The following is a 55,636-nucleotide window of genomic DNA, read 5'->3' as shown; positions in this document are numbered from 1 at the left end:
TGGTGCGAGTCTCGATCGCTTCAATACGAGCAGCCCCATGATGGGGGTAGACAACAGTGTCGCCGACCTTGAAAGCCATGTGACAGGTACCCCTTCCGCTACCACAAGGATACCATGAATCTGTGACTTAACGTACCTATTAGGTTTGCGAACACGCAGGTCAGGCCACGCTTTTCAGGGCTTGACAAAGTCTACCCGAAGTCGGCCGCGTACCTGGTCAGGCCCTGTGCGGAAGGGCTTCCGAGGCCGTGGCCGCCCCTTCGGGAGGGCCCGGGCGCGGGCCCTTCCGGGGGTTCACGAAGGCACCGGAGCGACGGATATCACGACACCGCGTCACCCCGGACACACGGCCCCGGAGACGGTCACGGAACCCCGCCGGTCCGGCGCGAAAGAGGGGTCGCGCACGAACCGCGGTCACCCTTCCGGGTCGTAGTCCTCCCGTTTCTCTCCCGTCACCATGTAGACGAGGTTGTCGGCGACGTGCACCGCGTGGTCACCGAAGCGTTCGTAGAACCGGCCGACCAGGGTGACGTCCATGGTGGCCTCCACCCCGTACTCCCATCCGGGGGAGAGGATGCGCTGCAGCAGCTTGCGGCGCAGCCGGTCCATCGTGTCGTCGTCCTTGTCCAGCTCCAGAGCGGTGTCCGGGTCGCGCCCCGTGATGACCTCACCGGCCTTCGTCACCAGCAGTTCCGCCTGGTGCCCCATCTCCAGCACGATCGACCTGACCGGCTTGGGGATCGCCGAGTCCGGGTGCCGCCGCCTCGCGATCTTGGCCAGGTGGACGGCGTGGTCGCCCATCCGCTCCAGGTCGCCGCGCATGTACAGCGAGGTGATGATGGTCCGCAGGTCCGAGGCGACCGGCTGCTGCCGCGCCATCAGGCTGAAGGCGGTGTCCTCGATGTCCTGGTCGAGTCGGTTGATCGCCTCGTCACCGGAGATGACCTCCTGGGCCGCGTCCAGGTCACTGTCCAGCAGCGCCGTGGTCGCGCGAGCGACGGCGTGCCGGGCGAGCCGTGTCATCTCGACGAGGCGCTCGCTCAGGCTGTCAAGGTCGTCGTGGTAGGTATCTCGCATGGCGTCAATGCTCCCAGTGGTTGTTTGAAGGATCGGCCAAGATTCGGTGAACGATGGAAGAAGCTCGGTTATGTCACATGCCCCGACCGGGTAAATATCCCCTCCGCACGTTTACGATCGAAACGTGCAAGGAGAACTTCTCGCCGCTGTGACCGGCATCATCGGACTCGTTGTGGGCGTCGTCATCGGCGTTCTCGCCGGGGCCCTCTTCCGTACGGGCGCCACCTCGCGGCAGGCGCCACCGCCGGAGCGCCGGGACGGCAGCACGCTTCCGCCCGGTATCGCCGAGGTGCTCTCCGCGCTTCCCTCCTCCGCCGTGGTGCTGGACTCCGCCGACAGGGTCCTGCGCGCCTCCTCCGCCGCGCGTGCCTTCGGCATCGTCCGGGGCGAGGAACTGGTGATCAGTGAGCTCCTGGCCCTGGCCCGGCAGGTGCGGCGGGACGGCGTCATCCGGGAGACCGACATCGAGGTGGCCGTACGCAAGTTCGGTCCCGACGCCACGTCCTTCGCCGTACGGGTGGCCCCCCTGGGGGGAACCGGGCTGGTGCTGGTCCTGGCCGAGGACCAGACCGAACACCGACGCCTGGAGGCGGTGCGCCGCGACTTCGTCGCCAACATCTCGCATGAACTGAAGACCCCGGTGGGCGCCCTGTCCTTGTTGGCGGAAACGGTACAGGACGCCAGTGACGACCCGGAAGCCGTGCGTCGCTTCACCGAGCGCATGCAGACCGAGGCCTCCCGGCTGACCGCCGTCATCCAGGACCTCATCACGCTCTCCCGCATCCAGGGCGCCGAGCCGATGACCGCACCCACCCGGGTCGACCTCGGACCCGTCGTGGAGGAGGCGCTGGACTCGGTGCGGATGCCCGCGGACGCCAAGGGGATCGAACTGGTCGGCAGCGGCGCCGAGGGCGTCACGGTCCTGGGCGACGAGGGGCTGCTGGGCACGGCCCTGCGCAACCTGGTCGCGAACGCCGTGGCCTACAGCCCCAAGAACACCCGGGTCGCCGTGTCGGTCGGGGTCACCAGGTCCAGCGTGGACATCAGCGTCGCCGACCAGGGCATCGGGATCCCGCAGCAGGACCTGGAAAGGATCTTCGAGCGGTTCTACCGTGTGGACGCCGCTCGGAGCCGGGCCACCGGGGGTACCGGTCTGGGCCTGGCGATCGTCAAGCACATCATGACCCACCACCGTGGAGAAGTGACCGTGTGGAGCAAGGAGGGGTCCGGGTCGACGTTCACTCTGCGTCTGCCCAGACCTGAGAGCCGGGGGCCCGAGGCCGCCCGGAACACCGACCGTCAGGAGGCGGCACAGTGACGCGTGTACTCGTTGTCGAGGACGAGGAATCCTACAGCGACGCCCTGTCGTACATGCTCCGCAAGGAGGGCTTCGAGGTCGCCGTGGCGTCCACCGGGACCGTGGCGTTGGAGACCTTCGACCGTACCGGGGCCGACCTGGTGCTGCTGGACCTGATGCTGCCCGGGCTGTCCGGCACCGAGGTGTGCCGGACCCTGCGGCAGAAGTCCAACGTCCCCGTGATCATGCTGACCGCCAAGGACTCCGAGATCGACAAGGTCGTCGGTCTGGAACTGGGCGCCGACGACTACGTGACCAAGCCCTTCTCCTCCCGCGAACTGGTCGCGCGTATCCGCGCGGTGCTGCGCCGCCGGGGCGAGGAGGAGGTCGTGCTGCCCGCCGCCCTGGAGGCCGGTCCCGTCCGCATGGACGTGGAGCGGCACGTGGTGACGGTGCGCGGCGACAACGTGCAGCTCCCCCTGAAGGAGTTCGAGCTGCTGGAGGTGCTCCTGCGCAACGCCGGGCGGGTGCTCACCCGGATGCAGCTCATCGACCGCGTGTGGGGCGCCGACTACGTCGGTGACACCAAGACCCTCGACGTGCACGTCAAGCGGCTGCGCGCGAAGATCGAGGAGGACCCCGGCAGCCCGAGGTACATCGTGACCGTGCGCGGCCTCGGCTACAAGTTCGAGCCGGTGACCGTCGAGGTCTGAGGGGCACGGGATCTCCTCTCCGGGGCTCCCCCTCTCCACCGGTTGATCCCGTGTCCCGGGCCGTGGCGCCGACCGCAGCCCGGGACACGCGCCGTCCGGGGCCCGTGGGCCGCCGACGACCCGAAGGCCGGGCCGGGTCAGGCCTCCAGGATGACGGTGAAGGGTCCCTCGTTGGTGAGGGCGACCGACATCTTCGCGCCGAACACCCCCGTGGCGACCTCTGCGCCCAGCTCCCGCAACTCCTTGACGACCGCGTCCACGAGGGGCTCGGCGACGGGCCCGGGGGCGGCGGCCTGCCAGGTGGGGCGGCGGCCCTTGCGCGCGTCGCCGTAGAGCGTGAACTGGCTGACCACGAGCAGCGGCGCACCGGTGTCGGAGCACGAGCGCTCGTCCTCCAGGATCCGCAGCGTCCACAGCTTCCTGGCGATCCTGGCCGCCTCCGCGGCGGTGTCGGTGTGGGTCACCCCCACCAGCGCCGCCAGACCGGGCTCGGTGATCCGTCCGACCACCTCGCCGTCCACCGTCACCGACGCGTGCGACACCCGCTGCACGACCGCGCGCATGGTTCCTCCCTCGTGTTGGCCCTTCTCGGACGGTCCTACCGCCGCTGGAGCTGGTTGATCAGCCGCAGCCGCCGGACGTTGGTGATGATCCCGGTCAACGTCACCGCGAACGTGCTGATGGAGTCGGCGAAGTCCTCGATCCGCCACTCCTGGGGACCCGTGTACCAGGCCAGACCGTCGCCGGTCAGCTCGTCGGGGGTCAGGTCGGTGAGCGCGGCCGAGGCCAGGATGTTCGCCCAGCGGTCGACGTCGCCGAAGATCACCGCGTACGGCAGGTAGCGCGAGTACAGCTCCACGCGCTGACCCGGGGGCGCGGTCGCCGAGCGCGGGCCCAGCAGGTAGTCGCGAAAGCCCACGGTGTGCGCGTACACCGAGCTGCCCAGGGCGGTCTTGGCGGGCATGTACTGCGCCCCCGCCGTGACGGCGGCGCCCGCGATGACGACGGCCAGTCCGGTGAAGGCCGCGCTGGTGAACATCGCGAGGGCGCCGGTCAGGACCACGCCCGCGGCCGCCACCGCCATGCCGATCGTGCTCCAGCGGCCGCGCACCTGGTTGGGCGAGCGGGCGAACCACCTCATCCGCACCATGTCCCGGTACAGCTCCTCGCGAACCCGGTCGATGCGTGCGGGGAAGTCGGGTGACGTGCGTGGGGACCCGACCTGGGACAGGCGGATCGTCTGGCGCCCCCCGAACAGCGCGTCCAGCAGCATCCACTCGTAGGACAGGAGGGTGTCCTCGGGCGGGCCGTCCAGGCGGACCAGGCGCCAGTCCACGGACGTGAAGTTCTCGTGCGGCAGTTCCTCCAGGCGGACGTAGCCGCGGACCGCCAGGTCGACCACGGCGCCGGTGAGGTCGGTGATGTCCACGGTCTCGTTGACGAGTGTGCCGATCTGGCCGGCGCGCACGCCGTCCGGCGGGGCGAACCTCAGCTGTCCGTGCTCGCTCTCGGACACCGGTGCCTGTTCACCGGCCGCGGCCTCCTTGCGCAGTGCGCGCTCGTCGCGGCCCCGGACGCGGATCAGCACCGCCAGGCCGCCCACCAGGACCGCCAGCAGGAGACCGAACACGCTGGCGGTGGCCGGGGTGACGGCGAACGCGGACGCCAGCGACCAGCGTCGGGTGAGGATGGGCTCCCCCTCGGCGGTCCCGGAGGGGTAGTTGACGACGATGTCGAGCCGGTCGCTGGGGTCCATGTCGGCCTGGAGGAAGTGCGCCACCCCGGACTCGGGCCCCATGTCCGAGGCCGTGCAGTACATGGCGCTGCGGGGCTCTCCCGCCAGGCAGGAGAGCGCCTCGGGAGGCAGCGGTGCGGTGACGGTGACGTTGGTGGACTGGACGGTGTGGCTGTAGGCACCGACCGCCCGCCACTCCATCTGGACTCCCTGGGCGACCTCGCTGACGGTTCCGCTCACCCGGTAGGTGAGCACCGCTCCCGCGGTCCCGGCCGTGGGGATGTCCGCGAAGAGGGCCCCGTTCTCCTTGCGCACGTCCACGTCGAGGGCGTTTCCGTCCAGGTCGGTGGCACGCACCCCGGTGACCTCGAACTCCCGGTCGTGGTCGGTGTCGTACAGCATCGTCTCGGTGAGGGCCCGGGTGAAGACCACCGGTGCGCCGCCGGAGAAGGAGAGGGTCTCCTCGCCGTGGAGGATGCCCGCACGGTCGAGTTCGAGCCGGATGTCGTTCGTGATCTCCGGGTTCGAAAGGTCACCGGAGGCGGCCACGGGGCTCCCCGGTACTGTGGGGGCCGGTGCCGCCGCCGCGGCGTGGGCCTCCCCCCTCGGCCACGCGACGACGATCCCGGTGACCAGCGAGGACAACACGAAGAGGGCCGTCGCCACCACGACGGCCGGGCGCCAGGAGCCGACCCACCACATGACGCGAGAGCCTATCCGGTCCCCCGGTGTACCTCCCCATCAGGGCACGGCGTCCGCCGTGCCCAGGCGCTGTGACGGACCGCCGTGCTGAGGCGCGGGCCCACGTCGGGCCCGGACTTCTGGTCCGAGCACCCCGGGTTCCTCCAGCAGGTGGGCCTCGGGGTGTCGCTCACGCTGGGCACGGGCCTGGCCGCGGCCGGGTTCACCGGCTTCCTCGCGATCTCCGCGCTGCTGCCGTCGTCGAACGCGTGGTCGCACCCGGCTTCGCTCCCGGCCTCCGAGGCGGACGAGGCGATGGACGAGGCGTCGGCGGAGCGGCCGGTGGCCGGAACCGGCGGGGGCGACCTGCTCGGCGACAACCCGCTGTACCGGATCGGCGAGCTCGGCGAGGTGACCTGCGAGGCACCCGGGCTGGACCAGGAGGACCCCGAGTCGGTGGAGGCCTTCGTCCACGAGATCGCCGACTGCCTGGACCGGGCGTGGGGCTCCTACTTCGAGGCCGCGGGGATGGAGTTCACCGCGCCCAACCGGGTGTACTGGTACGCCGCCGGACACAGTCCGTGCGGGGCGTTCCCCACCGAGGGCACCGCGGCCTTCTACTGCCAGGCCAACCAGGGCCTGTACCTGGGGGTGCGGGACGTCGTGGCGGCCTCGGCGGGCAGCGACAAGCCCGAGGCGTACACGTTCCTGCTCAGCCACGAGTACGGGCACCACGTGCAGGGGCAGTCGCGTATCCTCGCCGAGTTCCACAGCGCGCGCACGGGCGTGGAACATGGGGAGGCCGACGAGCTGACCAGGCGCAACGAGCTCCAGGCCAATTGCCTGGGAGGGGTTTTCCTGGGCTCCTCGGGCGAATCACTGGGATTCGGCGGGTCCGAACGGGAGAATATCCTCGACGACGTCGAGCTCCGCGCCGACCGGGGAGACGAGCACACCCACGGTTCGGTGGAGAACAGCCGTCTGTGGACGGTGCACGGCATGGACCGTGTGAACCCGGCGGCGTGCAACACGTGGAACGCTCCCGAGGACCTGGTGCGGTGACGCACCGGCGGGGGCACGGGCAGGAACCGGTCCGTACGGCCCGGTGGACGGCGACGACAGGGTGGGCGGACAGGGGTGTACGCAGGGTTCGGTGAGTCCCCGACGTCCGCGGCGCGGCGCGCCAACCGGCGGGCGACCGGCCTGACGACCGCTCTCGTGGTGGTGCTGCTGGCGCTGGCCCTGCTGTCATGGACCACGGCCGGTGAGGAGGACACCGGGCCCGGCGCGTCCGCCGACGGCACCGGTTCCGGTGCCGTCCCCGACTCCGACGAGAAACCCGGCCAGGAACCCTCGGGGTGGACCGGCGGCGGGGGGCGGACGGGGCTGTCGGAGCGGTTCGGGCAGCAGGAGCGTCCCTCGGGGCACGTGGCGCTGGTCGACAACCCGCTGTACGGGACCGGGCGGCTGAGCCCGCGCCCGTGCCCGGTGGCCGAGCCGGACGTCGACGAGGCGGAGTCGATGGAGACGTTCCTGAACGCGGTCGCGGACTGCCTGGACGACGCCTGGCGGACCCAGTTCGCACGTGCGGGCATCCCCTTCACGCCGCCGGAGCGGGTGTTCTGGGAGGAGCCCGGGGCGAGCCCGTGCCGGGAGTACCCGTCGCGGGCCGGCGCGTTCTACTGCCGGGCGAGCACGAGCATCTACATCGGCACCTCGGACGTGGTGGAGAAGTGGAACGGCGCCACGCGCAGCGTGGTGTACGCCTCCCTTCTGGCCCACGAGTACGGCCACCACGTGCAGGGGGAGTCCGGGTTGCTGGAGTACTACCACGAGCAGCGCGAGCTGAGCGAGGACCCCCTGGAGCGCAACTCGTGGACGCGCCGCAGCGAGTTGCAGGCGAACTGCCTGGCCGGGGCGTTCCTGGGGTCGGTCCGGGTGAGCTATCCGCTGGACGAGGGCGATCTGGAGACCCTGCTGACGGACGCGGCGGCCACCGCCGACCGCGAGGACAGTCCGGAAGAGGAGCGCACGCACGGCTCGGTGGACAACAGTGTCAGGTGGACCCGGACGGGCTGGGAGGAACAGGATCCGGGGGCGTGCAACACCTGGGACGTGTCGGACGGCTCCCTGGTGCACTGACCGGGCACGCCGGCCGGGGACGGCGTGCCCGGACCTCCGGCGCGCACGTCCCCCGGCGGTGCTCCCGGTGGCCGGGAGGGCCCGTACGCGGGGTCCCCCGCCGCTGTCCACGGGTTCGGTGGAGTGCTGCCGCTCGGACACGCAGCGTGGCAGGATGCTTGGTATGTCGGACCTCGCCGCATCCCTCAATCCGTACGAGCCTGACCCGACCGCCCCCGCTCCCCGCTCCCCCGAGACCTCCGCCGTCCCGCCCGAGCACCGGGGTTCCACCCGCGAGCGCGTGGAGTTGCGCGTGCACGGTGTCAGCGGCGGGCAGGCCGAGGAGCTGCTGGACGTGGAGCCCGCCATGCGGGTGGGCGGGGACCGGCTGGCGGGGTTCTTCCGGTGGCGCCGCGAACCCGACACCGAGACCGTCCCGGGCGTGCGCCGGGAGATGTTCGCCTGGGGCAACCTCACCTCCGGAAGCGCCTCCCGGGCGTTCTGGCTGCTGCTGTTGCCGTTCATGCTGGTCAACGTGGCGTACTGGATGCGGCCGGGCCGGATGGACCGCGCCCCGACGGGGGCGCGGCGGCTGGCCAACAACGCCTACGGCGCGGGCGTGCGGCTGCTGGCACTGTCCCTGACGGTGCTCATCACCCTGGCCGCGGCCGGAGTCGGCATGGACCTGGTGGCCTGGCAGTGCGCCGCCGGGCTGGGCGAGGAGTGCGTGCGGGCACGCCCGTGGCTGGCGTTCCTGGGCTCACCCTCCTCGCCGCTGTCCGCGCCGGGCCCGGCCCTGGTGGTGGGAGCGCTGCTGCCGGTGGCCGTGGTCCTGGTGCTGTGGCGGCTCTCCCGGCGCACCGCCGCCGAGTACGAGGTCGTGTCCAGCTCGGTACCGCCCCGGCCCGGCGCGGCCGCCCCGCTGAGCCACGCCCAGTTCTGGCGCAACAGCGAGACCATGGCCCGGCTGCGGTCGGCGCACATCTCGGTGGCCCTCGGCACGGTCGCCGCGCTGCTGCTCGTCCCGGCGTTCCGGCACGACCTGGCTCCGGCGGTGGACGGCCTCCCCGAGGGGCCCGGCCCCTGGGTCGCCGGCGCCGTGCTGACCGCGCTGCTCGCGGTGGTGGCGGCGGCGAGCACGCTGAGCGTCCTGGTGCCCGGGGTGGACCCCCGCTGGAACGCGCGGGCCGACCGGCTCTGCCGCCTGCTGCGCGACGCCACCCTGGTCCTGGGGCTGGCGGTGGTCGCGTACGCGCTGTGGCCCCGCCCGGGGTGGACGGCCACCGGACGGCTGCCCGGTGACGGGGCGATGCTCAACACCCTGTTCGCGGTCCAGGTGACCCTGGTGCTGGTGACGCTGGTGGCGGCACTGGTGCTGTTCGCCTCCGACCGGGCCCACGACGACACGGCGATGCTCGGTCTGGCGGGGCCGGCCACGGCCACGCTGGGCGCCCTGCTGGGCGGTGGCTTCTCGGCCGCGCTCGTCTACCAGGGCTCGCTGCTGCTGAGCGGCTGCGGCTCCATGGCCACGCCGGAGGTGGACTGCCTGCCGCTGTCGGTGCCGACCGCCTACTCCTGGCTCCAGCTGGCCTTCGCCCTGGAGGCGGCCATCGTGCTGGCCGTGGTGGCGGTGCTCGCCCTGCGGCTGCGCCGCGGCACCCGGGCCCACCTGTCGGGGGTCACCGATGACTACGCGCGCAGTGTGCGCGACCGCCGGACCTGGGACATCGCCCACGCGCGGGCGTCGGGCCGCATGACCGAGGTCCTGCCGTCCGTGCTGGGGGCGCTTCTGCTCCCGGTGGTGGCGCTGGGCGCGCTCGCGGTGTACTCGGCGCTGTCGGAGGACCTGGCGGCCGGTCCGGCGGCCGCGGCGACGGCCGTGTCCAGTGTGTCCAGCGATGTGCGGGAGGTCGCCCAGGGGGTGGTGTCGGGGCTGACCGGCGTCGGCTCACTGCTGGGCGGCGCGGCCCTGGTGGCGCTGGTGTGGATCGGGCGCAGCGCCTACCGCGACCGGCCCACACGGCAGGCGGTCGGCGCGCTGTGGGACGTGGGCACGTTCTGGCCCAGGGTGGCGCACCCGCTGGCGCCGCCGTCCTACGCGGAGCGGGCGGTGCCGCAGCTGTCCGCCCGGGTGGCCCTGATGTGCCGGGAGGGCACGGACGTGGTGCTGTCGGGACACTCACAGGGGTCGGTGCTGGCGGCGGCCACGGTGTGGCAGCTGCCCACCGACTGCCTGGGCCGCATCGCACTGCTCACGCACGGCTCACCGCTGGACCGCCTGTACGCCCGCTACTTCCCGGCCTACTTCGGACCGGGGCCGTTCGCCGACCTGCGGGAGCGGGTGTCGGCGTGGCACAACCTGTGGCGGGTCACCGACGCGATCGCCGGACCCGTGCGGATGCGCGCCCCCTCCGGCGGACCGGAGGCCCCGCTCACCGTGGAGCAGGCCGAGCCGCTGCCGGACCCGCGCTCGTACGACGCCCCGCCTGGAGAGGCCAGACGGCCGGAGATCCTGGGCCACTCCTGCTACACGGGCGACCCCGCCTACGCCGGTGCGCTCCGGCGGGTGTTGAGGGCCATGGAGGAGGCGGAGGCACCCCGTGGGGGCGCTGCCGGAGGAGGCCGCGGCGAGGGGTGCTATCAGGGACCGTAGGGGCCGCTGTTGCTGTTGCCTCCCACACCCTTGACCGCCGGGCGCACGTCGAGCAGGAAGACGAGGGTGGCGACCAGTCCGAGGATGACGAACATCCCCCTGTGGGAGAACACCGCCAGCAGGGACAGGGCTGTGGCCACACCGGTGAGGACGACCCACAGCTTCTTGGTCTGCTTGTCCATCAGCTCGAACGCCGCGGCCGGTGTGCGAATCGCCTCGATCAGGGCGTACAGACTGGCCACGAAGGTGACCAGGTAGATGGCCTGCCAGATCAGGTAGAACAAAACGCACACTCCCGAGGACGTTCCGAGCGGGGGGTCCGCCCGCTCTCCACCGTAAACGGACCGGCGGCGCCGATCGTGCCCGCGGAGGCCCGAATCACACGCGTGCCACCGGGGCGGGACGGCGGAGAGGGGCCGGGCGCTTCCGTTCGCGGACCGGCCCGGGCGGAAGGCGGCTGGTCGCCACCGGTCAGAGGGGGATGTGCCAGAGACAGGTGACCGTCGCCAGGAGGAATGCGGAGCCGCCCATGATGAAGGCTCCCGTGTGGTACGAGAGTTCGTCGTCGGGGCGCAGGAGGCGGTTGACGCGCCGCATCACACCGGGTTCGGCCTCGGGCACGGCGGCCATCGCCCCGGCGGGCACCGGGGCCGGTCCCGCGGCGCCGAAGCGCAGCAGCGCCATGGCCAGCTCGCGCGAGGAGCTCTTGCGGCGGGCCTGGTCGTCGGCGCACATCTCGATGAGCAGCGCGACGCTCTCGTAGTAGGTGCGCACCAGGCGGACCCGCGGGAAGGCGCGTTTGAGGGAGGAGAACGGCAGCAGCACGAGGTCGTGGCGCTGGCGCAGGTGCGCGCGCTCGTGGGCCAGGACGGCGGCCAGCTCCCGGTTGTCGAGGACCGCGAGGGCTCCCGCGCTGATGACCACCTGCGAGCGGAGCACACCCGGGAGGCAGTACGCGGCGGCCGCCGGGTGGTCGACCACGCGGGCGCCGGGAACGGCGGGGTGGTCGCTGGCGACGAGTTCGAGGAGGTCGTAGTGGCGCCGGCGCACGCGGACCACGTGGACGAAGGAGGCGACCAGACCGCAGAAGAGCACGAGGGTCAGCGCGATCGCCAGGACCACGGCAGCGATGTGGGTGATGCCCTCGAAGCCCTGGGAGAGCTCGGCGAGGAGCAGTTCGCCGGTGAAGGCGTCGGTGGCCAGGGCCATGGCGCCCCCGGCCGCGCCGAGCTGGTAGGAGGAGAGTCCGAAGGCCAGCAGCGCGCCGATGGTGGACACACCCCAGGCCAGGCCCAGAGCCTGCCAGGTGATCACGGCGGTGTAGGGGCCTCGGGAGGGCCACTCCGCCCGGTGAAGGACTTCCATGGCGATGAGGCAGCAGACCGCGACGAGGGTGAGGAGTGCGGCACTGACCATACGGACTAGTTCCTTGGCTGCTCGGTTTCCGCGAGTGCGCGCCGAAGCGCTTCAGCCTGCTCGCCGTCCATGGACTGGACGAAGGCGGCTAGGGCGGCGTCGCGGTCTCCCGTCTGCCCGAGCGCGTCGAACATCAACTCGGAGACGTATGCCTCGCGGCTGGCTGCCGGACGGTAACGCCACGCACGACCCTCACGTGCCCGGGTGACGACCTTCTTCTTGGCGAGCCTGTCGAGCACGGTCATGACGGTCGTGTGCGCCAGGTCGCGTTCGGCGAGAGCCTTGCCGACCTCACGGACCGTCATTGGTTCGTTCCGTGCCCACAGTACATCCATCACCGCGCGTTCGAGTTCGCCAAGCCGATTCATGCCTGTGAGTCTACCGGGGGTCGTACTACCGGTTGTCGTACCCCCAGGTTAAATCCTCATCACCTACGGGACAAGGGAGCACGTGCTTCCGGTCAGAGGGGGTCCGGCCCCCTTCCGGCAGGTGGCGACACCCGTGAAAACGATCACGCGTCCCCGCCCCGGAGGGCTGGACTCCCACCGCCCTCCGGGTCGATACTGCCCCCGAGCACCGGAAGGAAGCACCACCATGGCCTCCCCGAACCATTCCCGGATCTCCGTCGTCCGGGGCGACATCACCGAGCAGAGCGTCGACGCGATCGTCAACGCCGCCAACAGCTCCCTCCTGGGCGGCGGCGGGGTGGACGGCGCCATCCACCGCAAGGGCGGCGACTCCATCCTGGAGGAGTGCCGCCAGCTGCGCGCCGGGCACTACGGGAGCGGGCTGCCCGTCGGGAACGCGGTGGCGACCACGGCCGGGCGGCTGCCCGCCCGGTGGGTGGTCCACACCGTCGGCCCGGTCCACAGCACCGCCGAGGACCGGAGCGCGCTGCTCGTCTCCTGCTACGGCGAGTCCCTGCGGGTCGCCCACGAGCTGGGCGCGGAGTCGATCGCCTTCCCCGCCATCTCCGCGGGCACCTACAGGTGGCCGGTCGCGGACGCCGCGCGCATCGCCGCCTGGGCGGTCCACTCGGCGCGGGTCCGTGTGCCGGAGATCCGCATGGTCCTGTTCGACGACACCGCGTTCCGGGCCTTCCAGACGGCCTTCGCCCCCCGCTGACCCGTCCCCGTGCCCGCCTGCGGGAGCGGGGCGTCGGCCGTGTCCGGTCTCAGTGGCCGGGGTCACCGATGGGCGGCGGATAGCCGCGGGGCGGGCGCCCCTCCCGCCACGGGGTGTGGGCCCGTCCGCCGGGCAGGTCGGCCAGCTCGGGCAGGTGGCGGCGGACGTAGACGCCGTCGGGGTCGAACCGGCGGGCCTGGCGCAGCGGGTTGAAAGAACGGTTGGGCCGGGTGTCGTTACCGGTGCCCGCCACCCACTGCCAGTTGCCGTAGTTGTTCGCCACGTCCCCGTCCGTGAGGTGGGCGTGGAAGTGGTCGGCGCCCTGGCGCCAGTGCACGCGCAGGGTCCGTGTGAGGAACGCGGCGGTGATCATGCGCGCGCGGTTGTGCATGAACCCCTCCCGCAGCAGCTGGCGCATCCCGGCGTCCACGATCGGCACGCCGGTCCGTCCCTCCATCCAGGCGCCGAGGGCGTCGGGGTCGTCGCGCCACCGCCTGTCGCGGGGCCGGTAGTCACGGACGTTCATCCCGGGAAAGGCCGAGGTGGCCTGGTGGTGGAAGTCGCGCCAGGCGAGCTGGCGGACGAACGCGTCGCCGCCGGGCCGGTCCCTCGCGGACAGGGCGACCTCCAGCGGGGACAGGCAGCCCAGGCGCAGATCGGCCGACAGGCGCGAGGTGGCGGCTCCGGGCAGGTCGTCGTGCCGGCCGGGGTAGTCGGCCAGCCCCCGCCTCAGCCAGGAGTCCAGGCGTGCGCGAGCCGCGCGCTCGCCGCCCCGGGGCAGCTCCTCGGCGAGCCCGCCCAAGCCGCCCTCGTCCCCGCGGGGAGGATTGCCGGGCGCCAGGCCCTCGGGCAGGTGCACGCGGTCCGGGACCGGAGCCGGTTCGCGCCAGGCGTGGGCCTCCCACGCCCTCCAGTAGGGCGTGAACACCTTGTAGTGGTCTCCACCGGCGGGGACGGCCTCCCCCGGAGGGACGACGGTGAGCCCGGGAAAGGCGCGCACGTCCAGGCCCGCCTCGCGCAGGCGACGCACGCGGCGGGCGGCGAGGGAGCTGACGCCGTCGGTGACGTGCACGGTTCCGGCTCCGGCGGCCCCGGCCAGGGCGGCGACCTCCTCGGCCGTGTCCCCCCGGCGGAGGACCAGGTCGCCTCCTCGTTCGCGCAGCGCGGCCCGCAGGTCGGCGAGGGCGTCGGCGAGCAGGACGGCGCGGTTGCGCGCGGACCGCTCCGCCACGGCGGGGTCGAGCACGAACACCGGCAGGGTCGGACCGGGGCGTTCGAGCGCGGCGGCCAGGGCCGGATGGTCGTGGACGCGGAGGTCCTGGGTGAACAGGACGAGGGTGGCCGAGGCCAAGAGGTACTCCTTCACCCGTCACATTCGAGCGTGAACTCAGGATCCTTCCTGTGGAAAACCCGGTGCCGGGGTCGGCGGCCGGGTAGGAACGTTTCATGGAGACGAGCTTCTCACCTGCGAACACACAAGCGGCCCGTCCCCGGATCGGCGTGTCCAGCTGCCTGCTCGGCGCCCCGGTGCGTTACAACGGGGGGCACTCGCGCTCACGCTTCCTCACCGACGAGCTCGACCGCCACGTGGACTGGCTCCCGGTCTGCCCGGAGGCGGAGATCGGCCTGGGCGTCCCGCGCCCCACCCTGCGCCTGCAGCGCCGGGAGGGGGAGGACAGGGTCGTCTCCAGTGCCGACGGGGCCGACCACTCGGACGAGCTGGCGCGGACCGCCGACCACCACCTGGCCCAGCTGCGCCGTCTGGACGGGTACGTGTTCAAGAACAAGTCGCCGAGTTGCGGCCTCTTCGCCCTACCGGTGTTCGACGACGACGGCGACCGGGTGGACGGCAAGGGGCGAGGGGCCTTCGCGCGGCGCCTCACCGAGCTCCTGCCCGCGCTGCCCGTGGAGGAACAGGGCCGCCTGACGGACCCCGTGCTGCGCGAGGGGTTCGTGCAACGGGTGTTCGCGTACGCCAGGCTGCGGGAGCTGTGGGAGTCGCCCTGGTACCCGCGCGACCTGGTCGCACTGCACACACGCCACAAGCTTCAGCTGATGTCGCACTCGCCCGAGGGCTACCGGGAGACGGGCCGGATCGTGGCACGCGCGGGCGTCGCTGCTCCTGAGGAGACCGAGGCCGCGTACACGGACGCGTTCCACCGGGCGATGGCGGTGCGTTCGAGCCGGGGCAAGCACGTCAACGCCCTTCAGCACGCCTTCGGGATGCTGAGCCCGCTGCTGGACGACGCCCGCAGGCACGACCTGTTGGCGGCGATCGAGGACTACCGGCAGGAGCAGGTACCGCTGAGCGTCCCGGTGGCCCTGCTGCGCCACCACTGCGCGGCGGAGGACGTCGCGTGGGCACGCGACCAGACCTACCTCCGCCCCTACCCCGACGAACTGCGGCTGCGGCACTCCATCGCCGTCTGACCCCCGGGGAGCGGACCGTGGACACGCGCGCCGCGTGCCGTCGGCGGGTTCTCCCTGTGACGGTCGCCACGCTCCGTTCCCGCGGGGGCCGCGGCCTCGCGGCGTGGGGGTGTTCCCTCCCCCGCCACCGGCGGCTTCCTGGCGCGCGGCCGGCCGGCTACACCGTGGGCCGCCCGGGGTCGACACCCGGCCCCTCGAACGAAGCGGTGGGGAACAGTGTGTACCTTCGTCGCTGTTGACGACAGCGGCTGTGCACACGACCTGAAGGGACCCGCCCGGTGTCTGGAATCGTTCCCGTGGGAGGACGGACGTCGGTCCCGTACCGGGTCGCGACCGTCAGTCTGCACACCTCCCCGCTCGACCAGCCCGGTACCGGCGACGCGGGCGGCATGAACGTGTACGTGGTCGAGGTGGCCCGGCGCATGGCCGAACGCGGCGTGGCCGTGGACGTGTTCACCCGCGCGACCAGCCCCGACCTGCCCCCGCTGGTGGAGCTCGCCCCGGGTGTGAACGTGCGGCACGTGCCCGCGGGCCCCTACGGCCGTCTGGACAAGAACACCCTCGCCGAGCACCTGTGTCCGTTCGTCTTCGGGATGCTGCGGGCCGAGGCCCAGAGCGAGCCCGGACACTACGACCTCGTACACGGCCACTACTGGCTGTCGGGCCAGGCAGGTGTGATGGCCGCCCGTCGCTGGGGCGTGCCCCTGGTGCAGTCCATGCACACCATGGCCCGGGTGAAGAACGCCTCCCTGGCCGAGGGGGACGACCCCGAGCCCGAGAACCGGGTGCTCGGGGAGGACCAGCTCGTCCGCCAGGCCGACCGGCTGATCGCCAACACCGACGACGAGGCCCGCCAGCTCAGGGACCACTACGGTGCCCGCGACCACCAGATCAGCGTCATCCCGCCCGGTGTGGACCTGGAGGTGTTCAGCCCCGGCTCCCGGCAGGAGGCGCTGACGCGGATCGGGCTGCCCGCCGGCACCGAGCTGCTGCTGTTCGTGGGACGCGTGCAGCGGTTGAAGGCCCCCGACGTGCTCATCCGCGCGGCGGCCGAACTCCTGGAGCGCGATCCCTCGCTGCGCCCGCGCCTGGTGGTGGGCGTGGTCGGCGGCCTGTCCGGCGGCGGGATGCGCGAACCCGGACTGCTCACCGACCTGGCCCGCTCGCTGGGCGTGGCGGACGTGGTGCGGATCGAACCGCCGCAGAGCCGTGAGCGGCTGGCCGACTACTACCGCGCGGCCGCGGTGACCGTGGTCCCGTCCTACTCGGAGTCGTTCGGCCTGGTGGCGGTGGAGTCGCAGGCCTGCGGCACCCCGGTGCTGGCCGCGCGCGTGGGCGGACTGGCCACGGCGGTGGCGGACGGGGTGTCCGGGGTCCTGGTGCGGGGGCACGATCCGGCTGACTACGCGGCCGAGCTGCACCGGATGATCTCCGAACCGATGTGGCGTGACAAGCTGGCGATGGCGGCGCCCGGGCACGCCGCCACCCTGGGCTGGTCGCGGACCGTGGACGAACTGCTTGACGTGTACCGGGCGAGTACGGCCCCGCGCGTGCTGCCGCTGGCCGCGTGCAGGTGACCGAGGAGGGATGTACGAGTGGGTAGGGAAGCGGCCCGCGGTGCCGCGGTCGAGGCGATCACCGCCGCCGTGGCGGAGTCCGGACTGGAGGTGGAGCGTCCCCGGGAGGGAGCGTTCCTGGTCACCCTGCCGGGCAGGGCCAAGCTCAAGACCCTCGTGTGGCTGGAGGCGGGTCCGCACAGCCTCACCCTGACGTCGTTCTTCTGCCGCCAGCCGGACGAGAACCACGCCGGCTTCTACCTGTGGCTGATGCGCCGGAACGCGGACATGTACGGGATGGCGTTCGTCGCGGACGAGGTCGGCGACGTGTACATCCGCGGCCGCCTGCCGCTGGAGGGGGTCACCCCCGACGAGGTCGACCGGCTGCTGGGGTGCGTGCTCACCTACTCGGACGAGAACTTCAACGGGGCGCTGGAGCGGGGGTTCGCGTCGGCGATCCGCAAGGAGTGGCGGTGGCGGGCCGAACGCGGCCACGACATGCGCAATCTGAGGTCGTTCGCCCACCTGGTCGGGCCGGGAGAGGACCGGTAGGGGCGACGGGTGGGCTCCCGGGCTCCGTGGCTCGGGGACGGGTGGCTAGGCTGGCCCCATGGGAACTCTGGTACTGCTGCGACACGGTGAGAGTGTCTGGAACGCGAAGGGCCTGTTCACCGGCTGGGTGGACGTCGACCTCTCCGCCACGGGCGAGGAGGAGGCCCGCCGGGGCGGTGAGCTGCTCAGGGAGGCCGGTGTACGGCCGGACGTGGTCTACACCTCCTTCCTCAAGCGCGCCATCCGCACCGCGAACCTGGCGTTGGAGACCGCCGACCTGAACTGGCTGCCGGTCGAGCGCACCTGGCGTCTGAACGAGCGCCACTACGGTGCGCTCCAGGGCAAGGACAAGGCTCAGACGCGCGAGGAGTACGGCGAAGAGCAGTTCATGATCTGGCGCCGCTCCTACGACACCCCGCCGCCGCCCATCGCGGACGGCGACACCTACTCGCAGGCCGGTGACGCCCGCTACGGCGATCTGCCGCCGGAGCTGCTGCCGCGCACCGAGTGCCTCAAGGACGTGCTGGAGCGCACCCTGCCGTACTGGTACGACTCGATCGTCCCGGACCTGGCCGCGGGCAGGACCGTGCTGGTCGCCGCGCACGGCAACTCGCTGCGCGCGCTGGTCAAGCACCTGGACGGCGTCAGCGACACCGACATCGCCGGGCTGAACATCCCGACGGGCATCCCGCTGCGGTACGACCTGGACGAGCGGTTCAAGCCGACCAACCCCGGCGGCACCTACCTCGACCCGGAGGCCGCCGAGGCCGCCATCGAGGCCGTCGCCAACCAGGGCAAGAAGTAGCCCTCTCCGGTCCCGCCCGGTCCCCGTCCGCTCCCGTGCCCGCGCCGCCGCCGGTGGTGCGGGCACGGCCGTGTCCGGGGACCGGGCGTGTCGGGGGGCCGGGAGCGTCCGCCGGCGGAAGGGCATGGCGAGGCGGGTGGGGGGTGGACCCCCCCTTTACTACGTTAGGACCGCGGGAGAGCGCCGCGCCAGAGCGCTTCCCGGCCTGTGGACAACGCGCGCCGTCTCAGTAGACGAGGGCCTGCGCGCCCTCCTGGACGGCCTCCTCCACGAAGGTCGGGGCCCCGGCGACGCGCACCCCGGCGATGAGGTCGTCCGGGGTGAGGTCGCGGCGGGCCGCGCACTGGGTGCACACCGTCACCGAGCCCGCCGCGAGCACCGAGTCGAGGAGGTCCTTGAGGGGCGCCGCGTGCGGCAGGGAGAAGCGCTCGGCACGGCCGGGAACCGCGAACCACGCCGACTCCCCGGTCAGCCACAGCGAGACGCCGACACCGCTGGCCAGGGCCGCGGCGGCCACGGTGAAGGCCTGGTTGCACCGCTCCGGGTCGTCCTCACCGGCGGTGACCTTGATCACCAAGGAACGAGACATGGCCGCCAGCCTACTCAGACCGCGAGGGCGGTCAGTACGGCGCCCGCCACCGAGCAGACCACGAGGACCGCGGTGAGCACCAGCGCCTCGGTCCGGCGGGGAGAGACGCGTACCGGCTGTTCGCCCACGCCGTGCTCGATGCCGAGGGTTCCGCCCTCGGACGCGGCCAGGACCACGCGTCCGCCGCGCACCTGGAGCTGGCCGGTGACGCGCACACGGGCACCTGGGCGGATCACCCACTCGCGGTACTCGAACTCGATGGTCTCGCCCCGGAAGACGCCGGAGATCCGGCCGCGCACACGCGGCAGCAGGTCGTCGGCGGGGGAGGCCACACCCGGCTGAGGACGGCCCACCAGGCGCTTCAGGCACAGTTCGGCGCCTTGGGGGGCGGCACCGGTCGGATCGACGAAGACCCGGTCGGCGTCGCCGGAGCGGCCCTCGGCCACGATCCCGAACAGGTCCTCGGAGGCGTGGTCGGCGATGGAGTCGCAGGCCCGCTCCCGGACCGAGCCCTCCCCCGGGTCGCGGTTGAGCGGCCAGTAGTGGCGCAGCACCTCGTGGCCGTGCCACACGCACTCCGCGCCGGCCAGGTTGGAGGCGATGGGCCCGCCGGGACCGGGGGCGGCCACACCGGTGAGTGTGACGCGCCTGCCCTTCCGTGCCGCCAGCGACCCCGGGCGCAGCTGGGCCAGGCCGCGCTGTCGCAGCCAGCGCAGCAGGGCGAACACCGTGAGGGGGAGCAGGACCACCGCGACCACGAGCAGCGCCGAACCGATCACCAGTAACACAGGCCGCCCCTTTGGAAAGTGCGTGAGGTCATACGACAACGGCGGGCGGAGCACCCCGTGGCCACACCGCGCTGCTGACAATCTTTACCAGTTCCCCGGGAAAGCGGGGCCAATTGGGCATGTCCGTACCGGGGCACGGAGGTGGCGGCCGCCACGTGGGCCCGCCGGTGGTCACCGCCACCCCCTCGCCGCCGTTACGCTCGGGGGTTATGGACGCTGAGGTACACCCCGATCTGGCGAAACTGTCCTTCCTGCTCGGCCGTTGGAAGGGCGTGGGCGTCGCCGGCTACGCCGACGTGGAGGAGTTCCAGTTCGGCCAGGAGATCGAGTTCTCGCAGAGGGCGGGTCTGCCCTACATGGCCTTCACGAGCAGGGCCTGGCGGATGACCCCGGAGGGCGATCCAGGTGATCTGGTCGCCGAGGAGTCGGGGTACTGGCGCGTGCGCCCGGAGTCCGACGCCGGGGAACGCGGGCCGGGCGAGCCCGTCGTGCACCTGGAGGCGCTGATCGCGCACCCCGAGGGCTTCACCGAGGTGTACCTGGGCAACGTGTTCGCGAACCGGGTGGAGATGTCCACCGACGCGGTGGTGCACACCGAGACCGGAATCGACGCGACCGCCTCGCACCGGCTGTACGGCCTGTTCGGCGACAACCGGGAGACGCTGGGATACGCCTGGGACCTGGCCGCGCGCGGCCACAGCCTGCGCTCGTACATGTCCGCGCAGCTCAAGCGGGTCGGCCAGGAGTAGCCGGGGAAGCGGGGAAGCAGGGGGGAACAGCCGGGGAGGCGGCCGGGCCCCGTCCCCGGACAGGGGCAGACCCCGGGCTCTCTCCCGCCTTGGGGCGGGGCCGGTCGGACGAGGCCGGCAGCCCGGGGTCCGGGTGTCCGTCTGGGATTCGCTGCGAACGGCGTCGCGCGAACGCGGCGTCGTCCTAGCGGACGGCCACCTCGCCAGTCCTAAGATCACTCATTACTTGGACCACCTCCTTTCCTGCGTGCCACCGACAGTACGTCCCGCCCGAGCCGTGGGGCAAATGTTTTTTCTGTGAGCAAAACCGCAGGTGGGAGACGTGTTCTCGGACCTCTTCGTGGAGCGGTCCGGGGCGTGCCCCGCGCACGCATACGCCGCTCGCCGCAGGCGGCGCCCACGGAGTATGTCCTAGGCTCGTCGGTATGACTTCGCCGCTGCTGAGCACACCGGGCGCCGTGAGCGCCGAGTCCCCCGACTCCGGGATCGCCGCGCACTACGGCGACCCCTCCCACGAGGGGCGTGCCATCGAACGTTCGAGCGCGTGGGTCGACCGGAGCAACCGGGGCGTGGTCCGGGTCGCCGGGCCCGACCGCCTGGGGTGGCTCAACGACCTCACCAGCCAGCTGACCACGGGGCTGGCCCCGGGGACCGGCACCGAGGCGCTGGTCCTGGACACCCGGGGACACCTGCGGCACCACCTCTCCCTGATGGACGACGGCGAGGCCACCTGGATCCACACCGAACCCGGGGGCGGCTCGGAACTGGCGAAGTTCCTGGACTCGATGCGGTTCATGCTGCGTGTGGAGGTGGAGGACCTGGGTGACTCCCGCGCGGTGCTGACCGTGCTCGGCCCCGACCGCGCCAAGGTGGTCGGAGCCGCCTCGCTCGACGACGTGCCCGCGCGCGCGGCCGGGGGGGAGACCGACCTGTTCCTGCCCTCCGAGCGGCTCACCGGGGCGGCCGAGGCGCTCACGGCGGCCGGGGCGCGCCCGGCGGGCATGTGGGCCTACGAGGCGAACCGGATCGCGGAGCACCGGGTGCGCCCGGGCCTGGACACGGACGACCGCACGATCCCGCACGAGGTGGCCTGGGTGGACCGGGCGGTGCACCTGGAGAAGGGCTGCTACCCGGGCCAGGAGACGGTGGCGCGGGTGCACAACCTGGGTCGTCCGCCGCGCCGCCTGGTGATGCTGCACCTGGACGGCACCGCCGAGCGCCTGCCTGAGGTGGGCGCCGCGCTCGAACTGGACGGGCGAGCCGTGGGCCGGGTGGGCACGTCGGCCCGCCACCACGAACTGGGACCGATCGCCCTGGGCGTGGTCAGGCGCGCGGTGCCGACCGACGCCGACCTGGTGGTGGACGGCATCGCCGCCGGGCAGGAGGTCGTGGTGGACCCGGACACGGGTGCCAACGCCCAGATCAACCTGCGCCGCCGTCCCCGCTAGGTCCCGCCCCGCGCGTGGTCTTGTGCTTGTGGCGAGTCCGGAGCGCCGCACCCCGCCATGGGTACAGGACCGTCCCTGGCCGGGCCTTCCTCAGTTGGGTTCGAGGGAGGTGCGTCCGGCGATCCTGACCTCGGTGAACTCGGTCCCGACCGGGACCAGGAACAGGATGTGGGTGGTGACGGTCTCCTCGGGGTTGATGCCGTCCCAGAAGTAGTCCCACGCCACGGTGATCTCGGCGTCGACGTCGTTGGCGTACTCCAGGCCGTCGGTGGTCAGGCCGGTGGTCCCGTAGGTGTCGAAGACCGCCGGCCCGGTGCCCTGGTTGGTCACGTGGAGCCGGTAGATGTGGAACTCCATGCCCGAGGGCGCGGTGTCGGAGGATCCCATCCCGTCGGTGATGGTGGTGTCGGTGTAGGCCTTCTCGACCTCCACGAGGAAGGTGTCGAACTCGGCGGAGGCCCCGTCGTAGGACTCCGGCGGCACCGACCGCGGTGCGGGACCCGCCTCACCCTCCCCGGTGGTGGGCCCCTCCCGCTCGGGTTCCCCGCCCGGCGGCTCCTGGCTCGGCGGCTCCTCACCCGGCGGCTCCTGGCCCGGTTCCCGCGCGGCGCCGGGTTCCGGCTCCTCCTCCACGGCGACCACCCGGGCGTTCGGCAGCGGGACGCTCGCCAGCACGGGGACCATGACGACGCAGCCGAGTGCGGCCAGGAACACGGCGACGGGGATGGCGAGGACCCGCACGAGAGAGCCGGGCCCCCCGGGCGGTGGTGCGTGCGGACCGCTGGTGCTCATGTTGGTGTGACACACGCCATGCGTGGTTCATTCCGGTTCGCACACTTATGTTCAAGAATGTCGCACAGCAGGTCAGAGACCCGCCGCACACGTCCCGGGGTCCGGCCGGCGCTGCTCCGGCCGGACCCCGTCAGCCGTGACGGAACGGCTCCGTCAGACGGTGAGGACGATCTTTCCCCGGGTGCGCCCGGTCTGGCTCAGACGCCACGCGTCGGCCGTCTCGGCGAGCGGGAACTCGCGGTCCACGTGCACGGTGAGCCTGCCGCCGTCGGCCAGGCGGGCCAGCTCGGCGAGGTCGGCGGAGTCCGGGCGCACCCACAGCCAGTGGCCGCCCCGCTCCTGGATCTCGGGGTCGGCGACGGACACGACCCGTCCGGCGTCGCCCACCAGGGGCAGCGACTCCCCTGCGACCCCGCCGCCGACGAAGTCGAGCACCGCGTCGACCCCGTCCGGGGCCAGGGCGCGGACCCGGTCGTTGAGGCCGTCGCCGTAGACCACCGGCTCGGCGCCCAGGGAACGCAGGAAGTCGTGGTTGCGCTCGCTGGCGGTGCCGATGACCCGGGCCCCGCGGTCGACGGCGATCTGGACGCCGAACGACCCGACGCCGCCCGACGCGGCGTGGACGAGCACCGTGTCACCGGAGCCGATCCCCACCCGCTCGACGGACTGGTAGGCGGTGAGGCCCGCGAGCGGGACCCCGGCGGCCTGCTGCCAGCTCAGCGACCTCGGCCTGGGCGCGATCATGCGCACGTTGGCCGAGACGAGCTCGGCGTAGGTGCCGTTCTTGGCCCAGTCCTTGCGGAGGTACCCGTAGACCTCGTCCCCGACCCGGTACTCGTGCGCGTCGGGCCCGACCGCCTCGACGACGCCGGCGACGTCCCATCCGGGGATGAACGGGAAGTCCGCCTCCATGAGGGCGTCGAGTCCTCCGGAGGCGAGCTTCCAGTCGACGGGGTTGACCCCCGCCGCCCTCACCCGGATCAGGACCTCGCTCGGCGCGACCTTGGGGTCGGGAAGCTCCACCAGGGAGAGGTCGTCGGCGGATCCGTACTGCTGCAGTGCGATTGCCTTCATGTAACCGACAGCGGTCGCACCAGGCGGTTCATTCCACGACACGCCGTGGCGTGCGGGAGGACACCGGGGCCCGGCGGGACGTACCCGCCGGGCCCCGGACACGCTCCGAAGGACGGGTCAGCGCAGGCCGGCGGCGAGACGCTCGTCGTGCAGGCGCTCCCCCCAGGACGGGGCGAGCGGCGCGACCGGGCCCACCCGCCAGCGCAGCAGCAGGTCGGCCAGCTCGGGGTTGCGGGGCAGGGCCGGTCCGTGCAGGTAGGTGCCCAGCACCTGCCCCTGGTAGGCACCCTCGGTGCGGTCGTCGTTGCCGATGCCGCGCACCGTGGTGGACAGCGGCTTGGCCGACGGGCCGATGGCCGTGCGGCCCTGGTGGTTCTCGAAGCCGGTGATCCGGCCCACGCCCAGCGCCGGGTCCACGTCCGCGACGATCTCGCCGACCGCGCGGCCCTGTCCGCGGCCGCTGCGGATGTCGATGATGCCCAGGCCCGGGAGCGGGTTGGACTCGTCGTCGCCGTAGGACTCGCCGATGATCTGGTACCCGGCGCACACAGCGAACACGCAGGCGCCGCCGGCGGCGGCGCGCGCCAGGCCGCCGTCGGCGCGCAGGCGGTCGGCCGCCAGGATCTGCGGGCGGTCCTCGCCGCCGCCGAGCAGGTAGATGTCGCCCTGCGCGGGCACGGGGTCGCTGGAGTAGACCTGCACGACCTCGGTGGGGATGCCGCGCAGTTCGGCGCGGCGCTTGAGGATCAGGACGTTGCCCTGGTCGCCGTAGGTGCTCAGCAGGTCGGGGTAGATCCACACGATCCGCAGTGCGCTGGTGTTCGTCATGGGCATCTCCCTACTGGACTCGGCCGTAGGCCGTGCGGATCTGCTGGAAGGCGGTGTAGTTGGCGATGAGGTCGACCTTGGTGATGTCGGACTGCTCCGCCTTGAGGCGGCCCAGGACCTCGTCCACCCGGTCGGCGACCTCGAACTGGACGCCGTCGGTCTCCAGGCGCAGCGCGAGGTCGGTGCGGCGCTCGCCCATGACGAACACGCGGCGGCCGCGCAGCACGGTGTAGTCGACGTCCCACAGCCAGGAGGTGTCCTTGCCGTCGGGGACCTGCGCGTTGACCGCGAGGATCACCGGTGTGCGGGGCGGGTCCAGGACCGCGAAGGACTCCAGCCACCCGGCGGGGTTCTTGGAGAGCAGCAGACGCACCTCGACGCCCATGGTCACCACGGAGGTGTAGCGGCCCGCGACCGAGGTGACCTCGCGCAGCCGCTCCACGGTGCGCTCGGGGTGGATGCCGTACCCGGCGGCTGTCGCGGCGGCGATCGCGGCGTTGGAGCGGTTGGCGTCACCGGGCAGGTTCATCCGCAGTTTGACGCGCTGGCCCTCCGGGGTGAGGAGGGCGTCGGAGTCGTTGTCCACCGCCCAGGTGGTCTCGGGCCTGGCCAGCCCGCACTCGGGGCACTCCCAGTGCGGGTCGGTGTCGCGCTTGAGGTGGCCGCCGCACTCGGGGCAGCACCAGGAGTCCTCCTTCCAGCGCTGGCCCGCGGAGACCCAGGTGGCGTTGGGCGCGCCCAGGCCCGCCCAGGCCACGAGCGGGTCGTCGGCGTTGGCGATGACGTGGGCGTTGCTCTTGCCCAGGGCGACGCGCCACTTCTTGGCGAGCAGGTTGATCTCCGAGGCGCGGTCCATCTGGTCGCGGCTCAGGTTCATCAGGACCACGAACGTGGGCTGGGTGGCGAGGAGCACCTGGGGGAGGTACTTCTCGTCGACCTCCAGCACGCCGTTGACGGCGGACCGGTTGTCGGACAGCGCGGTGATGTGCCCGGTGGGCATGTTCGCGCCGTACTCGTTGGTGGCCACGTCACCGAACTCGCGCAGGGCCTGCGCGATGAGCCTGGTGGTGGTGGTCTTGCCGTTGGTGGCGCTGACCAGGGTGAGCCTGCGGCCCCGGGCGAGCTTGGCGAGCAGGTCGGGTTCGACCTTGAGCGCCACCCGGCCACCGATCACGGAGCCGTCTCCCCGCCCGGTGGCACGGGACATGCCGGCTGCGCTCCTTCCCAGAACAGATGCCAGTTGGGCGCGCAGGGGAAGCTCGCTCATCTCATCTCCAGAATTGCTGGATCGCCCGTGCCGGTCACTCCTGGGAGGTGGCGGGCGATGTGTCGGCCAAGCCTATTGTCCACCGTGGATCAGCTTCGCCAGTCCAACCGCTCGGGCGGTGGGCCGAGGTTGGGCGGCACCTGGCCGTCGGCCCCCACCGGCGTGGGGGAACCGCGCCCGGAGGCGGCTCCGCCCGGCGTGTCGGGAGTGGCGGGATCCGGGGCCGCGATGCGTGGGCGACCGCCCGCGGTGCGCCGCCCCCTCCCGGTCCGGCTCCCGGCCGCGGTGTCACCGTCCCCAACGTCCGCTGGGACGGCGGTGTTCCGGGAGTCGTCCACCGAGGCGAGGGTGGCTGTGGACAGGGTGAGGATACCCGGGTTGGTGTCGGCCAGCACGGGGCCGTCGGCTGTCAGGACCAGGGCCGCCGTGGAGGGCAGTCCGCGCAGTGACTCGGCGTCCAGGCCGCAGGCGCGGACCGGCTGGGCACCGCCGTCCCCGGCGGCGGCGGGCGCGTCGACCTCGGCGGCCTGCGCGGTGGCCCGCCCCCAGGCGGTGGCGGATCTCACATGGCGGACGAGGTCGAGGGGGGTGAGCGCGGCGGCCGCGCTGCGGATCACCGCGCCGGACTCGGTGTGGGGGGAGGGGAAGAACCGGTCGTCGGCCTCCACCTCGGCGTCGGGGTCCTCCCCCGCTCCGGTGACCGAGTCGCCCACGGCCGCGCCGATCACCTCGGTGAGCCGGTGCAGCCGCAGCCCGTCTGGGTCGTGTCCGGAGACACCGGGCGCGGCGGCCACGGCACGGGCGACGGTTCCGGCCGAGCCGCCGCCCTGGCGCATCACCACGGGCAGGCAGGCGGGGTCGGAGAAGCGGGCGAGGGCGGCGGGGGTGGCCGTGCGGAACATCAGGACGACCTCCACCCCGCTGTCGGCTGCGGCGGTGAGGACCTGGTCGACCTCCCCGGGCGGAAGGGTCTCGGCACCGCAGACCACCACGGTGCGGGTGCGCTCCGGGCGCGCCGGGGTGGTGCGTTCGGGACGCGCCCGGGTGCGTCCGCCGTCCACGGTCCCGGGCTCCTGCGGAACCTCCAGCAGCTCGCTGAGCGCGGACACGGCGTAGGTGCCGTAGACGCGTGCGGCGGCCCTGCCGGAGGCCCGGTCCGTGGAGATGATCTTGACCTGGGCGTACTCGGCGCCGTCCGCGCGGGTGCCGACGGCCTCGAAGGGGCTGAGGCGGCGTTCGAGCTCCCAGGCGCGTCTGCGGATGCCGTGGCCGTCGGCGCAGCGCTCGCGCACCCGGACACGCTGCTTCGGGGTGAGCAGCGCGAGCGCGGGGTCGTCCTCGGCCGCGTCGTCCTCGGGGGTGAGGAGTGCGCGCAGGCCGCCGATGAGCTCGGCGATCCCGGCGCGCGGCCCCAGTACCTCCAGCAGGCGCAGCAGGAGGGTCTCGTCCGCGTCGGCGCCGTCGGTGCCGGTGTCGTCGGAGGCCGCCGCGACGGCGGAGAGGATACGGGCGCGCTGGCCCGCGTCCAGGTTGGTGCCCAGGGTCATCCGGGGCAGGTCGGCGGGGAGCACCCAGCGGCGCGGGGCGACGGCGCAGCGGCGTGCCAGCCGGACGAGTTCGCGGACCACGGAGCGGCCGGTGAGGTCGACGACGGTGAGGTCGCCGCCCTCGCGCAGGCGTGAGACACCGACGGTGGTGAGCAGCGCGGACCATCCGGCCTCGTCGCCGCCGACCACGACGACGGTGCCGACGTCGGCCGTCACCCCGTACCAGAGCGGCTGTGCCTCGTAGGCGCGGGCGGCCGCCCGCCACTCGGTGTACCTGCGGGCGTGCTCGCGCTGCTGCTCGCGCAGGTCGCGGTCGCGTTCGTCGCGTTCGGCCGCCAGGCGCTCCCGGGCCCGCTCCAGCCGTTCGGCGACGACCTGACGGCTCTGGAGCAGGGCGAAGGAGATGGGCGCGGCGATGGCGACGCAGGCGAACACGCCGCCGAGGGCGAAGCTGCCGGGGAGGATCCGCAGCGTCCACAGCAGCGGGAACAGCAGGGCGAACAGGGCGAGTCCGGCCAGGGCGAAGTAGAGCGGCCGGTTGGTCTGGGACTCGCTGTCGCGCTGGGCGGCGATCCACTCCTCGCTGACGGTCTCGGTGTCGGCCGGCGTCGGACGGCGCGGCGCCGGGCCCGGGGGCGGCAGGAGCACGGTGTGCCGCCAGCCGACGTAGGTACGTCCGGCCTCGCCTCGGGATGCGCCGCCTGACCGGGGGTTGGGCACCGTCCGAACACCTCCTGACCGGCCGTCGTGGGGCGGCCGGGGACTCGTCCATGCGGGGTTCCGGCCCGGGGCCGGAGTGTGGGCAGAATGCTGTCACCCGCCCCGCGTGTTTGTCACGGCCCCGCGCACAGAAGGCGGGGCGCCGGTGCCGGACGGTTCCCCGTCGGCACCGGCGCCCCGTACGCCTGTCGTCCGCCGTCGGCGGAGCGTCTAGGCCGTGTTTCCCTGAAGCTCCGCTGCGCTTCGCTTCATGCTCGGGCCCCGCTCGCCGAACAGACCCTAGGCCTGGACCTGCAGGTCGATGACCTTGCCCACCTCGGCCTGCACCGTGTACTCGGCGGTGAAGCCCTTGGAGGCCAGCACGCGGACCTTCCAGGATCCGTCGGCGGCGAAGAAGCGGAACGTGCCCTCCTCGCCGGTGGCCACCTCGCCGACGAAGTCGTCGGAGGAGTTGAGCAGGCGGGCGTAGGCCCCGCGCAGCGGCTCGCCGTCACGGGTCACCGCGCCCTGGATGACCGCCTGGTCGCCCGCGTCGACGTCGGCGAGGGCGACACCGCCGACCGGTGCTCCGCAGCTGTCGCTCACTTGGCCTCGGCCTCTCCCAGCTCGACCGGCACGCCCACCAGGGAGCCGTACTCGGTCCACGAGCCGTCGTAGTTCTTGACGTTCTCCAGCCCCAGGATCTCGTGCAGGGCGAACCAGGTGTGCGAGGAGCGCTCGCCGATCCGGCAGTAGGCGATGATGTCCTTGTCCAGGTCCACCCCGGCCCCGGTGTAGAGCTCGCGCAGCTCGTCGGCGCTCTTGAAGGTGCCGTCCTCGTTGGCGGTCTTGGCCCACGGGATGTTGCGCGCGGTCGGGATGTGGCCGGGACGCTGCGAGGTCTCCTGCGGCAGGTGCGCGGGGGCCAGCAGCTTGCCGGTGAACTCGTCGGGCGAGCGCACGTCCACCAGGTCCTTGTCGCCGATGGCCTGGACGACCTCGTCACGGAAGGCGCGGATCGAGGAGTCCTGCTCCTTGGCGGTGTACTGGGTGGGGGCCCGGTCCGGGACCTCCTCGACCAGCTCGCGGGAGTCGAGCTCCCACTTCTTGCGGCCGCCGTCCAGCAGGAGGACGTCGTCGTGGCCGTAGAGCTTGAAGTACCAGTACGCGTAGGCGGCGAACCAGTTGTTGTTGCCGCCGTACAGGATGACCTGGTCGTCGTTGCCGATGCCCTTGGCGGACAGCAGCTTCTCGAAGCCGGTGCGGTCCACGAAGTCACGGCGGACCGGGTCCTGCAGCTCCGTCTTCCAGTCGATCTTGACGGCGCCACGGATGTGGCCCTTGTCGTAGGCGGACGTGTCCTCGTCGACTTCGACGAGGACCACGTTGTCGTCGTCCAGGTGAGCCTCCACCCAGTCGGCGTCCACGAGGACGTCGGAGCGGCTCATAGGGAACCTCCTGTGTTTCTTGTGCGGTGTCGCGTGTGCGTCGGTGCTCCCGGGGTCGGTCACCCCGGGGTGAGGGGGGTCAGGCCGTCCTCACCGACACCAGCAGGCGTCGGCCGAGAAGGTAGGTCTCGCACCCCGCGCAGTAGCCGAACGCGGCGTTGAGGAAGGCGGCGAAGAGTGCGAGGGCGGTCGCGGCGATACCGAGCCACTCCGGGCCCGCCAGGTATCCGACGAGTCCGAGAGCGGCGAAGGCGAGGCCCACTCCCTGTGCGAACCGGGGCGGCCGAGCGTCCTCCGACTCGGCCGGGGGGCCGAGCCCGGGGCGCACCACGGCGGCGAACAGCAGGCCGTAGGGCGACCGGCGGACTCCCATGACCACCGCGACGGCGAAGACCAGCGCCTGGAAGCCGAGAACCCAGGGGTTGCCGGTGGCGAGGGCCGTGGCCAGTACGAGAGTGGTCAGGGCAGCCGCGAAACGCTGCCCGCGAGGGTCGACCTGCATGGCGTGATGTCCCCAGCTGCGTACGAGGAGAACGAGGAACCTGTCGCACGGAAGAGGCGTGGGCCCGTGGGGGCCGTCCGCCCTAGGAACACAGACAGAGCGCGGCGGCGACGCGGCAGAAGTCCACTGCCCGTCGCTTCGTCAGATACGCGCTCGTCAAGGAAGTCACACCCCAGACGCTACAGCCCCCATTACGCGTTTGTCACGGGTGTGGTGGGTCACAGAGGCGATATCCGCCCCGGTGGGGCGTTCGCCGGGAGGTGGCTCAGGAGACCGCCGCGCCGATCGCGGCGATCACGTCCGGTTTGCGGGGCTGCCCGCTGGCCCGGCTCACCGTCCGGCCCGAGGCGTCCAGGACCAGGACGGTGGGAGTGCGCAGGATGTCCAGGCGACGGACGAGGTCGAGCCTGGACTCGGCGTCCACCTCCACGTGCGCCACGCCCTGGACCATGTCCGCGACCTCGTCCAGGATCCGCCGGGTGGCCCGGCAGGGCTGGCAGAAGGCGGTGGAGAACTGCACGAGCGTGGCGCGCTCCCCCAGCGCGGCGCCGATGTCCTCGCCGGTGAGGGTGCCGCCCGCGGCGCCGTCGACGGATTCCGCCATGTCGTTCTCCTCCCCCTGGGTGCTCCCCTCCCGGTGTACCCTCCGCCGGCCACCCGCGGGGACGGCGCGCCCGCGCGGGCCCGAAGGCGCGCGGAAGCGCCCCAGGCCCCGCCGCCACACCAGTCCGGCGACGGTGGCCAGGATCAGGGTCGCCGCGAGCGCGACGACTCCGGGCAGGTCCATCAGGCCGCCTCGGACCCCATGATCGGGACGTCCTGGGCGGTACCGGTGACCCGCAGGCCGCTGGAGGTGGTCTCCGCCTCGGTGACGGTCAGGCCGAAGGGCAGCTGGGGGACCTGGAAGCTGGAGGTGAGCATGCCCGAGACCGTGTCGCCGACGCCGGCCGGGGCGGCGCCGATCTGGATGTCGACCGGGGTGACGGTCACGGTGCCGTCCTCCACGGCGAACTCGCCGCCGGCGTCGACGGGGGTGCTGATACCGGATCCGGGCAGGGCCAGCTCACCGCTGATGCGGGGCTCGTCGCCCTCGGTGGTGATGGTGATCCCCTCGGGCAGGTACGCGTTGAAGTAGGAGTAGGGGACGGTGAAGGAGCCGTCCAGCCGCCCGGCCACCACGCTGGGCTGGTCGAGCAGTTCGGCGGGGGGCGCCTCGACCTCGGTGGCGGTGACGTCGACCTGCTCGACGGTGATGCTGTCCATGGTGGCGGAGGCCGCGGTGATGTTGATCTCGGAGTAGGTCCCGCTGAGCGCCTGCGGCAGGAAGGCCCAGCCCTCGATCGAGACCTCCGGCTCCTCGGACATCTGGAGCTGTTGGGCCACCTGGCGCGCGACCATGTCCTGCGCGAAGCCGCGGGCCCCGATGTCGGCCGCCACCACGAGGGCCGCCAGGAGGACGAGAAGGACGACGAGGAACTTACGCATCGGAGATCCCAGCACACTTTCTTTCGTTCCGGCGCGCTCGCGACTGGGTCGTCCCGCCGGTTCCGGTCACACGCCATCGGTGCCCGTCGGGCACCGGTCATGAAAAACCTGTAGGGAAGATTACTTCACCCGAGATGGGACGCCGGGAGCCTTTCGGTGGTTCATTATGCCTGGACAAGTACACCGATTCGAGACATTCTCCCGGCGTGACAAGGAGCGGCCACGGGACTTCCCGGGGCCGCGGGCCCGTGTCTCAGTGGGGCATCAGCATGGCGGTGAGGCCGTCACTGGCCGCCGCACCCGAGAGGGAGAGCTCGATCACGTTGGTGGCGACCACGTGCTGGGTACTGAGGCGGGAGAACTCCAGCACGTGCGGCTGCTGCTCGTGCTCCTCCTGCGCCAGCTCGTCGCGGTAGATCGCGTAGACGATGCGCTGCAGCGGGGCGCTGGGCACCGTGTGGCAGGCGAACAGCAGGGTGTCGGGCTCCCGGTCGGAGACCCGGGCGACGACGGCTTCGGCGAGACGGTCGAAGCCCGGCCCCCGACCGTCGGCGAGCGTGTAGATGGTGATGACGCCGCGCAGCTTGGCGGGCGGGGCCTGCCGGACCGGCGGACCGTCGTAGTAGTCGTCGTAGGGGTCGGCTTCGCGGCGTTTGCGGCGCACGGGCTCCTCCAGAAGTTCGTCGTCGAGGTCCTCGTCCGCGTCGTCGTAGTCGTAGTCGTCGTAGTCGCCGTAGTCGTCATAGGGATCGCGGCGGGGACGCGCGGCCACGGCCGCCGCGCCCCACAGGGCGGAGACGGCTCCGAGCATCAGCAGCGCGCCCCAGGCGCCGAGACCGAGACGGCCGACCAGGACGGACAGCAGCACGGCCAGGGCGACCAGCCCCAGCACCGACAGGTCGGTGCCGCGGTCGCCGGAGGCGCGTCTGGCGACCGCGGCGAGCGCCGTGACGAGGAGGACGGCGACGAGTACCTGCGCGACGTTGACGAGCGAGCGCGGGATGAGGTCGTAGTGGTCGCCCAGAGCGGGGTAGGAGGCGCCGAAGCGGGTGCTCACCCGGTCGACGGACAGCACCACCAGGGGAACGATGGTGAACGCGCTGAGGAACAGTCGCGAGGTGAACCGGCCGCGGGGCGAGCGGACGCCGTACTCGAAGGCGCCCCAGGCCATGTAGAGCGGGCCCAGGAGGCTGATGCCGATGTGCAGTATTCGGAAGGTCGTCTCCCCGAACTCGAACATCGTCCCGACCACGCCCGCGCTGAGCCCGACCGTCGTACCCAGTGCGGCGACGAGCCAGCCGACGGAGGCCACACCGGGACGGCGCTGGGCATAGGCGGCGAGCGCGGCGGTGGCGCTCCAGCCCACCAACGCGCTTATGAATGCCAGTCCTACCGTCACCATCCCGACAATGATGCTGCACGTTGGTGGGTGGATGTGCACTCGGTGCAGGTATGGGGGGTTCGCCTCGGGGAAGATCCCGCAGAGTGGAGGCCACGGCAGTGATTCACACTGTGACCTTCATCACCCAGTTTGTCACCGCGTCGCAGAGGCCGCACCCGCCCCGCGGGTGGCCGTAGGCTCGCAACTACGCGGGGAGCGCCGCCCCTGCACCGGAAGGCCCGACCGCACCAGAGGGCCGTCTCCCCCGCCCAAGCCAGGAGAGAACCGTGTCACACGACGTCGCGCCCCCGCCGCCGAACGGCCCCGGGGCCGCCTTCTTCGACGTGGACAACACCCTGATGCGGGGTGCGTCGATCTACCACTTCGCCCGCGGCCTGGCCTCCCGCGACCTGTTCACCACCCGCGACCTGGTGCGGTTCGCGTGGGGGCAGACGGTGTTCCGGGTGACCGGGAGCGAGCAGCCCGAGCACATCAACGCCGCGCGCGAGGCCGCGCTGGCCTTCGTGGCCGGGCACGACGTGAACGACCTGGTCTCCCTGTGCGAGGAGATCTACGACGACACCATGGCCGACCGGATCTGGGAGGGCACCCGGGCGCTGGTCCAGGGACACCTGGACGCGGGGCGGCCGGTGTGGCTGGTGACGGCGACCCCGGTGGAACTGGCGCAGATCATCCGGCGGCGGCTGGGGCTGACCGGTGCCCTGGGCACCGAGGCCGAGAACGTGGACGGGGTGTACACGGGGCGGTTGAACGGGGACCTGCTGCACGGTCCGGCCAAGGCCGTGGCGGTGCGCGCGCTGGCGCGGAGGCAGGGGTGGGACCTGGCGTCCTGTTCGGCCTACAGCGACTCCTCCAACGACCTGCCGCTGCTGTCCCTGGTGGGGCGCCCGCACGCGGTCAACCCGGACGCCGACCTGCGCCGGTACGCGCGCACGCACGGGTGGCCGGTACACGACTTCCGGCGGCACCGGACGGCACTGCGGGTGGCCGTTCCGGCCGCCATGGCGGGTGCGGTCGCCGGCGCGGTGGCGCTACGCGCGGTGAGACACCACAGGGCGGGCTGAGGAAGGGACGCTCTCGGGGGGCGCGGTGCCGCCGGGCGCCGACTGTCGCGCTGGATGACGAGGGGCTCTGGGGGCCGGAGCGTTCCAGGCTGCCCGAAAAGCCGCCAGAAGCCCTTTCCGGGCCTTTCCAGGCCCGGGCCGCGCCCTTGCCGGGCGAGGGCCCTCAGCGGCCCAGTGTGGCCCTGGCGAGCGCGAGCACGTGGACGGGCCGCAGGCCGTCTCCGCGTGAGGACGGGTGCCGGCTGTCGGCGTAGGCGTCGAAAGCCTCCACCGAGCTGTAGGCGGGCGACCAGTCCAGCACCCGCTCCAGGGAGCCGGAGTCCATTCCGGAGGTGTCCAGCTCGGTCCGCACCGCGCGGGAGGCGCTGGAGCTCGCGTAGGCGATCCGGCCGTGCCTGGCCAGACCGCGCAGCACCCTGAGGCCGCGCTTGGGGACGGGGAGCCGCTGGCCGCCGACGCGGCGCAGGCAGTGGGAGAGCGGGACCGAGTCCGCGCCCGCCACGTCGAAGGACCCCGTGCTGTCGCTGAGCGCCATGCGCACCAGCGCCTCGACGCCGTCGTCCTCGTGCAGGAACTGCACGCGGGGATCACTGCCGAGCACCGTGGGCACGAAGCGTGAGTCCAGGTAACGGGTGAGGGGGGTGCGCACCGAGGGGCCGATGAGGTTGGCGAACCTCAGCACGGCCACCGACAGGTCGGGGCGGCGGCGCTGCAGGCCACGGGTGTGCCGTTCGACCTCGGCCGCGTCGTCGGCGTCCAGGGTGGCGCTGGACCGCACCACCAGACGCCGAACGGTGGTGGAGCGCTGGGCCGCGCCGAGCACCCGCATGGTGCCCAGGACGTTGTCCTCCCGGTTCGGGACGTTCACGGTGTCCAGGCCCAGGTGCAGGACGAGGTCGGCACCGGAGTCGGTGACGATCCGGTCCAGGCTCCCGTCGTGCAGGTCGACATGGGAGTATTCGACCCCCGGCGCGTCCGTGGACGGCGGTGAGGAGTCGGCACCGATCACCCGGCGGACACCGGGCTCCTCGCTCAGGGACTGCGCGACCCTGGTGGCCAGGGGGCTGGAGACCCCTGTGACGAGTACGACACGAGCCATGGCGACACGTTCCTTGGAAGGAGACGGGAGCTGTTCCGGTAGGCCCGCGGACCGTTCACCCCGAGGGTGAACCGGCGACCGCGACCCGTGAGGCACAACAGCGCCTCACCCAGAAAATTCCATTGCTACGGCAAAGGCCGCACAAGGACGAAGATGTCTCCGCGTCCGGGGCGTGCCTGTGGCGCGCCCGCGCCCGCGGAGAGACGACGTTCGCCGCAACCGCTCCTACTTCTTGTTGCGACGCGCGACACGCGTGCGCTTGAGGAGCTTGCGGTGCTTCTTCTTCGCCATCCGCTTGCGGCGCTTCTTGATGACGGAACCCATGGGATCACCTTCTCGCTGACGAGAGTTACGGACATGCCGCACCGCTGGACGGTGGAAACCGGCAAGGAGCTCGGATGCGGTCGCTGGGCCCACTGGGCACCGACCCGCGCAGGACGCGGGGGTGGCCGGTGCGACCGGGACGACCCCGGGAAGGCCAGCGCTGGAGAGCGCACCCACCGCACCCGAAGCCCCAGCTTACCGCTACGGGTAAGCGCTCCGGGTCACGCCCCGGGGAGCGCGGGTTCGTCCTTGTACAGGACGGCGGCCGGCTCAGCGTAGCTGACGCTGGTCAGGCGCTGTTCGACGAAGGTCAGCGACGTCACGCTCGCCAGGTTGCACTCACGCAGGTCCGGCCGGTGCCACAGGCGTTTGCCCTCGGCCGCGCGGCGCGCCATCCAGATCGGGAGCTGGTGGCTGACGCACACGGCCTCGCGCCCCCACGCGGCGCGACGGGCGACCTTGACCATCTCCACCATGCGGGCGACGATCTCGGAGTAGGGCTCGCCCCAGGACGGCAGGAACGGGTTGTAGACCCGGCTGAACACGCGGGGGTCGCGCACCGAGCGCCGCGACAGCGCCATGCCCTCGAACTTGTTGGCCGCCTCGACGAGCCGGTCGTCCAGGGTGACGGACAGGCCCGCCGCCTTCTGGAGGGGAACGGCGGTCTCCTGGGTCCGGTCCAGCGGCGAGGAGAACAGCGCCGCGATGTCGTGGCCGTCGAACCACTCGGCGGCCATCTCGGCCATCTGGTGGCCCCGGTCGCTGAGGTGGAAGCCGGGGAGCCTTCCGTAGAGCACCTTGCCCGGGTTGTACACCTCTCCGTGCCGCAGCAGGTGCACGACGGTGGTCGTCGTCATCGTGTGTGTCTTTCCTTCGGGGTCATGGGCGTCAGGGACGGGTCAGCCCTGAGCCTCGGCAGCGGCCCGGGCCGCCCTGGGCAGTGCCGAGACCACCCTGTCGACGGCGGCGTCGTCGTGCGCCGCGGAGAAGAACCACGCCTCGAAGGCGGCGGGCGGCAGGTACACGCCCTGGTCGAGCATGGCGTGGAAGAACGCGGAGAAGACCGCGGTGTCGGTGGTGCGCGCGGTGTCGAAGTCGACGACCTCCCGGTCGGTGAAGAACACCGTGAAGAGGCTGCCGCCGCTCTGGACGCGGTGGGCGACCCCGGCGGCGCCGAGCTCCTTGGAGACCTCGGTCCGGACCTGCTCGGAGACGTGGTCGATGCGGGCGTAGACCTCGGGGGTGGCGCCCCGCAGGGTGGCGAGTCCGGCGGCGGTGGCCAGCGGGTTCCCGGACAGGGTGCCCGCCTGGTAGACGGGGCCGTTCGGGGCGAGGCGGTCCATGATCTCGGCCCGGCCGCCGAACGCGGCGGCGGGCAGGCCGCCTCCCATGACCTTGCCGAAGGTCATGAGGTCGGGGACGACCTCCTCCAGGCCGTACCAGCCCGAGGCGCTGACGCGGAAGCCCGTGAGGACCTCGTCGAGGACGAGCAGGGCCCCGTTGGCGTGCGCGATCTCCTTGAGGCGTGCGTTGAACCCGGCCCCGGGCGGCACGACGCCCATGTTGGCGGGGCAGGCCTCGGCGATGACGCAGGCGATGTCGTCGCCGTACTCGGCGAAGGCGCGCTCGACGGCCTCGGTGTCGTTGTAGGGCAGCACGAGGGTGTCGGCGGCACTGGCGCCGGTCACGCCCGGGGAGTCGGGCAGGGCGAAGGTGGCCAGCCCGGAACCGGCGGCTGCCAGGAGCGCGTCGACGTGTCCGTGGTAGTTGCCCGCGAACTTGACGATCTTGCTGCGTCCGGTGAAGCCGCGCGCGAGGCGGATCGCGGACATGGTGGCCTCGGTGCCGGAGTTGACGAGGCGGACCTTCTCCACGGGGGTACGTCCGACGATCAGCTCGGCGAGCTCGACCTCGCCGGGTGTCGGCGCGCCGTAGGAGGTGCCGGCCTCGACCGCGCCGTGGAGGGCCTCCACGACGGCGGGGGCGGCGTGGCCGAGGACGAGCGGCCCCCAGGAGCACACGAGGTCGACGTACCGGTGGCCGTCGGCGTCGGTGAGGTAGGGGCCCTCGCCCTTGACGAAGAAGGGCGGAGTGCCGCCGACGGCGCCGAAGGCGCGCACAGGCGAGTTCACGCCGCCGGGCACGACGGCGGAGGCACGCTGGAAGAGCTCTGCTGAATTCTGTTGAGTACCCACTTCACCAGTGTGTCAGTTGTGTCCTGCTCCGAGGCCGTGACCCGCCTCGCACAGGCCGGAGTCCGGCCCAGGTCCGGACCCCCGTGTGCCCCGTACCGTTCCGGGACGGAGCACACGGGAGTGCGTTCAGACCCGGACGGGGCGGTCGCCCGCGGGGGTCTCGGCGGTGTCCTCGGAGGTGGCGGGAGCGGGCCGCGCGACCGTGTCCGGAGCTCCGGGCCGGTCGGCGCGCACGAGGGGGCGCAGGCGGTCGTTTCGGGCCAGGATTCCGGTGAGCTCGGTCATCGGGCGGGCCGTGGCGAGGGAGGCCAGGACGGCGACGGTGGCTCCGATGAGGAGTCCGGCGGTGACGTCGTGCGGGTAGTGGACGCCGACGAGGACCCGGGAGAAGGCCTCCAGGAGGGCGACCAGGACGGCGACGACGGCGATGCGCCGCCAGGCGAGGACGAGTGCCGCGGCGGCGGCGCCCGCGATCGCGGCGTGGTTGCTCGGGAAGGACCAGTCCCCGACCGGGTCGCAGGTGGCGATCGTGGCCAGGTCGGTCATCGCCTGGCAGGGGCGCGTCTGTTCGAAGAACGACTTCACCGTGTTGCTGACCGCGTAGGCGACGACGGTCGCCACGGGGGCGAACAGCGCCAGGCCGACCAGGCGCGGGCTCACGGACCGGGCGCGCCACCAGGCGGCGAGGAAGAGGAGGGCGAACACACCCAGGAAGAGGTCGGTGCCCGCGTGGGCCGCGTCCTGCGTCCACGAGGGGAGGTCCACCGCGGACTCGATCACGGCTCGGGACCAGGCGGCGCTGACGGCGAGGATCTCGGAGACCATCTCTCTCCAGTGGGTCGTACGGGGAGGGTCGCGCGCAGGGGGAGGAACTGGGCGACGTCCCGTCCGGAGATGACGGGACTCCCACGGTTCGGTGACGGGAAGGGGTTCATCCTGTCACCGAACGGACCCCACGAAAGCCCCCGAGAGCGCCGTACCGACGAAAGAGGCGGGCGGCACCGGCCAAGGAGCCGGCGGTACCGACGAGTAACTTTGGTGGTGTCCATCCGTTTCCCCGAGACCGGAGCTGTCATGACCTCGAACTTCTCCACGGCGGACCTCATCGACGACCACGGCGACACCCTGCGCAGCTGCTCCACGCAGTTCCGCCGGTTCGGAGGACGCGAGGTGTTCTCCGGCCGGATCCGCACGGTCAAGTGCCACGAGGACAACGGCCTGGTCAAGCAGGTCCTCAACACCCCCGGCGACGGCGCGGTCCTGGTGGTGGACGGTGGCGGATCGCTGCGCTCCGCCCTGATGGGCGACATGATCGCCGAGGCGGCCGTGGCCAACGGCTGGGCCGGTGCCGTGATCTTCGGCGCGGTCCGCGACACCCGTGCCCTGGGCGGTCTGGACCTGGGGGTGAAGGCCCTGGGCTCCAACCCCCGCAAGTCCCTCAAGGACGGCGCCGGACGCCTGGACGTGCCGGTCTCCTTCGGCGACGTCACGTTCGTCCCGGGCGAGTGGCTCTACGGCGACGAGGACGGCGTGGTCGTGAACGCCGAGGAGATCGCGCTCTGACACCCGGCCACGCGCAGGCGGGCGGAGGGGTCGCCGCGACGGCCCCTCCGTCGCATCCGTCCCGTGCGGTCAGACCCGGCCGCGCAGGAGGGGATAGACCATGGCGGCGCACATCGCGGGGAGCACCAGCAACGGGGCGAGGGAGAAGACCAGCGCATGGTCGACGGCCAGCGCGACCGCCACCTGCGCGAGGCCGACCAGGGCGAGGGCGATCCTGAACGGCGTGTGGGTGGCCGCCCACCAGCGGACGAGGGGGTGCTCGTGCCCGTCCCCCGGCTCCGGCCTCGGCAGGGCCGCACCGATGGCGGCCAGGAACAGGCCGGTCGCGACGCCCACGACCTGGAGGATCGGGACGTCCCATCCGGCCTGGCCGAGGACGAGGGCGCCGTGCACCACCAGCAGGAGCGGAGCCAGCAGGGACAGGACGACGTTCGCGCCCCGGGTGGTGCTCCGCGCCGTGGGCACGCCGGGGATCCCCAGCGCCCCCTGGAGCCGGTGGCCGAGGAGCGTGCTCGCCGGCACCACGACCGTCAGGAGCGCGGTGCTCAGGGGCAGGGTCAGCACGAGTGCCGGGCGGGGGACCGTGTCGGACGTACCGTCCCTGCCGGTCCCGCCGCCGTGCGCCGCCTCCGGCAGGTCGGGCCAGGCCGTCCAGGAGACGAGGGCCATGAGTACGATGCCCACCACCGCGACGAGGATCCCCGCGACGGGCGCACCGGGCCTGTCGACATTCTCTTCCGTCCTGTTCTCCATACCGGTCGCTCCTTCTCCCGTTCCGCGTCCGTGCTCCGGGAAGACCCTAGGAAGGACAGGGCGGGGAGCGCGTCGACCGGGCGGCACGGTGCGGTCATGGCGTTCCCGAAGCCCCGGACATGCCGGAGGTCATGGTGCGAACGTGCTCAGGGCATGACCCCGCCCGCCGGTTCCCACGCCGTTTCCCCGGTTACGCTCGGGGAATGCGCACGCTCGGCCCCCTGCCTGATCCGTCCTCCTGGGTCACGCTGCACGAGAACAGTCCGCCCAGGGTGTTGAGGCTGTTGTTCTGGGGCTCGGTGGCGATCAGCGCCGGCCTTTACGCGCTGGTGTTCCTGAGCGGCCGGTCACCCTTTCCCAGCGGCGACCCGGTGATCGACACCGCCCTGGCCGTCAACACCGCCGCCCTGCTGGCCTGCTGTGCGCTGTGGCCGTTCCTGGCCTGGTCGACGGCGTCGCCGTGGCCGCGCAAGGCGGCCAGCGCGGCCTTCCTGATCCTCACGGTCCTCTGCATGCTCAACAGCAACCACACGACGCTCCTGCTGCTGTGCGTGGGCACCATGAACGCGGTGGCCGTGTTCGGGCTGCCCGGCGGGATCGGCTACGGCGCCATCGTCCTGGTGTTCAGCCTCGTCCTGCCCCTCCTGATCCCAGGGACGCCGTTCGTGACGGGGTTGTTCGCGGGGCTGGTCCTGCTGTTCATCGTGATGGCGTCGGGGATGGTGTTCGTCGGCCTGGCCGTGGCCGCGCGGAGGGCCGAGCACACGAGGGAGCTCCTGGCCGAGCTGGAGGAGGCGCACGAGGAGCTGCGCCGCCGCTCCGGGCGCATACGTGAACTGGCCGTGGCCGAGGAGCGCGCCCGCATGTCCCGGGAGATGCACGACAGCACGGGCCACTACCTGACCGTGCTCGCCATGTCGCTGTCGAACGCGCTGCGCTTCCGCACCGCCCGGCCCGACGCCGCGTGGGAGGAGGTGGAGCAGGCCCGCGAACTCGCCCGGGAGGCCCTCACCGACACCCGGCGCTGGGTCCGCGCACTGCGCCCCCTGAGGTTGGAGGGGCGCGTCGGAGTGGCCGCGATGCGGGCGATGGCGGCCTCCTTCGACGGCGGGGGCATCCGGATCGGGTTCACGGCGACCGGCACCGGCACCTGGCCCGACCTGCCGGAGGAGTCGGAACTGGTCTGCTACCGGGCGCTCCAGGAGGGACTGACGAACGCGATGCGCCACTCGGGCGCCGACCGGATCGAGGTGGAGGTGGACGCCCGGGCCGACGGGGTCGCGGTCACGGTGACCGACAACGGCGGTGGCGCCCCGGAGGAGGCGGTGCGTGGCGGGTTCGGGCTGCGCGGCCTGTCCGAGCGGGTCGCGGCCGCCGGCGGGACGGTGGGCAGCGGCAACCTGCCCGCGGACGGCGCCGCCGTCGGGGATCCGGGCGCCGGCGGTTTCCGCCTCCGGGTGGAGGTTCCCGCGGACGCCCACGCGCGGGAGACCGCCCCCGGCGTGGCCGGAGGTGTCGCGTGACCGCCGTCTCGGTCCTGATCGTCGACGACCAGGTCCTGCTGCGCCAGGGCCTGCGCAAGCTGCTGGAGGTCGAGGAGGGCATCGACGTCGTCGGCGACGCCGCGGACGGGATCGAGGCCCTGGAGTTCCTCTCGGCCGCCGACCCCGCCCCGGACGTGGCCCTGGTGGACGCCCGCATGCCGCGTATGGACGGGGTGGAGCTGATCGCCCGTATGCGGGAGGAGTACCCGCGGGTTCCGGCCGTCGTGCTGACCACGTTCGACGACGACGATCTGGTCTTCGGCGGCCTGCGTGCCGGGGCGCGCGGCTACCTGCTCAAGGACGTGCCGCCGGATGAACTGGTGTCGGCGATCCGCCGCGTCGCCCGGGGGGAGACCGTCCTCGGCGGCCCCGCGGCCGAACGCCTGGTGGCCGCCCTGGGCACGGAACCCGGTCCCGCTCCGGTGCGGTCGCCCTCCCCCGGGGCCGCGTCACCGCTGTCGGAGCGCGAGGAGGAGGTGGCCCGGCTGGTGGGCACGGGCGCCACCAACCGGGAGATAGCGCGCGCCCTGTTCATCACCGAGGGCACCGCGAAGAACCATGTCACGAGCATCCTGCGCAAGCTCGGCCTGCGCGACCGCACCCGGCTCGCACTGTGGGTGAACGGCCGGGAGGACTGACCTAGCCTGCGAACTCCTCGCTGGCGTCGGCGAGGATGCCGAGCACCGCGATCGGGTCGGGCAGCACCACCGAGCCGTCCGTGTCCTGCGGGGGCCGGATCCAGGAGAACCGGTCTCCGGAGGGCATCCGCGAGGGCGCGCCGAGCACGAAACTGTCCCGGCAGTGCCAGCGCAGGCCCGGCATCTCCTCCACGGCCTCGGGCACGCAGTCCAGGTGGCAGGACCACCACTCGTCCTCGTCGACCGGGGAACGGGTGGCCACGAAGAACAGGTAGCGGGAGGACTCCGCCGTAGCCACCGGGCCCGAGGGCACCCCCGAGCGGCCCATCCTGGCCAGCGCCATCACACCCGCCTCGCGGGGTACGTCGAACACGTCGAAGACCCGGCCCGTGGGCAGGATGATGTTCGCCTCCGGGGTGGTCCCCCACCACCGGCGGATGGTGTCGGTGTCGGTGCTGGCCTCCACGCCCCAGGCCATCGTCACCGGATGCGCCGCCGGATCCGGACACCCCATCCGGTCGCAGCTGCACGCGCGGTCCTGGCCGGGCGAGGTGCCGCGCGCCACCGGCCAGCCCAGCCCGGCGTAGCCCAGCGCGGCGTCGAGCATGCTGTCCGCCGCATGACGCCGCTTACGTCGGTACAGAACCTCGGCCATGGAGCCTCCCGGGTGGTCCTCGTGATCCAGGCGCGGCCTCGTCGTCGTGAGGCCCTGTGCCCGGAGACCGCGACCGGGGCGGGGCCTGGTCGCTCTACCGCAGCAGGCGGGCGGCCTCGGTCGCCCAGTAGGTGAGGATCTGCTCGGCTCCCGCCCGCCGGTACGAGGTCAGGGTCTCCAGGACGGCCCGCTCGCGGTCGAGCCAGCCGCGCTGCGCCGCCGCCTCGATCATCGCGTACTCGCCGCTGACCTGGTAGGCCGACACGGGTACCGGGGAGGCCTCGGCCACCCTGGCCACGATGTCGAGGTAGGCCAGGCCCGGTTTGACCATCACCATGTCGGCCCCCTCGGCCACGTCCAGGGCGACCTCGCGCAGCGCCTCGCGCGCGTTGGCGGGGTCCTGCTGGTAGCCGGAGCGGTCGCCGAACCGCGGCGCGCCCTCGGCCGCCTCGCGGAAGGGCCCGTAGAAGGCCGACGCGTACTTGGCGGCGTAGGCCAGGATCGGCACCCGCTCGTGTCCGGCGCGGTCCAGCCCGGCGCGGATGGCCGCGACCTGGCCGTCCATCATGCCGCTGGGGGCCACCACGGCGGCCCCCGCCTCGGCCTGGGCGGCGGCGATGGACGCGTACCGCTCCAGGGTGAGGTCGTTGTCGACGTGTCCGTCGGTCAGCAGCGGGCCGCAGTGGCCGTGGTCGGTGTACTCGCACAGGCACAGGTCGGCCATCACCACGATGTCGTCGCCGACCTCGGCGGCCAGGTCGCGCAGGGCCACCTGGACGACGCCCTCCGGGTCGTCGGCCGCCGAGCCGCGCTCGTCCTTGTGCCCGGGGATGCCGAACAGCATCAGCCCGCCGACCCCGGCGGCGGCCGCCTCGTGGGCGGCCTTGCGCAGACTGTCACGGGTGTGCTGCACCTGGCCGGGCATCGAGGAGATCGCCACCGGCTCGGAGATCCCCTCCTTGACGAACATCGGCAGGACGAGGTTCTCCGGGAGCACCCGGGTCTCGGCGACCAGGCGGCGCAGCGCCGGTCCACGGCGCAGGCGGCGCGGCCGGGCGACGGGGAAGGCGGCGTCGTTGCTGGAAGCTGTCATCGCGGGACTCCCGACGTGGGTTCGTGCGGCGTGCTGGCGGCTGGACGGGGCTCTCAGAGCTTGCGGCGGCGCCCGCGCCGCTTCTGGCTGGGCTTGAGGACGGGCTTGCCCGCATCGACGGCCTCACGCCTCTTGGCGGAACCGTACTCCGAAAGCGCCTGCGCGAGGGCGGAAACGGACGCCTTCGGTGCCACGACGTCCACGCGCAGTCCGAACTCGATCGCTGTCCTCTCCGTCTCGGGGCCGATCACGGCGATGGCGGTGGTGTTGTGCGGCTTGCCCGCGATCCCCACCAGGTTGCGCACCGTGGAGGAGGACGTGAACAGCACCGCGTCGAAACCGCCGCCCTTGATCGCCTCTCGGACAGGAGCGGGCGGGGGCGCGGCGCGCACGGTGCGGTAGGCGGTGACGTCGTCGACGTCCCAGCCGAGCTTGTCCAGGCCCGCGGCCAGGGTCTCGGTGGCGATGTCGGCGCGTGGCAGCAGCACGCGCTCGATCGGGTCGATCTCGGCGTCGTAGGGCGGCCACACCGACACCAGGCCCGCGCTGGACTGCTGTTCCTCGGGCGGCGCCAGGTCGGGCTGGATGCCGAAGTCGCGCACCGCCCGTGCGGTGGCCTCACCGACGACGGCGACCCTGACCCCGGCGAAGGCACGCGCGTCCAGGCCGTAGGACTCCAGGCGCTCGCGGATCGCCTTGACCGCGTTGGCGGAGGTGAAGGCCACCCACTGGTAGCGGCCGGTGACCAGTCCGCGGACGGCGCGCTCCATCTGCTGCGGGGTGCGCGGCGGCTCCACGGAGATGGTCGGCACCTCCTCGGGCACCGCGCCGTAGCCGCGCAGCTGGTCGGACAGGGCGGCGGCCTGCTCCTTGGTACGGGGCACCAGGACGCGCCAGCCGAACAGCGGCCGGGTCTCGTACCAGGACAGGTCGGGCTGGCGGGCCGCGGCGGGACCGACGATCATCAGCGCGGGCGCGGTGGCGTGGTGGCCCTTGGCGTCCTTGGCCTTGAGGTCGGCGACCAGACGGGCCAGCGTGGAGGTGACCGTGGTCTGGCGGGTGGTGCCCCCGGCGCGCACGACCGAGACGGGGGTGGTGGCGGGGCGGCCACCCGCGACGAGGGCCTTGCACAGCACGTCGAAGCCGGGCCCCTGGTGCCCGGGGGCCTCCCCGGCGGGCGCGTCGGCGCCCATGACGACCAGGGTGGCGTCGCTGGCGGCCGCCTCGTCCCAGTCGACCCCGCCCTCGATCCGGGCGTTGAGCACACGCACCTCGGGGCTTTCCGCGTCCATCAGCGGTACGCCCGCGAAGGTCGGCACGGAGGTGATCGCGGAGACGCCCGGGGCGACCTCGGCCTCCACCCCGGCCTCGTGGCAGGCGGCGACCAGTTCGGCTCCGCGGCAGCCGAAGAACGGATCGCCGGAGTACAGGCGGACCACCCGCCGGCCCTCGCGGGCACGGGTCAGCGCGAGGGCGTTGACATCGCCGCCGCACTCGTCCGCCTCCACCACGGAGACGTCCTCGGAGCAGTGGGCGAGGAGTTCGCCGCGAAAGTCCGAGAGCTCCTCGGCCGCTGGCTCGCGCAGCGTGATGACCACGTCGGCTCGGCGCAGCAGCTCGGCGCCGCGCAGGGTCAGCAGGTCGGCGCCGCCCGGCCCGGAACCGACCAGGGCGACGTGCCCGGGCCGCGTGGTTGCGCGCGGCTCCTCCTGCTGGGGGTTGGCGTTGGCGTTCACGTACTGGCTCCTCTGTGTGGGTCGCCCGCGCCCCGGTGCGCGGCTCCGGGGCGGTTGCGGTACGGCGGGCTCCGGCCGAGGACGCCCGCCGTGGGCTCCTGGTTAGGGTGTGTCCCTCTCCGCGAAGGCCTCCGCCACGATGCGGTCGGCTCCCTCGTCGATCATCTGGCGGGCCAGGTCCCGGCCGAGCGCGGTGGCGGCGGCCAGGTCACCGGCCGGGTCGAGTGCGATGGTGCGCTCGCGGCGTACGGCGTTGGACCCGTTGGTGGCGACCACGGCGGCGCGCAGGTGCAGGCTGCCGGTTCCGGCGTCGTACCGTGCGTAGGCGCCGACGGGTGCGGCGCATCCGGCTTCGAGCTCCGCGAGCACGCTGCGTTCGGCCCCGACCTCGACGCGGGTGGCGGGGTGGTCGACCGAGGCCAGGTAGGCGAGGTCGCCTTCGAGGCGCTCGGCGGGGCACTCGACGGCGAGGGCCCCCTGGCCTGGCGCGGGCAGCATCCGCTCGGGCTCGAAGACGTCGGTGGCGTCGTCGGCGCGGCCGACACGGCCGAGCCCGGCGTAGGCGAGGACGACGGCGTCGAGCTCGCCGGAGGCGACCTTGCCCAGGCGGGTCTCGGCGTTGCCGCGGATCGGCACGTAGGTCAGGTCCGGGCGCAGCAGGGCGAGTTGGGCGACGCGGCGCGGGGAGCCGGTGCCGATCACGGCCCCGGGGGGCAGGTCGGCGAACTTGAGGCCGTCGCGGGCGCACAGGGCGTCGCGCGGGTCGTCGCGCTCGGGGATGGCCGCCAGCACGAGCCCGTCGGCCGGGGTGGTGGGCAGGTCCTTGAGCGAGTGGACGGCGAAGTCGACGGCGCCCGCGTGGAGCTGGTCGCGCAGGGCGTTGACGAAGACGCCGGTGCCGCCGAGCTGGGTCAGGTGGGCCTTGGTGACGTCGCCGAAGCTGGTGATCAGCTCCAGTTCGATCGCCCGACCGGTGCGCTCGGTGATGGCGTCGGCGACCAGCCGCGACTGGCTGGTGGCCATGGTGCTGCGGCGGGTACCGAGCTTGGCGGGGGCGCTGTCGACGGGGCTACCGTTGGCGGGCGTGCCGGTCATGGCTTCTCCTGGGCGGTCGGTGCCGCGGTGGCGGGTCCCTCGGGAGCGGCCAGCGCCTCCGGGTTCCCGGGGTCGAGTGCGAAGAGTTCCCGCAGGGCCACCTCGTAGGACTCCCCGTCCGGCGCGGCGGCCAGTTCCTTGACGCGCACGGTCGGTCTGTGCAGGAGCTTGTCGGCGACGCGGCGCATGGCGCGCGTGATCTCCTCGCGCGAGCGGTCGTCGAGGTCGTCGGGGAGGCGTCCGTGCAGGCGCGACAGCTCGGACTCCACGACGTCCCTGGCCTGGGCGCGCAGGGCGACGACGGTGGGGGTCACCTGGTGGGCGCGGCGGACCGCGCGGAACTCGGCGACCTCCTCGTCGACGATGCCGCGCGCGAGGGTGAGGGCGCTGGCGCGGCCCGTGTCGGTGCGGGTGTCCGTGGCGGCGGCCTGGCGCAGGTCCTCGATGTCGACCAGTTCCACACCGGCCAGTCCGCGCACGGCGGGATCGATGTCGCGGGGCAGCGCCAGGTCGAGGAAGACCAGGGGACGCGTGCGCGCGGCGGTGGCGGCGGCCACGGCGTCGGCGCTGAGGACGAGGCCCTGGGCCCCGGTGCAGGAGATGACCAGGTCGACGTCGGCGAGAGCGCCGGCGGCGTCCTTGAAGGGGACGGCGCGGGCTTCGACGGCCTCGTACGCCTCGGTGAGGCACTCGGCGAGGCGCGCGGCGCGTTCCGGGGTGCGGTTGGCCACGACGACCGCCGCCGCGCCCTGGCGGGAGACGGTGTTGGCGGACAGGGCGCTCATGGACCCGGCGCCGAGGACGAGGACGCGCACGCCCGTGAGGGGCCCGCGCGTGGACTGGGCGAGGCCGGGTGCGTCGACGGTGTCGCCGAGGTCGGCGGACATGGGGCAGCCCGCGGGGGGCACCGCGTCCACGGCCGGAACGGTCCGGTCGGCGGTGGTGCTGGTGGCGCCGGTCGGGCCGAGGCCCAGACCACCGGACGCCACGGTGAGGCCGAAGCTGACCATGTCGGCGCCCGCGTGGTCCAGGTGGGTCTCGGTGTGGGCGCGCTTGCCCACGCGCAGGGCGCGCTGGCCGAGGTCGTTGAGGACGCGGCCGACGGAACCGGTCTCCTGGCCCTCCTTGAGGGCGTCGCGCACCTGGCCGAGGATCTGTCCCTCGCCGACGACCATGGAGTCCAGGCCGCAGGTGACGGAGAACAGGTGCTGGACGGCGCGGTCCTCATAGTGCACGTACATGTGTTCGGACAGCTCGCCGAGCGGGACGCCCGTGTGCCAGGAGAGGAGTTCGGTGACGGCCGCGACGCCGCCGTGGAAGGCCGAGACGTCGGCGTAGACCTCGGTGCGGTTGCAGGTGGAGACGATCATGACCTCGTTGACGGAGTCGGAGCCGATCATCTCCCCGACCGCATTGGTCCGCGTCTCCCCGTTCAACGCGACACGTTCGAGCAGCGCCACCGGCGAACTCCGGTGGCTCAACCCCACGGCCAGGACACTCATCCGCATTCTCCTATGCAGGCACCACACAGCGTCTTCGTATGCTTCCGGAGGCGGCCACACCTCCCGGAACGCGGCGCACGCTCGCTCATCGCCCACCGCTCATGCGGGCCTTCACGGCCCTGGATCGTCGAATGTCTCACGTCAGTTCCAGTCCCGCGCGTCCCACGCCACGACCGTCGCCATCGGCCCTGCGCTGCGCGTGGAAGGCGAGGATCTGGAGTTCGATGGACAAGTCGACCTTACGCACATCGACTCCGTCCGGCACATTGAGGACGACCGGGGCGAAGTTGAGGATGCTGGCCACCCCGGCCTCGACGAAGCGTGTCGCCACGCCCTGGGCCGCGGCCGCCGGCGTCGTGATGACGCCGATGGAAACGCCCTTGGTGCGCACAACCTCTTCCAGGTTGTCAATATGCCTCACGTCCAGGGACGCCACGTTCTGTCCGACCATCGCCGAGTCGGCGTCGAGCAGGGCCGCGATACGGAAACCACGGGTGCCGAAGCCCCCGTAGTTGGCCAGTGCGCGGCCCAGGTTGCCGATGCCGACGATGGCCACGGCCCAGTCCTGGGTGAGACCAAGCTCACGCGAGATCTGGTAGACGAGGTACTCGACCTCGTACCCCACTCCGCGCGTTCCGTAGGACCCGAGATGGGAGAGGTCCTTGCGTAGTTTGGCCGAGTTCACACCGGCGGCGGAGGCGAGGGCCTCGGAGGAGACGGTGAGGGTTCCACGGTCCTGGAGCGCCTGGAGAGCGCGCAGGTAGACGGGGAGCCGGGCCACGGTGGCCTCCGGGATGCCCCTGTCCCGGGGCCGTGGTGGACGACTGATCACAGGCGGGTGCTCCTGAGCGACGGTCGGTGCGGGCTGGTACGGGGACGGACCGCGCGGAAGGCGGGCCGCGCGGCCCGGCGCCAGGAGCGGACGGGGTACCGCCCCGCTCCCCCGACAGGTCTGGAACCCCTAGATTACGCGCTTGTGAAAGCACGCACAAAGTGGGGTCCGCTGTGACGACGGGCTCACAAGTTCCCACGAGGAAGGGCCTCGGCGCTTCTTCTGGAAAGTCGGATTTCGCGTTACGGCGACAGAGACAACCGAAATAGATCAGATGTGAGGATTTGTGGACACGATCAGTCTTTCCTGGTCGCCTGGCGCGTTCCCGGTCAGCTGCCGAGGGCGGCGCGCAGCCGGTCCCCGCTAACCCTCCAGAAGTCGTGGCGGCGACCGTCCACGAACGTTACCGGGACCTTGTCCCAGTACTCCTCGCGGTCGGCCTCGCCCACATCGTCCAACTGCTCCCGGGCCCGGCTGACGCCCAGCTCCCCGGTGACCCGCTCGATGACCCCCCAGGCGTCCTCGCACAGGTGGCACCCCGGTTTGCCGAGCATCACCACGCGCGCCCGGCCCGCCCATCCAGCGGTTTCCGTCATGTTCCCTCCCTGTTCCGTGGGGCGTGTTCGATGAACTCCGCCCGTCACGCGGCAGGGTATGTGTCCGCCGAGCACGCCCTCACCGCCTCACCCGCCCGCGAAGGGCGGTAGGACCTCGATCACAGTCCCGTCCGCGATCTCGACGTCGCCATGCGGCCTGCGCCCGACCGGGCGCTCGTCGACCAGGAGCGACGAAGACCCGAGTACGCGCTGGAAGCGGTCGTCGGGATGCAGCCGACACGCCGCCGCGAGAGCCTCTCGGAGCGTGACGGCGGTGACCGTTTCCTCGGCTGTTCCGGCAGCTTCCTTGGCCGCTGCCCAGTACCTGATAGTGCACTTCGCCATCTGTTGATTATCCTTGTGTTGCTCGGAGGCGACGTACAGGACATCTTCACCCGGGGGCAATGGCGCCTTCGATCGCCCGCATCGCGGGATGACGAGAAGAGACGCATGAGCCATCTGCTTCTGTTGACGAACTCGAACGAACCGTCGGACCACGTACTGCCCGCTCTCGGCCTCCTCCTGCACTCCGTGCGGGTGGCACCGGCCGAGGCCGGGGCACTGCTGGCCTCAGGCGCGGCCGGCGGCTCCGGCTCACCGGTCGACGCCATTCTGGTCGATGCCCGGACCGACCTCGCCGCGGCCCGCAACTTCTGCCGCCTACTCGACACCACCGGTCTGGACTGCCCGCTGATCGTCATCCTCACCGAGGGCGGCGTGGCGGCCCTGACCTCCGACTGGCAGGCGGACGACTTCGTCCTGGCCACCGCCGGCCCCGCGGAGGTGGAGGCGCGCCTGCGGCTGGCCGTCGGCTCGGCCGACGCCGGAACGGACGACCCGGACGAGATCCGCAGGGGCGATCTCGTCATCGACGAGGCCACCTACATCGCACGCCTGCGCGGCCGCATCCTCGACCTCACCTTCAAGGAGTTCGAGCTGCTCAAGTTCCTGGCGCAGCACCCCGGCCGGGTGTTCACCCGGGCGCAGCTGCTCCAGGAGGTGTGGGGCTACGACTACTTCGGCGGTACCCGCACCATCGACGTCCACGTACGGCGCCTGCGCGCCAAACTGGGCTCGGAGTACGAGTCGCTGATCGGCACCGTGCGCAACGTGGGCTACCGCTTCGTGCCCGACCCCGTGGCCAAGGCTCCCGCGGTCCCGGCGGAGGACGCCGACCCGCTGCCCGGATCGCCGACTCCGACGGCGGGTCACCGCATGTAGACGGGGGTCGTGGGCCGTGTACGCACGGATCCGCGGACGGCTCCGGGGCGCCGCGCACCGCGTGGGCGCCCCGGAGCCGTCCGTACCTCTCCGCCACCGCGATATGACCAACGGTGCGAAAGAGGGCGCGTGGACTCTCGTGTTCGACGGCCCCAGGTCCTAGGATCAGGGGGCACCCGAACGCCGGAACGTCAGGCGCGGCGAACTTCCCGCGGCCGGGTGCGCCGAAACCGTCTTGGCGCGTCATCCGCGAGGAGGAGAACGCTCCGATGTCCACGTCCGCCGTGAGTTCCCCGCTCACCCCCGGCCTCCGCCGCGCGGGTGCCGCTCTGGGCGCCGTATTCGTCGGTTCCAGCCTGATCGCCGTGATGTCCCCGGCCCACGCCGATCCGAGCCCGTCCGAGAGCCCCCCGCCCTCCGTCTCCCCCTCCGCTTCCGCCCCTCCTCCTTCGGCCTCCCCCTCCCCCTCCGATCCGCCCACCGCGTCGGCGGTCATCGACTTCGCTAACGGCGCCAGCGAGGTGGAGCCGGGCGAGTCCGTCCCGGCCAATCCCCTCACCGCGACCAACACCGGTGACGCCGGCATCTGCCTGACCGGGCTGGCCGTGAACGTCCCCGAGTTCAGCGCGCGGGGCTTCGAACCCCAGGAGGTCGCTCCGGGCGCCTCCGTGCCCGCGGGCGAGGTCACCGGCACGCCCCGTGAGACGACCGACGTCGTCGCGATCCTCACCTACGCGCTCGCCCAGGAGGGTGTCGGCTGCGCGGCCCTCGAAACCACGGAGAAGACGTACACGGTCGCCACCGGCGCATGGACGGTCTCGGTGACCGAAACGAGCCCCACGCCCTCCCCCACCCCGAGCCCGACGCCGTCCCCGACACCCACTCCTTCGCCGACACCGTCGCCGGATCCCACCCCCTCTCCGCCGCCGTCCTCCCCACCCGGCAAGGACGAGACCTCCTCACCGCCGGACCGTCCCACCAGCCCGGACCCGGGCTCCTCGGAGGACACCGGCGGCCAGACCGGAAGCTCGGGCGGCTCGGGAGGATCCGGCGGCTCAGGAGGATCCGGTGGTTCCGGCAACTCCGGTGGCTTGGGGGGACCCGGTGACTCCGGCAACACCCCCACGGGTCCGGAGTCATCGACGGGCGGCGGAGTGGGCGACGTCCCCACCAGTGACGTGCCCACCAGCGAAGCCGACTTCCCGGAGCTGCCGAGCGACGAGGCCGACCTTCCCGAGGTCTCCCCCGGCGCCGAGGACCTCGCCGAGCTGCCGACGGTGGCCCCGGGGTCCGACGACGAGGCCGACGGCACCGAGGTGGCCGCCGACCACAGCGACCTGGGTCCGAACATGGCCCCGGCGGTGCTGCTCGCGGCGTTCCTCCTCGCGCTGCTGCTCGCGACCCCGCTGGCGCCGGTGCGGCGCGTCCGGGTCGGCGGCGGCTACCAGGGCAAGCGCCGCAGGCGGTAGGGCCGCGACGGGCCCGCCCGGTCCCGCCGCCGCGCGGAGGCCGGGCGCCCCACCAGGACAAACCCCGCCGTGGCCGTGCCTGACCGAATCCCCGTGGCCGCTTCGTCGTAGGCTTGCGCTTCATGAGCACCCCGCTAGTCACCGACGACCTGTCCCCGGCCCTCGCCGACCAGGTGCTGACACTCGCCGAGACCGCGCGTGCGGCCGACGGCGTCGCCCCGCTGTCGGAGCACACGCTGCTCCGCGTCAGACACGGCGCCCCCTCCGGGAGCAGCCGCTTCCACCTGGTCGTCGAGGACGAACGCGCGGTCGGCTTCGCGTTCGTCGAACGCCTCGCGGGCGAACCCGACTCCGGCGAGATCGTCGTCGACCCCGCCCACAGGGAGCGCGGACACGGCACCGCCCTGCTGGACTCGGTCCACCGTGACGCCGGCCCCGACGGTGTCCGCGTGTGGGCGCACGGACGCACCCCGCAGGCGGTCTCGGTCGCGCAGGAGGACGGCTGGACCGCAGTCCGCGAACTCCACAAGATGCGGATGCCGCTACGCGACATCGCCGCCGACGAGGCGGGCGGCCCCTGGACGGCCCCCGAGCTGCCCGAGCCGGAGCTGCGGCCCGACGTGGCCGACCAGGTGCGGTTGCGGACGTTCGTCGTGGGCCAGGACGAGCAGGTCTGGCTGGAGGCGAACGCGCGCGCGTTCGCCGACCACCCCGAGCAGGGACAGATCACCCTGGACGACCTCCTCCAGCGCGAGGTGGAGGACTGGTTCGACCCGGACGGCTTCTTCCTGGCCACCGCCGGCGACGGACGGATCGCCGCCTTCCACTGGACCAAGGTCCACGCCGACGGCGCCGGACTCACCGACGGCGAGCCGGTCGGCGAGGTCTACGTGGTGGGCGTGGACCCCGACTGGCAGGGCACCGGACTCGGCCGCGCGCTGACCCTGGCCGGTCTGCGCCATCTGCGCGACGCCGGACTGCCGTGGGCGCACCTGTACGTGGACGGTGACAACGGGGCCGCCGTGCGGCTGTACGAATCGCTCGGATTCGGCATGTGGGACACCGACGTGATGTACGCGCCGCCCGCCGCCGGGGACCGGCAGACCCCCTCCTGACGTGCGGATCGTCACATTCACCAAGCAATTCCCCCACCGCCACGGGAGTGCGACGGCCCGTTCATTCTCCGTTCACCTTCCCTGGTACAACTCGTCATCTTGCGCGCCTACCTTCACATTCGGCGCGATACGGCCATCGCACGCCACGACCGTGACGGGATGGCCGGTGACCGGCCGCACACGGAGTTCGGACGGACCTCCGGCGGGAGGAAGGTTCCCTGCTCCAGGAAGGGCAGCGCCCCGCCGGGAACAACGAGACCAGGCACGCACGAAGGTGCACGGCCCACACCGCACCACACGGGCGAACCGCCCTGAGACCTTCCGAACCGGAGTCAACCCATGACGACCACGGACGCGCCCGAGACGGCACCGCCGTCCCCGGGCAAGCGCCGGATCGGCGACGTCGCCTTCGCCGGGCTCGCCCGAGGCTCGGGCATCCTGATCCTGTTGATCCTCGCCGGTGTCGCAGCCTTCCTGATCGTTCAGGCCTGGCCGTCCCTGTCCGCCAACACCGCCAACTTCCTGACCACTCTGGAGTGGGATCCCAACGTCCGCGAGGATCCCGCGTTCGGTGTCGCCGCGCTGGCGTTCGGCACCGTGCTCGCCGCGGCCATCGCGCTGCTGCTGGCCACACCGGTGGCGATCGGGATCGCCCTGTTCATCGTCTTCTACGCACCGCGCAGACTGGCCTCGGTGCTCGGCTACCTGGTGGACCTGCTGGCCGCCATCCCCAGCGTCGTCTACGGCCTGTGGGGCATCGGCTTCCTCGCGCCGCAACTGGTCCCCGTGTACCAGGCCACGACCCGCTACCTGGGCTGGATCCCGCTGTTCTCCGGCCCCGCCTCCACCTCCGCGCGCACCATCCTGACCGCGAGCGTGGTGCTGGCCGTCATGATCCTGCCGATCATCACCGCGATGTCGCGCGACGTGTTCCGCCAGACTCCGCAGGGACACCGCGAGGCCGCCCTGGCCATGGGCGCCACCCGCTGGGAGATGATCCAGCTGGCCGTACTGCCGTTCGGCAAGTCCGGAGTGATCGGCGGCGCCATGCTCGGCATGGGCCGCGCCCTGGGCGAGACCATGGCCGTCGCCATGATCCTGTCCCCCGCCCTCGTCATCTCCTGGGACCTGCTGCAGAGCGGAAACCAGACCATCGCCGCGCACATCGCGCTCCAGTACCCCGAGGCCACCGGGTACGGCGTGTCCGCGCTGATCGCCGCCGGCCTGGTCCTGTTCGCGATCACCCTCGTGGTCAACATGGGCGCGCGCTACGTGGTGGCGCGGGGGAACAAGGAGTCACGATGAACACGACGGCCACCCAGTCCCCCGCTCCCGGACCGGACATGGGCTCACCCCGGCTCGACCTGCGCAGTGGGACGCTGCCGCGCCGCTTCCCGGCCGCACTGCTGGCCTCCTGCGCCGCCGTGGTGGCCGGGATCCTGCTGGCCTTCTCCTCCTTCGGGTTCCTCCTGTGGGGGGTGCTCACCGCCGTCGCGTACGTGGTGATCGCCGTCACCGCCTCGGCCCGCGTCGAGGGCGGACGCAAGGCCAAGGACCGGTTGGTCACCTCGCTCGTCTACGGGTGCTTCCTGTTGGCGATGCTGCCGCTGGCGTCGGTGCTGTGGACCGTGCTCACCAACGGCATGGGTCGGCTCGACGTCTACTTCCTGTCGGTGTCGATGAACGGCGTCCTGCCCAGCATGGACGCGGGCGGCGCCTACCACGCGATCGTCGGCACCCTGGCGATCACCGGGATGGCCACGCTCATCTCGGTTCCGGTCGGTGTGATGACCGCCGTCTACCTGGTGGAGTACGCCCAGGGCCGCATGAAGCGGCTCATCATGTTCTTCGTCGACGTCATGACGGGCATCCCGTCGATCGTCGCCGGCCTGTTCGTGGTGGCGCTGTGGATGGTGCTGTTCGGCCCGGGCCGGACCAACGGCGCGTCGGGCGCGATCGCACTGGCGGTGCTGATGATCCCGGTCGTGGTGCGCTCCAGCGAGGAGATGCTGCGGCTGGTGCCGCAGGACCTGCGCGAGGCGGCGTACGCCCTGGGCGTGCCCCGGTGGCGGACCATCACCAAGGTGGTGCTGCCGACCTCCGCCGCCGGGCTGACCACAGGAATCATGCTCGCCATCGCACGCGTTATCGGAGAGACGGCTCCACTGATCCTCACGGCGGGCACGTCGGCGGTGTCGATCAACTGGAACCTGTTCGACGGGCAGATGATGAACCTCCCGGTGTTCATCTACTCGCAGGTTCGCATGGGCGGCGCCATCAACTACGAGCGGGCCTGGGCCGCGGCACTGACACTGATCCTGGTGGTGATGCTGCTGTTCTTCCTGGCCCGCATGATCGGCCGC

General features: G+C 72.3%; 57 protein-coding genes (2 of these 57 only partly in view). 21 read left to right on the top strand and 36 right to left on the bottom strand.

All coding sequences use genetic code 11. The features are described 5' to 3' along the window. Together FYX01_RS12025 and phoU are read right to left on the bottom strand one after the other, a co-directional pair. A protein-coding gene (locus tag FYX01_RS12025) for a CarD family transcriptional regulator (protein WP_026129182.1) crosses the window boundary here: on the bottom strand, positions 1-79 show its beginning. 404 nt of this gene lie to the left of the window's left edge; only the first 79 of its 483 coding nucleotides appear in the window; the start codon lies at positions 77-79; its stop codon lies beyond the left edge, outside the window. 335 nt (positions 80-414) lie between these two features. Further along, positions 415-1,077 carry a phosphate signaling complex protein PhoU gene (phoU, locus tag FYX01_RS12020; protein WP_150240605.1) on the bottom strand — a complete coding sequence of 221 codons (663 nt, stop codon included), beginning with the start codon at positions 1,075-1,077 and terminating at the stop codon, positions 415-417. A gap of 124 nt (positions 1,078-1,201) precedes the next feature. Here phoU and FYX01_RS12015 point away from each other — a divergent pair, with 124 nt between their 5' ends. Then, on the top strand, positions 1,202-2,395 hold the full coding sequence (locus FYX01_RS12015) for a sensor histidine kinase (protein ID WP_150240603.1): 1,194 nt from the start codon (positions 1,202-1,204) through the stop codon (positions 2,393-2,395). After that, entirely contained in the window at positions 2,392-3,087 is a 696-nt protein-coding gene (locus FYX01_RS12010; protein WP_150240601.1) for a response regulator transcription factor, read from the top strand. The genes FYX01_RS12015 and FYX01_RS12010 overlap by 4 nt, the downstream gene beginning before the upstream one ends. Before the next feature lie 137 nt (positions 3,088-3,224). On the opposite strand, the gene dtd is transcribed toward FYX01_RS12010, so the two are convergent. Together dtd and FYX01_RS12000 are read right to left on the bottom strand one after the other, a co-directional pair. After that, a complete protein-coding gene (dtd, locus tag FYX01_RS12005; RefSeq protein WP_150240598.1) occupies positions 3,225-3,650 on the bottom strand; it encodes a D-aminoacyl-tRNA deacylase in 426 nt (141 codons plus the stop codon). Positions 3,651-3,685: 35 nt separating this feature from the next. After that, entirely contained in the window at positions 3,686-5,524 is a 1,839-nt protein-coding gene (locus tag FYX01_RS12000) for a DUF2207 domain-containing protein (RefSeq protein WP_150240596.1), read from the bottom strand. Between the two features lie 84 nt (positions 5,525-5,608). Between FYX01_RS12000 and FYX01_RS11995 the strand changes: the two genes are divergently transcribed. From FYX01_RS11995 to FYX01_RS11985, 3 genes are all read left to right on the top strand, one after another. Further along, on the top strand, positions 5,609-6,565 hold the full coding sequence (locus tag FYX01_RS11995; RefSeq protein ID WP_190394280.1) for a neutral zinc metallopeptidase: 957 nt from the start codon (positions 5,609-5,611) through the stop codon (positions 6,563-6,565). Between the two features lie 75 nt (positions 6,566-6,640). After that, positions 6,641-7,645, top strand: a complete 1,005-nt coding sequence (locus FYX01_RS11990; protein ID WP_150240594.1) for a neutral zinc metallopeptidase — start codon at positions 6,641-6,643, stop codon at positions 7,643-7,645. Positions 7,646-7,808: 163 nt separating this feature from the next. Beyond that, a complete protein-coding gene (locus FYX01_RS11985) occupies positions 7,809-10,277 on the top strand; it encodes a hypothetical protein (RefSeq protein ID WP_150240592.1) in 2,469 nt (822 codons plus the stop codon). Here the strand turns inward: FYX01_RS11985 and FYX01_RS11980 are convergent. The 3 genes from FYX01_RS11980 to FYX01_RS11970 form a co-directional block, all read right to left on the bottom strand. Beyond that, positions 10,265-10,561: a DUF2516 family protein gene (locus FYX01_RS11980; protein ID WP_150240590.1), complete on the bottom strand. Its 297-nt coding sequence runs from the start codon at positions 10,559-10,561 to the stop codon at positions 10,265-10,267. The two genes, FYX01_RS11985 and FYX01_RS11980, sit on opposite strands and share 13 nt — an antisense overlap. A gap of 187 nt (positions 10,562-10,748) precedes the next feature. Beyond that, entirely contained in the window at positions 10,749-11,693 is a 945-nt protein-coding gene (locus FYX01_RS11975) for a M56 family metallopeptidase (RefSeq protein ID WP_150240588.1), read from the bottom strand. 5 nt (positions 11,694-11,698) lie between these two features. Beyond that, the gene (locus tag FYX01_RS11970; protein ID WP_077692211.1) at positions 11,699-12,061 is read right to left on the bottom strand and encodes a BlaI/MecI/CopY family transcriptional regulator; all 363 of its coding nucleotides are present in this window, start codon (positions 12,059-12,061) and stop codon (positions 11,699-11,701) included. Between the two features lie 226 nt (positions 12,062-12,287). Here FYX01_RS11970 and FYX01_RS11965 point away from each other — a divergent pair, with 226 nt between their 5' ends. Further along, positions 12,288-12,818 (top strand): O-acetyl-ADP-ribose deacetylase, encoded by a 531-nt coding sequence (locus FYX01_RS11965; protein ID WP_150240586.1) that lies wholly within the window; start codon positions 12,288-12,290, stop codon positions 12,816-12,818. A 49-nt stretch (positions 12,819-12,867) separates the two neighbouring features. Here the strand turns inward: FYX01_RS11965 and FYX01_RS11960 are convergent, their stop codons facing one another. Next, entirely contained in the window at positions 12,868-14,169 is a 1,302-nt protein-coding gene (locus FYX01_RS11960; RefSeq protein WP_150240763.1) for a cryptochrome/photolyase family protein, read from the bottom strand. Between the two features lie 95 nt (positions 14,170-14,264). Between FYX01_RS11960 and FYX01_RS11955 the strand changes: the two genes are divergently transcribed. The 4 genes from FYX01_RS11955 (at position 14,265) to FYX01_RS11940 (ending at position 18,161) form a co-directional block, all read left to right on the top strand. Then, on the top strand, positions 14,265-15,248 hold the full coding sequence (locus tag FYX01_RS11955) for a YbgA family protein (protein WP_150240581.1): 984 nt from the start codon (positions 14,265-14,267) through the stop codon (positions 15,246-15,248). A 278-nt stretch (positions 15,249-15,526) separates the two neighbouring features. Beyond that, complete coding sequence (gene mshA / locus FYX01_RS11950; RefSeq protein ID WP_150240579.1) at positions 15,527-16,825, top strand: D-inositol-3-phosphate glycosyltransferase; 1,299 nt, start codon at positions 15,527-15,529, stop codon at positions 16,823-16,825. Positions 16,826-16,843: 18 nt separating this feature from the next. Continuing rightward, positions 16,844-17,356, top strand: a complete 513-nt coding sequence (locus tag FYX01_RS11945; RefSeq protein WP_150240577.1) for a type III secretion system chaperone family protein — start codon at positions 16,844-16,846, stop codon at positions 17,354-17,356. A gap of 58 nt (positions 17,357-17,414) precedes the next feature. After that, the gene (locus FYX01_RS11940) at positions 17,415-18,161 is read left to right on the top strand and encodes a phosphoglyceromutase (RefSeq protein WP_150240575.1); all 747 of its coding nucleotides are present in this window, start codon (positions 17,415-17,417) and stop codon (positions 18,159-18,161) included. 226 nt (positions 18,162-18,387) lie between these two features. Here the strand turns inward: FYX01_RS11940 and FYX01_RS11935 are convergent, their stop codons facing one another. Both FYX01_RS11935 and FYX01_RS11930 read right to left on the bottom strand, forming a co-directional pair. Next, positions 18,388-18,750, bottom strand: coding sequence for a DsrE family protein (locus FYX01_RS11935; protein ID WP_150240573.1), 363 nt, complete (start codon positions 18,748-18,750; stop codon positions 18,388-18,390). A 14-nt stretch (positions 18,751-18,764) separates the two neighbouring features. Continuing rightward, positions 18,765-19,538, bottom strand: a complete 774-nt coding sequence (locus tag FYX01_RS11930) for a GIDE domain-containing protein (RefSeq protein ID WP_150240571.1) — start codon at positions 19,536-19,538, stop codon at positions 18,765-18,767. A 209-nt stretch (positions 19,539-19,747) separates the two neighbouring features. Here FYX01_RS11930 and FYX01_RS11925 point away from each other — a divergent pair, with 209 nt between their 5' ends. Both FYX01_RS11925 and ygfZ read left to right on the top strand, forming a co-directional pair. Continuing rightward, the gene (locus tag FYX01_RS11925; protein WP_150240569.1) at positions 19,748-20,287 is read left to right on the top strand and encodes a nitrobindin family protein; all 540 of its coding nucleotides are present in this window, start codon (positions 19,748-19,750) and stop codon (positions 20,285-20,287) included. 425 nt (positions 20,288-20,712) lie between these two features. Further along, a complete protein-coding gene (gene ygfZ, locus FYX01_RS11920; RefSeq protein WP_150240567.1) occupies positions 20,713-21,735 on the top strand; it encodes a CAF17-like 4Fe-4S cluster assembly/insertion protein YgfZ in 1,023 nt (340 codons plus the stop codon). 90 nt (positions 21,736-21,825) lie between these two features. On the opposite strand, the gene FYX01_RS11915 is transcribed toward ygfZ, so the two are convergent. The 12 genes from FYX01_RS11915 to FYX01_RS11865 all read right to left on the bottom strand — a co-directional run bounded on the left by FYX01_RS11915 (position 21,826) and on the right by FYX01_RS11865 (position 32,779). Further along, positions 21,826-22,527, bottom strand: coding sequence for a DUF4352 domain-containing protein (locus FYX01_RS11915; protein ID WP_223830413.1), 702 nt, complete (start codon positions 22,525-22,527; stop codon positions 21,826-21,828). Between the two features lie 153 nt (positions 22,528-22,680). Continuing rightward, positions 22,681-23,601 carry an NADP-dependent oxidoreductase gene (locus FYX01_RS11910; protein ID WP_150240565.1) on the bottom strand — a complete coding sequence of 307 codons (921 nt, stop codon included), beginning with the start codon at positions 23,599-23,601 and terminating at the stop codon, positions 22,681-22,683. Between the two features lie 117 nt (positions 23,602-23,718). Continuing rightward, positions 23,719-24,429: a type 1 glutamine amidotransferase gene (locus tag FYX01_RS11905; RefSeq protein WP_150240563.1), complete on the bottom strand. Its 711-nt coding sequence runs from the start codon at positions 24,427-24,429 to the stop codon at positions 23,719-23,721. Positions 24,430-24,439: 10 nt separating this feature from the next. After that, positions 24,440-25,696: a MurT ligase domain-containing protein gene (locus FYX01_RS11900; RefSeq protein WP_150240561.1), complete on the bottom strand. Its 1,257-nt coding sequence runs from the start codon at positions 25,694-25,696 to the stop codon at positions 24,440-24,442. Positions 25,697-25,785: 89 nt separating this feature from the next. Continuing rightward, a complete protein-coding gene (locus tag FYX01_RS11895) occupies positions 25,786-27,963 on the bottom strand; it encodes a hypothetical protein (RefSeq protein ID WP_394350457.1) in 2,178 nt (725 codons plus the stop codon). 279 nt (positions 27,964-28,242) lie between these two features. Then, the gene (locus FYX01_RS11890) at positions 28,243-28,548 is read right to left on the bottom strand and encodes a DUF1416 domain-containing protein (RefSeq protein WP_150240559.1); all 306 of its coding nucleotides are present in this window, start codon (positions 28,546-28,548) and stop codon (positions 28,243-28,245) included. Further along, positions 28,545-29,390 (bottom strand): sulfurtransferase, encoded by an 846-nt coding sequence (locus FYX01_RS11885; protein ID WP_150240557.1) that lies wholly within the window; start codon positions 29,388-29,390, stop codon positions 28,545-28,547. The genes FYX01_RS11890 and FYX01_RS11885 overlap by 4 nt, the downstream gene beginning before the upstream one ends. Positions 29,391-29,469: 79 nt before the next feature. Then, complete coding sequence (locus FYX01_RS11880) at positions 29,470-29,892, bottom strand: DUF4395 domain-containing protein (protein WP_150240555.1); 423 nt, start codon at positions 29,890-29,892, stop codon at positions 29,470-29,472. 82 nt (positions 29,893-29,974) lie between these two features. Further along, on the bottom strand, positions 29,975-30,061 hold the full coding sequence (locus tag FYX01_RS27245) for a putative leader peptide (RefSeq protein WP_366930680.1): 87 nt from the start codon (positions 30,059-30,061) through the stop codon (positions 29,975-29,977). 96 nt (positions 30,062-30,157) lie between these two features. After that, the gene (locus FYX01_RS11875; protein ID WP_150240756.1) at positions 30,158-30,496 is read right to left on the bottom strand and encodes a TlpA family protein disulfide reductase; all 339 of its coding nucleotides are present in this window, start codon (positions 30,494-30,496) and stop codon (positions 30,158-30,160) included. A 182-nt stretch (positions 30,497-30,678) separates the two neighbouring features. Next, positions 30,679-31,377 carry an LmeA family phospholipid-binding protein gene (locus tag FYX01_RS11870; protein WP_150240553.1) on the bottom strand — a complete coding sequence of 233 codons (699 nt, stop codon included), beginning with the start codon at positions 31,375-31,377 and terminating at the stop codon, positions 30,679-30,681. Between the two features lie 253 nt (positions 31,378-31,630). Next, on the bottom strand, positions 31,631-32,779 hold the full coding sequence (locus tag FYX01_RS11865; RefSeq protein ID WP_150240551.1) for a putative quinol monooxygenase: 1,149 nt from the start codon (positions 32,777-32,779) through the stop codon (positions 31,631-31,633). Between the two features lie 266 nt (positions 32,780-33,045). Between FYX01_RS11865 and FYX01_RS11860 the strand changes: the two genes are divergently transcribed. Further along, positions 33,046-33,843, top strand: a complete 798-nt coding sequence (locus FYX01_RS11860; protein ID WP_150240549.1) for an HAD family hydrolase — start codon at positions 33,046-33,048, stop codon at positions 33,841-33,843. A 163-nt stretch (positions 33,844-34,006) separates the two neighbouring features. On the opposite strand, the gene FYX01_RS11855 is transcribed toward FYX01_RS11860, so the two are convergent. The 5 genes from FYX01_RS11855 to FYX01_RS11835 all read right to left on the bottom strand — a co-directional run bounded on the left by FYX01_RS11855 (position 34,007) and on the right by FYX01_RS11835 (position 38,286). Then, positions 34,007-34,942: an NAD-dependent epimerase/dehydratase family protein gene (locus FYX01_RS11855; protein ID WP_150240546.1), complete on the bottom strand. Its 936-nt coding sequence runs from the start codon at positions 34,940-34,942 to the stop codon at positions 34,007-34,009. Between the two features lie 225 nt (positions 34,943-35,167). Continuing rightward, positions 35,168-35,266 carry a 30S ribosomal protein bS22 gene (locus FYX01_RS11850; RefSeq protein ID WP_013155353.1) on the bottom strand — a complete coding sequence of 33 codons (99 nt, stop codon included), beginning with the start codon at positions 35,264-35,266 and terminating at the stop codon, positions 35,168-35,170. Positions 35,267-35,487: 221 nt separating this feature from the next. Continuing rightward, entirely contained in the window at positions 35,488-36,123 is a 636-nt protein-coding gene (locus tag FYX01_RS11845; protein ID WP_150240544.1) for a histidine phosphatase family protein, read from the bottom strand. 42 nt (positions 36,124-36,165) lie between these two features. Beyond that, positions 36,166-37,461: a glutamate-1-semialdehyde 2,1-aminomutase gene (hemL, locus tag FYX01_RS11840; protein WP_150240542.1), complete on the bottom strand. Its 1,296-nt coding sequence runs from the start codon at positions 37,459-37,461 to the stop codon at positions 36,166-36,168. A gap of 126 nt (positions 37,462-37,587) precedes the next feature. Continuing rightward, positions 37,588-38,286 (bottom strand): phosphatase PAP2 family protein, encoded by a 699-nt coding sequence (locus FYX01_RS11835; RefSeq protein ID WP_150240540.1) that lies wholly within the window; start codon positions 38,284-38,286, stop codon positions 37,588-37,590. Between the two features lie 249 nt (positions 38,287-38,535). Between FYX01_RS11835 and rraA the strand changes: the two genes are divergently transcribed. Then, entirely contained in the window at positions 38,536-39,024 is a 489-nt protein-coding gene (gene rraA / locus FYX01_RS11830) for a ribonuclease E activity regulator RraA (RefSeq protein WP_150240538.1), read from the top strand. Between the two features lie 69 nt (positions 39,025-39,093). On the opposite strand, the gene FYX01_RS11825 is transcribed toward rraA, so the two are convergent. Then, entirely contained in the window at positions 39,094-39,777 is a 684-nt protein-coding gene (locus FYX01_RS11825; protein ID WP_150240536.1) for a hypothetical protein, read from the bottom strand. Positions 39,778-39,980: 203 nt separating this feature from the next. On the opposite strand from FYX01_RS11825, the gene FYX01_RS11820 reads away from it, so the two are divergent. Together FYX01_RS11820 and FYX01_RS11815 are read left to right on the top strand one after the other, a co-directional pair. Next, the gene (locus FYX01_RS11820; RefSeq protein WP_150240534.1) at positions 39,981-41,300 is read left to right on the top strand and encodes a sensor histidine kinase; all 1,320 of its coding nucleotides are present in this window, start codon (positions 39,981-39,983) and stop codon (positions 41,298-41,300) included. After that, entirely contained in the window at positions 41,297-41,959 is a 663-nt protein-coding gene (locus tag FYX01_RS11815) for a response regulator (RefSeq protein WP_150240532.1), read from the top strand. The genes FYX01_RS11820 and FYX01_RS11815 overlap by 4 nt, the downstream gene beginning before the upstream one ends. 1 nt (position 41,960) lies before the next feature. Here the strand turns inward: FYX01_RS11815 and FYX01_RS11810 are convergent, their stop codons facing one another. From FYX01_RS11810 to FYX01_RS11775, 8 genes are all read right to left on the bottom strand, one after another. Beyond that, positions 41,961-42,614: a bifunctional DNA primase/polymerase gene (locus FYX01_RS11810; RefSeq protein ID WP_150240530.1), complete on the bottom strand. Its 654-nt coding sequence runs from the start codon at positions 42,612-42,614 to the stop codon at positions 41,961-41,963. 94 nt (positions 42,615-42,708) lie between these two features. Next, positions 42,709-43,707 (bottom strand): porphobilinogen synthase, encoded by a 999-nt coding sequence (gene hemB / locus FYX01_RS11805; protein ID WP_150240528.1) that lies wholly within the window; start codon positions 43,705-43,707, stop codon positions 42,709-42,711. A 53-nt stretch (positions 43,708-43,760) separates the two neighbouring features. Next, positions 43,761-45,443, bottom strand: coding sequence for a bifunctional uroporphyrinogen-III C-methyltransferase/uroporphyrinogen-III synthase (locus tag FYX01_RS11800; protein WP_150240526.1), 1,683 nt, complete (start codon positions 45,441-45,443; stop codon positions 43,761-43,763). 102 nt (positions 45,444-45,545) lie between these two features. Continuing rightward, positions 45,546-46,538: a hydroxymethylbilane synthase gene (gene hemC / locus FYX01_RS11795; protein ID WP_150240524.1), complete on the bottom strand. Its 993-nt coding sequence runs from the start codon at positions 46,536-46,538 to the stop codon at positions 45,546-45,548. Then, on the bottom strand, positions 46,535-48,040 hold the full coding sequence (locus tag FYX01_RS11790; RefSeq protein WP_150240522.1) for a glutamyl-tRNA reductase: 1,506 nt from the start codon (positions 48,038-48,040) through the stop codon (positions 46,535-46,537). The genes hemC and FYX01_RS11790 overlap by 4 nt, the downstream gene beginning before the upstream one ends. Positions 48,041-48,176: 136 nt before the next feature. Then, positions 48,177-48,872 (bottom strand): redox-sensing transcriptional repressor Rex, encoded by a 696-nt coding sequence (locus FYX01_RS11785; protein ID WP_150240520.1) that lies wholly within the window; start codon positions 48,870-48,872, stop codon positions 48,177-48,179. A 329-nt stretch (positions 48,873-49,201) separates the two neighbouring features. Continuing rightward, positions 49,202-49,468 carry a glutaredoxin family protein gene (locus FYX01_RS11780; protein WP_150240518.1) on the bottom strand — a complete coding sequence of 89 codons (267 nt, stop codon included), beginning with the start codon at positions 49,466-49,468 and terminating at the stop codon, positions 49,202-49,204. A gap of 87 nt (positions 49,469-49,555) precedes the next feature. Further along, the gene (locus FYX01_RS11775; RefSeq protein ID WP_150240516.1) at positions 49,556-49,813 is read right to left on the bottom strand and encodes a MoaD/ThiS family protein; all 258 of its coding nucleotides are present in this window, start codon (positions 49,811-49,813) and stop codon (positions 49,556-49,558) included. A gap of 105 nt (positions 49,814-49,918) precedes the next feature. On the opposite strand from FYX01_RS11775, the gene FYX01_RS11770 reads away from it, so the two are divergent. The 5 genes from FYX01_RS11770 to pstA all read left to right on the top strand — a co-directional run. Next, on the top strand, positions 49,919-50,689 hold the full coding sequence (locus FYX01_RS11770) for a winged helix-turn-helix transcriptional regulator (protein WP_150240514.1): 771 nt from the start codon (positions 49,919-49,921) through the stop codon (positions 50,687-50,689). 269 nt (positions 50,690-50,958) lie between these two features. After that, positions 50,959-52,158, top strand: coding sequence for a hypothetical protein (locus FYX01_RS26115; RefSeq protein ID WP_190394279.1), 1,200 nt, complete (start codon positions 50,959-50,961; stop codon positions 52,156-52,158). Positions 52,159-52,280: 122 nt separating this feature from the next. Then, a complete protein-coding gene (mshD, locus tag FYX01_RS11760) occupies positions 52,281-53,273 on the top strand; it encodes a mycothiol synthase (protein WP_150240512.1) in 993 nt (330 codons plus the stop codon). A gap of 339 nt (positions 53,274-53,612) precedes the next feature. Beyond that, complete coding sequence (pstC, locus tag FYX01_RS11755) at positions 53,613-54,578, top strand: phosphate ABC transporter permease subunit PstC (protein WP_150240510.1); 966 nt, start codon at positions 53,613-53,615, stop codon at positions 54,576-54,578. After that, positions 54,575-55,636, top strand: the 5' portion of a protein-coding gene (pstA, locus tag FYX01_RS11750; RefSeq protein ID WP_150240508.1) for a phosphate ABC transporter permease PstA. 24 nt of this gene lie beyond the right edge of the window; 1,062 of the gene's 1,086 nt are visible here — the first part of the coding sequence; its start codon is at positions 54,575-54,577; the stop codon falls past the right edge of the window. Before pstC ends, pstA begins: the two co-directional genes overlap by 4 nt.

The organism is Nocardiopsis quinghaiensis (assembly GCF_008638365.1).
GTDB lineage: Bacteria > Actinomycetota > Actinomycetes > Streptosporangiales > Streptosporangiaceae > Nocardiopsis > Nocardiopsis quinghaiensis.
This window is presented reverse-complemented; position numbering and strand designations above follow the sequence as displayed.

Bases quoted from the DNA above. Each gene is read 5' to 3' on its own strand.
- FYX01_RS11820 (WP_150240534.1), top strand. From the start codon at position 39,981: ATGCGCACGCTCGGCCCCCTGCCTGATCCGTCCTCCTGGGTCACGCTG.
- FYX01_RS11900 (WP_150240561.1), bottom strand. From the start codon at position 25,696: ATGAGCGAGCTTCCCCTGCGCGCCCAACTGGCATCTGTTCTGGGAAGG.
- FYX01_RS11850 (WP_013155353.1), bottom strand. From the start codon at position 35,266: ATGGGTTCCGTCATCAAGAAGCGCCGCAAGCGGATGGCGAAGAAGAAG.
- FYX01_RS11775 (WP_150240516.1), bottom strand. From the start codon at position 49,813: ATGGCGAAGTGCACTATCAGGTACTGGGCAGCGGCCAAGGAAGCTGCC.
- dtd (WP_150240598.1), bottom strand. From the start codon at position 3,650: ATGCGCGCGGTCGTGCAGCGGGTGTCGCACGCGTCGGTGACGGTGGAC.
- phoU (WP_150240605.1), bottom strand. From the start codon at position 1,077: ATGCGAGATACCTACCACGACGACCTTGACAGCCTGAGCGAGCGCCTC.
- FYX01_RS11835 (WP_150240540.1), bottom strand. From the start codon at position 38,286: ATGGTCTCCGAGATCCTCGCCGTCAGCGCCGCCTGGTCCCGAGCCGTG.
- FYX01_RS11985 (WP_150240592.1), top strand. From the start codon at position 7,809: ATGTCGGACCTCGCCGCATCCCTCAATCCGTACGAGCCTGACCCGACC.
- FYX01_RS12000 (WP_150240596.1), bottom strand. From the start codon at position 5,524: ATGTGGTGGGTCGGCTCCTGGCGCCCGGCCGTCGTGGTGGCGACGGCC.
- FYX01_RS11915 (WP_223830413.1), bottom strand. From the start codon at position 22,527: ATGAGCACCAGCGGTCCGCACGCACCACCGCCCGGGGGGCCCGGCTCT.
- FYX01_RS11965 (WP_150240586.1), top strand. From the start codon at position 12,288: ATGGCCTCCCCGAACCATTCCCGGATCTCCGTCGTCCGGGGCGACATC.
- FYX01_RS11905 (WP_150240563.1), bottom strand. From the start codon at position 24,429: ATGACGAACACCAGCGCACTGCGGATCGTGTGGATCTACCCCGACCTG.
- FYX01_RS11875 (WP_150240756.1), bottom strand. From the start codon at position 30,496: ATGGCGGAATCCGTCGACGGCGCCGCGGGCGGCACCCTCACCGGCGAG.
- ygfZ (WP_150240567.1), top strand. From the start codon at position 20,713: ATGACTTCGCCGCTGCTGAGCACACCGGGCGCCGTGAGCGCCGAGTCC.
- FYX01_RS26115 (WP_190394279.1), top strand. From the start codon at position 50,959: ATGTCCACGTCCGCCGTGAGTTCCCCGCTCACCCCCGGCCTCCGCCGC.
- FYX01_RS11880 (WP_150240555.1), bottom strand. From the start codon at position 29,892: ATGCAGGTCGACCCTCGCGGGCAGCGTTTCGCGGCTGCCCTGACCACT.
- FYX01_RS11810 (WP_150240530.1), bottom strand. From the start codon at position 42,614: ATGGCCGAGGTTCTGTACCGACGTAAGCGGCGTCATGCGGCGGACAGC.
- FYX01_RS11845 (WP_150240544.1), bottom strand. From the start codon at position 36,123: ATGACGACGACCACCGTCGTGCACCTGCTGCGGCACGGAGAGGTGTAC.
- FYX01_RS11790 (WP_150240522.1), bottom strand. From the start codon at position 48,040: ATGAGTGTCCTGGCCGTGGGGTTGAGCCACCGGAGTTCGCCGGTGGCG.
- mshD (WP_150240512.1), top strand. From the start codon at position 52,281: ATGAGCACCCCGCTAGTCACCGACGACCTGTCCCCGGCCCTCGCCGAC.
- FYX01_RS11970 (WP_077692211.1), bottom strand. From the start codon at position 12,061: ATGAATCGGCTTGGCGAACTCGAACGCGCGGTGATGGATGTACTGTGG.
- FYX01_RS11885 (WP_150240557.1), bottom strand. From the start codon at position 29,390: ATGAGCCGCTCCGACGTCCTCGTGGACGCCGACTGGGTGGAGGCTCAC.
- FYX01_RS11935 (WP_150240573.1), bottom strand. From the start codon at position 18,750: ATGTCTCGTTCCTTGGTGATCAAGGTCACCGCCGGTGAGGACGACCCG.
- hemB (WP_150240528.1), bottom strand. From the start codon at position 43,707: ATGACAGCTTCCAGCAACGACGCCGCCTTCCCCGTCGCCCGGCCGCGC.
- FYX01_RS11870 (WP_150240553.1), bottom strand. From the start codon at position 31,377: ATGCGTAAGTTCCTCGTCGTCCTTCTCGTCCTCCTGGCGGCCCTCGTG.
- FYX01_RS11865 (WP_150240551.1), bottom strand. From the start codon at position 32,779: ATGGTGACGGTAGGACTGGCATTCATAAGCGCGTTGGTGGGCTGGAGC.
- FYX01_RS11975 (WP_150240588.1), bottom strand. From the start codon at position 11,693: ATGGTCAGTGCCGCACTCCTCACCCTCGTCGCGGTCTGCTGCCTCATC.
- FYX01_RS11955 (WP_150240581.1), top strand. From the start codon at position 14,265: ATGGAGACGAGCTTCTCACCTGCGAACACACAAGCGGCCCGTCCCCGG.
- FYX01_RS11940 (WP_150240575.1), top strand. From the start codon at position 17,415: ATGGGAACTCTGGTACTGCTGCGACACGGTGAGAGTGTCTGGAACGCG.
- pstC (WP_150240510.1), top strand. From the start codon at position 53,613: ATGACGACCACGGACGCGCCCGAGACGGCACCGCCGTCCCCGGGCAAG.
- FYX01_RS11770 (WP_150240514.1), top strand. From the start codon at position 49,919: ATGAGCCATCTGCTTCTGTTGACGAACTCGAACGAACCGTCGGACCAC.
- rraA (WP_150240538.1), top strand. From the start codon at position 38,536: ATGACCTCGAACTTCTCCACGGCGGACCTCATCGACGACCACGGCGAC.
- FYX01_RS11925 (WP_150240569.1), top strand. From the start codon at position 19,748: ATGGACGCTGAGGTACACCCCGATCTGGCGAAACTGTCCTTCCTGCTC.
- hemC (WP_150240524.1), bottom strand. From the start codon at position 46,538: ATGACCGGCACGCCCGCCAACGGTAGCCCCGTCGACAGCGCCCCCGCC.
- FYX01_RS11910 (WP_150240565.1), bottom strand. From the start codon at position 23,601: ATGAAGGCAATCGCACTGCAGCAGTACGGATCCGCCGACGACCTCTCC.
- FYX01_RS11780 (WP_150240518.1), bottom strand. From the start codon at position 49,468: ATGACGGAAACCGCTGGATGGGCGGGCCGGGCGCGCGTGGTGATGCTC.
- FYX01_RS11825 (WP_150240536.1), bottom strand. From the start codon at position 39,777: ATGGAGAACAGGACGGAAGAGAATGTCGACAGGCCCGGTGCGCCCGTC.
- FYX01_RS11855 (WP_150240546.1), bottom strand. From the start codon at position 34,942: ATGGCTCGTGTCGTACTCGTCACAGGGGTCTCCAGCCCCCTGGCCACC.